At 39.1% G+C, this 57,671-nt stretch carries 53 protein-coding genes, 6 tRNA genes, 3 rRNA genes and 1 pseudogene (2 of these 63 only partly in view); 23 read left to right on the forward strand and 40 right to left on the reverse strand.

Features of this window, described 5'->3' with window-relative positions:
* The 3 genes in view from BN1068_RS18440 to BN1068_RS18450 are tightly spaced (each overlapping or abutting the next) and all read left to right on the forward strand, a layout consistent with a single transcriptional unit that may run on beyond the window.
* A protein-coding gene (locus tag BN1068_RS18440) for an amidohydrolase family protein (RefSeq protein ID WP_077604317.1) crosses the window boundary here: on the forward strand, positions 1-320 show its final stretch. 790 nt of this gene lie to the left of the window's left edge; 320 of the gene's 1,110 nt are visible here — the last part of the coding sequence; its start codon lies off the left edge, out of view; its stop codon occupies positions 318-320.
* Positions 304-1,479, forward strand: coding sequence for an amidohydrolase family protein (locus tag BN1068_RS18445; RefSeq protein WP_077604318.1), 1,176 nt, complete (start codon positions 304-306; stop codon positions 1,477-1,479). Before BN1068_RS18440 ends, BN1068_RS18445 begins: the two co-directional genes overlap by 17 nt.
* The gene (locus tag BN1068_RS18450) at positions 1,464-2,150 is read left to right on the forward strand and encodes an AroM family protein (RefSeq protein ID WP_077604319.1); all 687 of its coding nucleotides are present in this window, start codon (positions 1,464-1,466) and stop codon (positions 2,148-2,150) included. The genes BN1068_RS18445 and BN1068_RS18450 overlap by 16 nt, the downstream gene beginning before the upstream one ends.
* Positions 2,151-2,335: 185 nt before the next feature.
* Here the strand turns inward: BN1068_RS18450 and BN1068_RS18455 are convergent, their stop codons facing one another.
* On the reverse strand, positions 2,336-3,157 hold the full coding sequence (locus tag BN1068_RS18455) for an HAD family hydrolase (protein ID WP_139344887.1): 822 nt from the start codon (positions 3,155-3,157) through the stop codon (positions 2,336-2,338).
* Between the two features lie 184 nt (positions 3,158-3,341).
* On the opposite strand from BN1068_RS18455, the gene BN1068_RS18460 reads away from it, so the two are divergent.
* From BN1068_RS18460 to phnE (BN1068_RS18475), 4 genes are all read left to right on the forward strand, one after another.
* On the forward strand, positions 3,342-4,232 hold the full coding sequence (locus BN1068_RS18460) for a phosphate/phosphite/phosphonate ABC transporter substrate-binding protein (RefSeq protein ID WP_077604321.1): 891 nt from the start codon (positions 3,342-3,344) through the stop codon (positions 4,230-4,232).
* A 142-nt stretch (positions 4,233-4,374) separates the two neighbouring features.
* Positions 4,375-5,151, forward strand: a complete 777-nt coding sequence (phnC, locus tag BN1068_RS18465; RefSeq protein WP_077604322.1) for a phosphonate ABC transporter ATP-binding protein — start codon at positions 4,375-4,377, stop codon at positions 5,149-5,151.
* Complete coding sequence (gene phnE / locus BN1068_RS18470; protein WP_077604323.1) at positions 5,144-5,944, forward strand: phosphonate ABC transporter, permease protein PhnE; 801 nt, start codon at positions 5,144-5,146, stop codon at positions 5,942-5,944. Before phnC ends, phnE (BN1068_RS18470) begins: the two co-directional genes overlap by 8 nt.
* Positions 5,941-6,744, forward strand: a complete 804-nt coding sequence (gene phnE, locus BN1068_RS18475) for a phosphonate ABC transporter, permease protein PhnE (protein WP_077604324.1) — start codon at positions 5,941-5,943, stop codon at positions 6,742-6,744. The genes phnE (BN1068_RS18470) and phnE (BN1068_RS18475) overlap by 4 nt, the downstream gene beginning before the upstream one ends.
* A 99-nt stretch (positions 6,745-6,843) precedes the next feature.
* Here phnE (BN1068_RS18475) and BN1068_RS18480 read toward each other — a convergent pair whose 3' ends face one another.
* From BN1068_RS18480 to ptsG, 3 genes are all read right to left on the reverse strand, one after another.
* Positions 6,844-7,560, reverse strand: a complete 717-nt coding sequence (locus BN1068_RS18480; RefSeq protein ID WP_077604325.1) for a YqjF family protein — start codon at positions 7,558-7,560, stop codon at positions 6,844-6,846.
* 441 nt (positions 7,561-8,001) lie between these two features.
* The gene (locus BN1068_RS18485) at positions 8,002-8,679 is read right to left on the reverse strand and encodes an N-acetylmannosamine-6-phosphate 2-epimerase (protein WP_077604326.1); all 678 of its coding nucleotides are present in this window, start codon (positions 8,677-8,679) and stop codon (positions 8,002-8,004) included.
* A gap of 177 nt (positions 8,680-8,856) precedes the next feature.
* Positions 8,857-10,407 carry a glucose-specific PTS transporter subunit IIBC gene (gene ptsG, locus BN1068_RS18490; RefSeq protein ID WP_077604327.1) on the reverse strand — a complete coding sequence of 517 codons (1,551 nt, stop codon included), beginning with the start codon at positions 10,405-10,407 and terminating at the stop codon, positions 8,857-8,859.
* A gap of 120 nt (positions 10,408-10,527) precedes the next feature.
* On the opposite strand from ptsG, the gene BN1068_RS18495 reads away from it, so the two are divergent.
* Positions 10,528-11,325, forward strand: coding sequence for a MurR/RpiR family transcriptional regulator (locus BN1068_RS18495; protein ID WP_077604328.1), 798 nt, complete (start codon positions 10,528-10,530; stop codon positions 11,323-11,325).
* Between the two features lie 160 nt (positions 11,326-11,485).
* On the opposite strand, the gene tkt is transcribed toward BN1068_RS18495, so the two are convergent.
* The 4 genes from tkt to BN1068_RS18515 all read right to left on the reverse strand — a co-directional run bounded on the left by tkt (position 11,486) and on the right by BN1068_RS18515 (position 17,310).
* Positions 11,486-13,483 carry a transketolase gene (gene tkt / locus BN1068_RS18500; RefSeq protein WP_077604329.1) on the reverse strand — a complete coding sequence of 666 codons (1,998 nt, stop codon included), beginning with the start codon at positions 13,481-13,483 and terminating at the stop codon, positions 11,486-11,488.
* 108 nt (positions 13,484-13,591) lie between these two features.
* Positions 13,592-14,938 (reverse strand): PTS ascorbate transporter subunit IIC, encoded by a 1,347-nt coding sequence (locus BN1068_RS18505; protein WP_077605161.1) that lies wholly within the window; start codon positions 14,936-14,938, stop codon positions 13,592-13,594.
* A gap of 42 nt (positions 14,939-14,980) precedes the next feature.
* Positions 14,981-15,262 (reverse strand): PTS sugar transporter subunit IIB, encoded by a 282-nt coding sequence (locus tag BN1068_RS18510; RefSeq protein ID WP_077604330.1) that lies wholly within the window; start codon positions 15,260-15,262, stop codon positions 14,981-14,983.
* Complete coding sequence (locus BN1068_RS18515; protein WP_077604331.1) at positions 15,259-17,310, reverse strand: BglG family transcription antiterminator; 2,052 nt, start codon at positions 17,308-17,310, stop codon at positions 15,259-15,261. The genes BN1068_RS18510 and BN1068_RS18515 overlap by 4 nt, the downstream gene beginning before the upstream one ends.
* Before the next feature lie 493 nt (positions 17,311-17,803).
* Between BN1068_RS18515 and BN1068_RS18520 the strand changes: the two genes are divergently transcribed.
* On the forward strand, positions 17,804-18,289 hold the full coding sequence (locus BN1068_RS18520; protein ID WP_077604332.1) for a hypothetical protein: 486 nt from the start codon (positions 17,804-17,806) through the stop codon (positions 18,287-18,289).
* Positions 18,290-18,519: 230 nt separating this feature from the next.
* Here the strand turns inward: BN1068_RS18520 and groL are convergent, their stop codons facing one another.
* Positions 18,520-20,151 (reverse strand): chaperonin GroEL, encoded by a 1,632-nt coding sequence (gene groL / locus BN1068_RS18525; RefSeq protein ID WP_077604333.1) that lies wholly within the window; start codon positions 20,149-20,151, stop codon positions 18,520-18,522.
* A 58-nt stretch (positions 20,152-20,209) separates the two neighbouring features.
* Positions 20,210-20,491, reverse strand: a complete 282-nt coding sequence (groES, locus tag BN1068_RS18530; protein WP_040983890.1) for a co-chaperone GroES — start codon at positions 20,489-20,491, stop codon at positions 20,210-20,212.
* Between the two features lie 511 nt (positions 20,492-21,002).
* Between groES and BN1068_RS18535 the strand changes: the two genes are divergently transcribed.
* Together BN1068_RS18535 and BN1068_RS18540 are read left to right on the forward strand one after the other, a co-directional pair.
* Positions 21,003-21,707, forward strand: a complete 705-nt coding sequence (locus BN1068_RS18535) for a CPBP family intramembrane glutamic endopeptidase (protein ID WP_077604334.1) — start codon at positions 21,003-21,005, stop codon at positions 21,705-21,707.
* A 1-nt stretch (position 21,708) separates the two neighbouring features.
* Positions 21,709-21,903 carry a YdiK family protein gene (locus BN1068_RS18540; protein WP_077604335.1) on the forward strand — a complete coding sequence of 65 codons (195 nt, stop codon included), beginning with the start codon at positions 21,709-21,711 and terminating at the stop codon, positions 21,901-21,903.
* 114 nt (positions 21,904-22,017) lie between these two features.
* Here the strand turns inward: BN1068_RS18540 and BN1068_RS18545 are convergent, their stop codons facing one another.
* On the reverse strand, positions 22,018-22,653 hold the full coding sequence (locus tag BN1068_RS18545; protein WP_077604336.1) for a redox-sensing transcriptional repressor Rex: 636 nt from the start codon (positions 22,651-22,653) through the stop codon (positions 22,018-22,020).
* Positions 22,654-22,984: 331 nt separating this feature from the next.
* Here BN1068_RS18545 and BN1068_RS18550 point away from each other — a divergent pair, with 331 nt between their 5' ends.
* Both BN1068_RS18550 and BN1068_RS18555 read left to right on the forward strand, forming a co-directional pair.
* Positions 22,985-24,919, forward strand: a complete 1,935-nt coding sequence (locus tag BN1068_RS18550) for an ABC-F family ATP-binding cassette domain-containing protein (RefSeq protein ID WP_077604337.1) — start codon at positions 22,985-22,987, stop codon at positions 24,917-24,919.
* Between the two features lie 295 nt (positions 24,920-25,214).
* Complete coding sequence (locus tag BN1068_RS18555; protein WP_077604338.1) at positions 25,215-26,378, forward strand: CBS domain-containing protein; 1,164 nt, start codon at positions 25,215-25,217, stop codon at positions 26,376-26,378.
* Between the two features lie 66 nt (positions 26,379-26,444).
* Here the strand turns inward: BN1068_RS18555 and BN1068_RS18560 are convergent, their stop codons facing one another.
* The 10 genes from BN1068_RS18560 to BN1068_RS18605 all read right to left on the reverse strand — a co-directional run bounded on the left by BN1068_RS18560 (position 26,445) and on the right by BN1068_RS18605 (position 33,282).
* Positions 26,445-27,620: an FtsW/RodA/SpoVE family cell cycle protein gene (locus tag BN1068_RS18560; RefSeq protein WP_077604339.1), complete on the reverse strand. Its 1,176-nt coding sequence runs from the start codon at positions 27,618-27,620 to the stop codon at positions 26,445-26,447.
* Between the two features lie 163 nt (positions 27,621-27,783).
* On the reverse strand, positions 27,784-28,794 hold the full coding sequence (gene tsaD / locus BN1068_RS18565; protein ID WP_077604340.1) for a tRNA (adenosine(37)-N6)-threonylcarbamoyltransferase complex transferase subunit TsaD: 1,011 nt from the start codon (positions 28,792-28,794) through the stop codon (positions 27,784-27,786).
* Positions 28,791-29,240, reverse strand: a complete 450-nt coding sequence (gene rimI, locus BN1068_RS18570; protein ID WP_077605162.1) for a ribosomal protein S18-alanine N-acetyltransferase — start codon at positions 29,238-29,240, stop codon at positions 28,791-28,793. Before rimI ends, tsaD begins: the two co-directional genes overlap by 4 nt.
* Positions 29,237-29,941, reverse strand: a complete 705-nt coding sequence (gene tsaB / locus BN1068_RS18575; RefSeq protein ID WP_077604341.1) for a tRNA (adenosine(37)-N6)-threonylcarbamoyltransferase complex dimerization subunit type 1 TsaB — start codon at positions 29,939-29,941, stop codon at positions 29,237-29,239. The genes rimI and tsaB overlap by 4 nt, the downstream gene beginning before the upstream one ends.
* A 10-nt stretch (positions 29,942-29,951) precedes the next feature.
* Positions 29,952-30,392: a tRNA (adenosine(37)-N6)-threonylcarbamoyltransferase complex ATPase subunit type 1 TsaE gene (gene tsaE, locus BN1068_RS18580; protein ID WP_077604342.1), complete on the reverse strand. Its 441-nt coding sequence runs from the start codon at positions 30,390-30,392 to the stop codon at positions 29,952-29,954.
* Between the two features lie 15 nt (positions 30,393-30,407).
* Positions 30,408-31,367 (reverse strand): thiamine-phosphate kinase, encoded by a 960-nt coding sequence (gene thiL, locus BN1068_RS18585; protein WP_077604343.1) that lies wholly within the window; start codon positions 31,365-31,367, stop codon positions 30,408-30,410.
* A 216-nt stretch (positions 31,368-31,583) separates the two neighbouring features.
* Positions 31,584-31,660, reverse strand: a tRNA-Asp gene (locus tag BN1068_RS18590).
* A 58-nt stretch (positions 31,661-31,718) separates the two neighbouring features.
* Positions 31,719-31,795, reverse strand: a tRNA-Met gene (locus BN1068_RS18595).
* Between the two features lie 384 nt (positions 31,796-32,179).
* On the reverse strand, positions 32,180-32,962 hold the full coding sequence (gene yidC / locus BN1068_RS18600; protein WP_077604344.1) for a membrane protein insertase YidC: 783 nt from the start codon (positions 32,960-32,962) through the stop codon (positions 32,180-32,182).
* On the reverse strand, positions 32,914-33,282 hold the full coding sequence (locus BN1068_RS18605; protein WP_077604345.1) for a hypothetical protein: 369 nt from the start codon (positions 33,280-33,282) through the stop codon (positions 32,914-32,916). The genes yidC and BN1068_RS18605 overlap by 49 nt, the downstream gene beginning before the upstream one ends.
* Before the next feature lie 204 nt (positions 33,283-33,486).
* Here BN1068_RS18605 and BN1068_RS24105 point away from each other — a divergent pair.
* A pseudogene (locus tag BN1068_RS24105) lies at positions 33,487-33,657 on the forward strand (DUF1697 domain-containing protein); the annotation flags it as partial.
* A 179-nt stretch (positions 33,658-33,836) separates the two neighbouring features.
* Here BN1068_RS24105 and rrf read toward each other — a convergent pair.
* From rrf to BN1068_RS18645, 7 genes are all read right to left on the reverse strand, one after another.
* Positions 33,837-33,952 (reverse strand): 5S ribosomal RNA (gene rrf / locus BN1068_RS18615).
* A gap of 139 nt (positions 33,953-34,091) precedes the next feature.
* Positions 34,092-37,012, reverse strand: a 23S ribosomal RNA gene (locus tag BN1068_RS18620).
* Positions 37,013-37,321: 309 nt separating this feature from the next.
* Positions 37,322-38,883: ribosomal RNA gene (locus tag BN1068_RS18625) — 16S ribosomal RNA — on the reverse strand.
* Together the 16S, 23S and 5S rRNA genes with 4 tRNA genes alongside form the textbook arrangement of a ribosomal RNA operon.
* A gap of 197 nt (positions 38,884-39,080) precedes the next feature.
* Positions 39,081-39,154 (reverse strand) — tRNA-Ile (locus tag BN1068_RS18630).
* A 10-nt stretch (positions 39,155-39,164) separates the two neighbouring features.
* Positions 39,165-39,238, reverse strand: a tRNA-Gly gene (locus BN1068_RS18635).
* A gap of 30 nt (positions 39,239-39,268) precedes the next feature.
* Positions 39,269-39,345, reverse strand: a tRNA-Pro gene (locus BN1068_RS18640).
* 1 nt (position 39,346) lies between these two features.
* A tRNA-Arg gene (locus BN1068_RS18645) sits at positions 39,347-39,423 on the reverse strand.
* A 374-nt stretch (positions 39,424-39,797) separates the two neighbouring features.
* Between BN1068_RS18645 and BN1068_RS18650 the strand changes: the two genes are divergently transcribed.
* From BN1068_RS18650 to BN1068_RS18670, 5 genes are all read left to right on the forward strand, one after another.
* Positions 39,798-40,118 carry a PadR family transcriptional regulator gene (locus BN1068_RS18650; RefSeq protein WP_077604347.1) on the forward strand — a complete coding sequence of 107 codons (321 nt, stop codon included), beginning with the start codon at positions 39,798-39,800 and terminating at the stop codon, positions 40,116-40,118.
* Positions 40,111-40,575 carry a DUF1700 domain-containing protein gene (locus tag BN1068_RS18655; RefSeq protein ID WP_077604348.1) on the forward strand — a complete coding sequence of 155 codons (465 nt, stop codon included), beginning with the start codon at positions 40,111-40,113 and terminating at the stop codon, positions 40,573-40,575. The genes BN1068_RS18650 and BN1068_RS18655 overlap by 8 nt, the downstream gene beginning before the upstream one ends.
* A 367-nt stretch (positions 40,576-40,942) precedes the next feature.
* Entirely contained in the window at positions 40,943-41,263 is a 321-nt protein-coding gene (locus BN1068_RS18660; protein ID WP_077604347.1) for a PadR family transcriptional regulator, read from the forward strand.
* Complete coding sequence (locus BN1068_RS18665; RefSeq protein WP_077604349.1) at positions 41,256-41,813, forward strand: DUF1700 domain-containing protein; 558 nt, start codon at positions 41,256-41,258, stop codon at positions 41,811-41,813. Before BN1068_RS18660 ends, BN1068_RS18665 begins: the two co-directional genes overlap by 8 nt.
* The gene (locus tag BN1068_RS18670) at positions 41,810-42,781 is read left to right on the forward strand and encodes a DUF4097 family beta strand repeat-containing protein (RefSeq protein ID WP_077604350.1); all 972 of its coding nucleotides are present in this window, start codon (positions 41,810-41,812) and stop codon (positions 42,779-42,781) included. The genes BN1068_RS18665 and BN1068_RS18670 overlap by 4 nt, the downstream gene beginning before the upstream one ends.
* Positions 42,782-42,878: 97 nt before the next feature.
* Here the strand turns inward: BN1068_RS18670 and dcuC are convergent, their stop codons facing one another.
* The 6 genes from dcuC to BN1068_RS18700 form a co-directional block, all read right to left on the reverse strand.
* The gene (dcuC, locus tag BN1068_RS18675; RefSeq protein ID WP_077604351.1) at positions 42,879-44,300 is read right to left on the reverse strand and encodes a C4-dicarboxylate transporter DcuC; all 1,422 of its coding nucleotides are present in this window, start codon (positions 44,298-44,300) and stop codon (positions 42,879-42,881) included.
* 29 nt (positions 44,301-44,329) lie between these two features.
* Positions 44,330-45,250, reverse strand: coding sequence for a ribonucleoside hydrolase RihC (gene rihC / locus BN1068_RS18680; RefSeq protein WP_077604352.1), 921 nt, complete (start codon positions 45,248-45,250; stop codon positions 44,330-44,332).
* 116 nt (positions 45,251-45,366) lie between these two features.
* On the reverse strand, positions 45,367-46,254 hold the full coding sequence (gene rbsK / locus BN1068_RS18685) for a ribokinase (protein ID WP_077604353.1): 888 nt from the start codon (positions 46,252-46,254) through the stop codon (positions 45,367-45,369).
* Positions 46,255-46,267: 13 nt separating this feature from the next.
* Positions 46,268-47,242, reverse strand: a complete 975-nt coding sequence (locus BN1068_RS18690) for a LacI family DNA-binding transcriptional regulator (protein ID WP_077604354.1) — start codon at positions 47,240-47,242, stop codon at positions 46,268-46,270.
* A gap of 158 nt (positions 47,243-47,400) precedes the next feature.
* On the reverse strand, positions 47,401-48,276 hold the full coding sequence (locus tag BN1068_RS18695; protein WP_254846834.1) for an SAM-dependent methyltransferase: 876 nt from the start codon (positions 48,274-48,276) through the stop codon (positions 47,401-47,403).
* Between the two features lie 13 nt (positions 48,277-48,289).
* A complete protein-coding gene (locus BN1068_RS18700) occupies positions 48,290-49,186 on the reverse strand; it encodes a DMT family transporter (protein ID WP_077604355.1) in 897 nt (298 codons plus the stop codon).
* 274 nt (positions 49,187-49,460) lie between these two features.
* Between BN1068_RS18700 and BN1068_RS18705 the strand changes: the two genes are divergently transcribed.
* Positions 49,461-50,204 (forward strand): SDR family NAD(P)-dependent oxidoreductase, encoded by a 744-nt coding sequence (locus BN1068_RS18705; RefSeq protein ID WP_077604356.1) that lies wholly within the window; start codon positions 49,461-49,463, stop codon positions 50,202-50,204.
* A 598-nt stretch (positions 50,205-50,802) separates the two neighbouring features.
* Here the strand turns inward: BN1068_RS18705 and BN1068_RS23730 are convergent.
* Positions 50,803-50,970, reverse strand: coding sequence for a hypothetical protein (locus tag BN1068_RS23730; protein WP_175637143.1), 168 nt, complete (start codon positions 50,968-50,970; stop codon positions 50,803-50,805).
* Positions 50,971-51,067: 97 nt separating this feature from the next.
* Entirely contained in the window at positions 51,068-53,011 is a 1,944-nt protein-coding gene (locus tag BN1068_RS18710; protein WP_077604357.1) for an aconitate hydratase, read from the reverse strand.
* Positions 53,012-53,563: 552 nt separating this feature from the next.
* Between BN1068_RS18710 and BN1068_RS24215 the strand changes: the two genes are divergently transcribed.
* Both BN1068_RS24215 and BN1068_RS18715 read left to right on the forward strand, forming a co-directional pair.
* Positions 53,564-53,689, forward strand: coding sequence for a hypothetical protein (locus BN1068_RS24215; RefSeq protein WP_260051961.1), 126 nt, complete (start codon positions 53,564-53,566; stop codon positions 53,687-53,689).
* Positions 53,689-54,321 carry a serine/threonine protein kinase gene (locus BN1068_RS18715; RefSeq protein ID WP_077604358.1) on the forward strand — a complete coding sequence of 211 codons (633 nt, stop codon included), beginning with the start codon at positions 53,689-53,691 and terminating at the stop codon, positions 54,319-54,321. The genes BN1068_RS24215 and BN1068_RS18715 overlap by 1 nt, the downstream gene beginning before the upstream one ends.
* 25 nt (positions 54,322-54,346) lie before the next feature.
* On the opposite strand, the gene BN1068_RS18720 is transcribed toward BN1068_RS18715, so the two are convergent.
* The gene (locus BN1068_RS18720; RefSeq protein WP_077604359.1) at positions 54,347-54,721 is read right to left on the reverse strand and encodes a VOC family protein; all 375 of its coding nucleotides are present in this window, start codon (positions 54,719-54,721) and stop codon (positions 54,347-54,349) included.
* 42 nt (positions 54,722-54,763) lie between these two features.
* Positions 54,764-55,906, reverse strand: coding sequence for a glycerate kinase (locus tag BN1068_RS18725; RefSeq protein WP_077604360.1), 1,143 nt, complete (start codon positions 55,904-55,906; stop codon positions 54,764-54,766).
* A gap of 146 nt (positions 55,907-56,052) precedes the next feature.
* Between BN1068_RS18725 and BN1068_RS18730 the strand changes: the two genes are divergently transcribed.
* Positions 56,053-57,144 carry a CdaR family transcriptional regulator gene (locus tag BN1068_RS18730; RefSeq protein WP_139344888.1) on the forward strand — a complete coding sequence of 364 codons (1,092 nt, stop codon included), beginning with the start codon at positions 56,053-56,055 and terminating at the stop codon, positions 57,142-57,144.
* A 324-nt stretch (positions 57,145-57,468) separates the two neighbouring features.
* Here the strand turns inward: BN1068_RS18730 and BN1068_RS18735 are convergent, their stop codons facing one another.
* Complete coding sequence (locus tag BN1068_RS18735) at positions 57,469-57,654, reverse strand: hypothetical protein (RefSeq protein ID WP_077604362.1); 186 nt, start codon at positions 57,652-57,654, stop codon at positions 57,469-57,471.
* Between the two features lie 2 nt (positions 57,655-57,656).
* Positions 57,657-57,671, reverse strand: the 3' end of a protein-coding gene (locus tag BN1068_RS18740) for a DNA alkylation repair protein (protein ID WP_260051977.1). The gene runs 351 nt beyond the window's last position; the window shows 15 of its 366 coding nt (coding positions 352-366); its start codon lies off the right edge, out of view; it ends in the stop codon at positions 57,657-57,659.

Consider the following 57,671-nt stretch of genomic DNA (forward strand, 5'->3'; position numbering starts at 1 on the left):
ACTATTTCTTCCATAAACAAGCAATAAACTATACATTTTCTACAGACCACCCTACTAATTCTGTAACCCATCTGCAATTAGAGGGCTCTCTTGCTGTAAAAAATGGTGTCCCGGAACAGCAGGTATTAAACGCTTTAACAAAAGATGCTGCCAAACTATTAAATATCGAGCACAAAACTGGTGATATTCAGAAAGGTTTATTTGCTGACCTTGTTTTATGGAATGGGCATCCTTTAAGTCTGACTTCAAGAGCAGTTCGTACGTTTATAAAAGGAAAAGAAGTTTACAGGGAGGGAGAAAAAAATGCTTCATATATTTAAAAACGCAACAATTTATACAATGAATGAAAAGAATACCATATTAGAGCACGCAGATTTATGGATTAAGAATGGAAAAATTATTAAAGTTGGAGTGAACACAGACATCCCTGAAGAAGCAACGGTAAGAGATTTGGATGGCCTACCAATTACTCCTGGATTAATTGATATTCATACACATGTTGGAATTTGGGGAGAAATTAATGAACGAATCAATGATGCCAATGAATACTCTGAGCCCTATACCCCCATGATGTCTGCAATAGATGGCATTGATATTAATCATTTTTCATTTGATCTGGCAAGAAAAGGAGGCGTAACTACTGTTCAAACAGGGGCTGGCAGTGCTAATCCTATTGGCGGTGTATGGACCATTTTAAAAACAGGCGGAAATTACCTGGAGGAAATGCTAGTTACAAGGAAAAGCGGGCTTAAAGGAGCTCTTGGAGAAAATCCTAAAAATACATTTGGTCAGAATTATCATAAAAAGCCGTATACCAGAATGTCAATTGCCAATATCATTCGTGAAGGGTTTGAAAAAGCAAGTCAACTGACAAACGAAGAAAAAAAAGAAGCATTAAATAACTATTCAGAGTTATCGCCATTTATAGAAGTACTCGATCATCAAATGCCATTGCATTTGCATGCCCACCGGGCCGATGATATTGCTACAGCTATTCGAATAGCTAAGGAATTTAATATTCAATTATCACTGGAGCATTGCACCGAAGGACACTTCATGCTGGAAGCTATTAAGAAAAGCGGTGCAAAAGTTACGCTAGGCCCATTTATGCTGCCTGCAACTAAATATGAAACCAGAAACCTTACTCCAGCAGCTCCCAAATTATTTCATGAAGCAGGAATACCCTTTGCAATTATGACAGATCATCCTTTCATTCCGATTAATTACTTAATTATATGTGCTGCAGAAGCAGTCAAATATGGTTTAGATGAGACGGCTGCGTTAAGAAGCATCACTATCGAAGCAGCAAAATTAACTGGAATAGCGCATCGCGTCGGCTCACTGGAGGAACAAAAAGATGCAGATTTTGTTATATGGTCTCACCATCCGTTCCATACCTATGCCAATGTTTTAGAAACATATATCAACGGGGAAAACTATTACTCTAAGGAGACGGAAAAATCATGTATCCAACCATAGGCGTTATTACTATCGGGCAAACCCCAAGGGTGGATATGATCCCGGCTATGCAAAATATTTTCCCCGATAATACAGCTATCGTGGAAAGAGGTGTACTTGATAATAAAACAGAAAAAGAAATATTAAATTTATCTCCAAATGAAAATCAGACTGTTTTAGTTTCTCGTTTATCGAATGGAGATAAAGCAGTTATTGCCAAGGAAAAAATACTTCCTTTTATACAAGATTTAATTAATGAATTAAATCTGTCAGATACAACAATGATATTATTGGCTTGTACTGGTCAATTCCCTAAGTTCATCAGTAATGTTCCTTTAATTTATCCTGATTATCTGTTAAACCATGTAGTAAAAGGAGTCATCCAGGAGGGAATAATCGGAGTGGTTATCCCCCTTCCAGAACAAAAGAACTCCATCATCAAAAAATGGGAAACAATAGGATTAACAGCTATTCCAAAAGCTTGTTCTCCTTATAATTTTAATAAGTCAGAGTTAATCAAAGCAGCAGATGAATTGGAAAAACTGCCAATAAAGGCTATTGTACTTGATTGTATGGGTTATACAGAAGAAATGAAATCTATTGTTCAAGAAAATACCAATAAGATGGTTTTCTTGGCAAGAAACGTTATCTATCAAACGATGGCTGAATTGTCTTCATTTCAAAGTGAATAAACTAGTTTTTTTTAGTGGGAGTTGATTGATTTTCTCCCACTTATTCAATACAGAATTTCATAAATTTGGTTGTACAGCCCCTGACTGAAATAAATTTAGTTTATAGGCTCAGCTCACTACTACTCCTTTAATTCCCTTTCCCCTTTATATTATATTTTGCAGCTTTCCCTTCAAAATACAGATAACTATCTTTGTTTACTAAAATCCGTTAAAGAATCTATTACCTTCAATCCGTCTCTCTCTTCATCATGACCATGCGGCTGAATATAAACTGCATCCATGCCCAATGACAGTGCCGGAGCGATTTCATTAATAAAGTTATCCCCGACTGATACCCCCTCAGCCGGTTCAATTTCATACTGTTCAATCAGGTGCTCCATCCATTTCTTTGTGTATGCAGGTTTTTTCGCTGAGGTAATCATATGGTCAAAGATATTTGTTAAATCAAGTTCATTTAATAAACGTGTTACATCCTCCCGATCGCTGTTCGTCAACAATACAATCTGTGTTTTTTCTTTTAATTGCAATAAATAAGTGCGTAGGCCTTCCAGCTTCTCTATTGTAAAATCATCTGATACCATGAATTCTTTTGTTGCCAAATAACTGCTGTAGTTTTCTTCCACCCCATAATGCTTTGCACTGGCAAAAGGCAGCCACCAGCCATCTCCAATAGCAACCAAATGATTGAAATCAAATTGCTGCGGCCCGGGATAGTATTCTTGCGTCTCAGTCTCAGACAATTTTTCACCATTCCAGCGATATGCTGCGGAGACCTCAAAGGTTAAAGAATCTATAGTTAAAACCAAATCACGGGCAGCATCATACACCTTCCCAATAGAAACAAGGTGCTTTCCTGCCTTCATCGCTTCATACTCGCGCAAATAGTCGGCCTGATAGGCAGGCGCTACTTTTTCTTGCAGCAGCTTAGCATAATAATCAAAATGCTCTGTTCCTTCATATAGTGTGCCATCTAAATCGAAGATAACCAGCTTATAATCTTTTAACATTATATACGTCCCCCAATCCCTTTCATCATAGCATATGTTACATATCCGGAAGAGTAAAAATAATCTTTTAAATTACAAATAATTCCGCATTTTGATAAAATTCATCAAAATTCTGTAGATTTCTTCTATCCCAATCACTTATAATAAATATGAAATGAAATAAATTCACCGGGAGGGAAATAGATTGTTCAAAAAAGGAATATTCTTATTTTTCACATTAATTTTGGCAGTTATGCTGGCCGCATGCGGCTCTGATTCAGGTGATGGGGATGACACGCTTATCTTAGGATTTGTTCCTTCAACCGATTCTGACAAGATTGCAGACAATATCGAGCCAATGGTAGAACGTCTGGAGGAAGAGCTTGACCGTGATGTGGAAGGCCGTGTAATGACAAATTTCAGCGGACTCGTAGAAGCTTTAGGCAATGACCAGGTTCATATTGGTTTTATTCCCGCTTTTGGTTATGTTCAGGCAACTGACCGCTACGATCAAGTAGAAGTTTTTGCAAAATCTATCCGTGACGGAGAATCATCTTATCGTGCTCAATATACTGTCCGTGCAGATTCAGATATTGACAGTTTAGAAGATTTGGAGGGTAAAATCTGGGCATTTGCTGACCAGGGATCTACATCCGCATATTTATTCCCGGCAGCACAGCTTATGGATGACTACGGTGTAGAAGATTTAGAGACATACTTCAGCAATCAAATCCAGACCGGCTCGCATGATGCGGCCCTGGTTACTGTCCTGGAGGGAGATGCAGACTTTGCAACAACATTCGAGGATGCACGTACAAACATAGTAGAGGATTATCCGGAAGCAATGGACGACCTCGTACCATTAGATTTCACTGAACCAATTCCTAATGACACAATCAGTGCAAATACAAATCTGTTAAGCGAAGAAGAAGTAGAACAGATCAAAGAAATTTTCATGGGCTTTAATGACGATGAAGAAATGATTAACGTAATGGATGAAGTGTATAACTGGACTGGCCTTGATGAAGCGACAGATGAAGAATATGATATCGTCCGCGATGTTTATAGTAAATTCCAGGATCAGTTTGATGAGTAAACCATACTGTAGTCAAAATGAAGATTAAGGTATTCCTGTCTGATTCTAAGAGGAATGAAAAATCTTCCTCTTAGAATCTATAGGACACACTTTATCTCCGCAGATTCCTGCTAATCCTTAAACAAAAAAGGAGATTTCCATTATGATAGAGTTTAAAGATGTTTCCCTTGTTTATCCGAATGGAACGCAAGGTTTGAAAAATATCAATATCCAAATCAATCCCGGTGAATTTGTCGTTGTTGTCGGATTATCCGGTGCCGGGAAATCAACATTGATCCGCAGTATAAATCGGCTGGTGAAGCCTACTGGCGGAGAACTGCTGATTGATAATGAGAATATTTTAAAATACGGCTCACGGGACCTTCGTAAACTGCGGACAAAAGTCGGTATGATCTTTCAAAATTATAATCTCGTGAAGCGCTCCTCCGTAATGAAAAATGTTATTTCCGGCCGCTTAGGTCATACAGGAACACTGAAAAGCTTGTTTAACCTTTACCCAAAAGAAGACCAGGCACTGGCTTACCGCAGTTTACAGCGGGTAAATATAGCTGATAAATTATATCAGCGTTCTGATCAATTAAGCGGTGGTCAACAGCAGAGGGTTGCCATAGCCCGTGTGCTTACCCAGCAGCCAAATATTATTCTTGCGGATGAACCGGTTGCATCACTCGATCCGCCGACATCCCATCAGGTAATGACCTACTTGCGGAAAGTAAATAAAGAAGACAATATCACTACCATTGTCAATCTGCATTTTATTGATATGGCAATGGAATATGCGGACCGAATTATCGGGATGAGAGCAGGTGAAGTCGTGTATGACGGGCCTGTCAGTGATGTAAATGAAGCAACATTCGAAGAGATTTACGGAAGAAAAATTCGTGATGAGGACCGGGTAGGAGGTTCTGATGATGAGTAAAACAAATCAACCAACATTGCAGGGCATATCATCCAATAAAACGAAATTACGGATATCTGCTATTTTCATCATCATTGTTGGTTTTTATCTTTTTACTTCGATAAAAACAGAATCTTCTCTTCTTGATTTATGGAGTGGGAAAAATGGTTTTATTAATATTGCCAAAAGCCTGTTTCCACCACATTGGAGCTATGCATCAACTGTGATGCCGCAGTTGATCGAAACCTTACATATGGCAATTATTGCAACAACAGTCGCTGCCCTGATCAGTATTCCAATCAGTTTATTATCGGCTGCTAATCTTTTTCCAAATCCATTTATCCATCTGCCGGTGCGTTTTATTATGAACGTGTTACGTACTATCCCGGATATATTACTTGCATTGATCTTCGTGGGCATCTTTGGCGTTGGTGTCTTTCCGGGGATTATGGCGTTAATTATTTTCTCTTTAGGATTACTCGCTAAGTTATTGTACGAAACCATTGAATCCATTGATATGAATCCAATTGAGGCAATACGTGCTTCAGGCGGAAATACAATGCAGGTTATCGCATATGCAGTCATACCGCAAGTACTCCCTCAATTTGTTTCGTTTGGACTGTATGTATTTGAAGTAAACGTCCGCGCTTCCCTTGTGCTTGGTTTTGTAGGAGCGGGCGGTATCGGTCTTCTGTTAAACCAGCAGGTGAGCTGGGCCAACTATCCAAACGTAATGACAATTATTATTATTATCTTTATATCCGTTGTGATTATTGATTACATCAGTAACAAAATAAGGGAGCGACTAATATGACAGAATTTACGTTACCTCCTAAACAGAAGAAAACACCTTGGCAAAAGATGAGACCTTATGTTATTGGCATCATTCTTCTCGCCATCTATATCTGGACGTTTACAAGTATTGAAATCCGCTGGAGCCGTGTTTTCAGCCAGCATACTATTGAAAGTTTAACACGTGTTATACCTCAGCTGTTTTCCCCCGACTGGTCTGCCTTCGGGAAAGTAATGGGGCTTATGTGGGAGACCTTGCTGATGGCTTATACAGGTACTCTGATGGCAGCAATATTAGCTATTCCTTTTGGCTTCTTTGCTGCACGTAATATGGTAAAAAACAAGTTTTTAAACACAGCCTCTAAATGGGCATTGAATGCTATTCGTGCTTTTCCGGAGCTTGTTTTAGCTTTAATGTTCGTAGCAGCAGTAGGCCCGAGACCTTTTGCCGGGGTTATTGCTATCGCAATCGGCTCCATCGGGATGCTCGGTAAACTTTATAGTGAGGTTATTGAATCCATCGATATGAATGTAGTTGAAGCATTGGAGGCAAATGGGGCAAATAAGATTCAGGTATTGTTTTATGGAATTATCCCACAAATTATTCCTGAATTTTTATCCTATGCAATTTACCGGTTTGAAATTGACGTCCGCGCCTCCACCATTTTAGGTATTATCGGCGCCGGAGGTATTGGAACCCTGATTACCATAGCAACAACAAACCGGAACTGGTCTGAAGTTGGATTAATTTTACTGGTTATTATTGTTGTCGTTACGCTGATTGATATTATTAGTGCGCAGATCAGGAAGCGGCTCGTTTAGTTTCAAAATGCTTTATAAAAAAGTAAATTTAGATTCCATGTAAGGTTTTGATCTGACATGGAATCTTATTTTTATTAATAGAATTGCCAAAAAAGCTTCTCATTTTACTTTTTTAATTACTCCATTCAGCGCAACCTTAGAACTGGCATAATGTACTAATGGGGGTTCTCCGATAGTATTTTCCGGTAAAACTAAAGATTGTTTTTCTATATTTACCTCAGCATTTCTGATTTCCCATCGGTCATGCTGAATATCCCCGCGATATAACCTGCCATTTTTATAAGACCAGAAAATATACCGCTCCAGCAGCCAATAATCCAGACTCTGTTTTTCAGGATAGAAAGCATGTCCCACTGGAGAATAGCTTGTCTGAAATGCAGCAGACAACTTCCCTTTGCGGGTACTGTATATTCGATATGTGTTTGCATATTTTCTCATAACCATATCTGCATGAAGAAAAGGAGCGTTTACTATCCTCCCTCCCAAAGCAGCAGATAATTTATTTGTATCCATTGTAAAGAAAAAAACGCCCATTTCTCCTTTCCTCTTTATATAAGTTCTTACATTTATTTGCAGCATTGGGTGTATATAAGGAACCCTTGGTAAATAACGAAGGCGATTTTTACTGACTTTAAAAGAGACAATACTGATCCACGCCTGCCCATTATATGTGTCCAGTTCTACTTCTTTTGGAAGGTACATTTTTATAGTTTCAGGTGATATCGGATAATGAAGGAATAAGATGTGTTCCCATTTTTGGAGCAGCACCCAGGGAAAAGAGTTATTTAATTTTTGAGTTATTTTTTCACTCATCATTTGAAGCCTTTCCTTTATCAGTATTTTTATTTAGGCTTGCTTCTTTCCTAGTATTCCACGTTCTTTGAATTTTTAAAATAAGTTCTGAAGGAATAGAGCTAGTTATCATAAAAATAGTGCCCTCCCACTCAACAGCAGAAAGTCACTATTTTTCGTTTTCGATATTTTCTCACAATCTCCAGCTTTTATAATTAAAAGCTTTTTAGAAAGGTTATTTATCTTCAGCATTACTTAATGCCGCTTCACCTGCAATAATCCTTACATGCTCATGCTTTTTTAAAATGGATGCCGGGAAATCCTCAGACACTTCACCATTTAACCATTTTGCCGTTGCATCTGCTTTTGCTTCACCAGAAACGAGTAAAAGAATCCCTTTACTGCTTATAATTGTCTCAATTCCCTCAAATAGTCCTTGACATTCGTTATAAGTATCAGCCGATTTTAAAGCAAATCTTTGATTTCATTAGCAAATCGGCTTGTAATGTCTTTTGGCCTTGTAATCGCACCGCCAACAACGGTTGCATGCACTCCTAATCCAAAGGATTTCTTCAGCATATCTGGTGTTATAATATTTCCTTCAGCAATTACTGGTTTTTTCACTGCTTGCAATACTTCTTTTAGAAAGGCAAAATCTTGATCATATATTTTTTTACCTTTAGTATGCTTGGTATAGCCATGCAATGTCGTTCCAATGTAATCAAACCCCAGCTTTTCAGCTGTAATTGCTTCCTCAATAGTGGATATATCCGCCATTAGTTCAATATGCGGGGCGTGCTCTCTCACATAGTTAACTAATTCCTTCAATGATTCTTTCGGTCTTTCACTAATCGTCGCGTCCATCGCAATCACTTCACAGCCGCTTTCCATTAATTCGTCTACTTCTTTACTCGTTGCAGTAATATAGACATCTGATCCTTGATAGTTTCGTTTTACAATTCCAATAACAGGAAGAGAAACTTCTTTCTTTATCTCGATAATATCTTCTTTTGAATTAGCCCGTATTCCCTTTGCTCCACCTTGAGCAGCAGCCAGCGCCATCTTGCTCATGATAAAAGATGAATGAAGCGGTTCATCTTCCAGCGCTTGACACGATACGATCAAATTATTTGGTAATTTCAAAACGTTCAACTCCTATTATTATGTGTTCAAAAAGTCCGATAAATAGGACCAAGAAGTTCAAGGCGACGAATATTTTTCAAACGGAGCGTATGCTTTATAATACGTGAGTATTGAAAAATATTCGTCAACGCAGAAATTCGCCGAGTCTTCTTTATTGGACTTTTTGAACATCCTCTATTATTTCTCTAGTTCTTCTTCAATTTCATTCTTTATAACAGAAACCTGGGGACCGTAGATGACCTGTACTCCTTCACCCTTCACAATAACCCCTCTGCTGCCCGTTTCTTGCAGAGCTTCTTTATTTATCATTTCACCATCTTTAACCGTGACACGCAATCTTGTTGCACAATTATCGACATCAACAAGGTTCTCTCTTCCACCCAACGCTTGGATAATCGCAGTTGGCCGTTCTGCGCCAGATACCTGAGCTGTTTGAACCGTCGTATCATCTTCTGCTTTCTTGTCTTCGCGTCCAGGTGTTTTAAAATTAAACTTCTTAATTAAGAATGTGAACGTAAAGAAATATAAGAAGAACCAAATGATACCGATTGGGATAACGTACATCCAGTTAGTTAATGCTTCTCCTTGCAATACTCCAAACAATATGAAGTCAATAAATCCTCCAGAGAATGTTTGTCCAATCGTTATTTGGAAAATATGAGCCAGCATAAATGCCAAACCATCAAAAATCGCATGTACTACATAGAGTAATGGAGCAACAAACAAGAATGAGAATTCCAATGGCTCTGTGATTCCAGTTAAAAAAGAAGTTAATGCAGCTGACAGCATTAATCCACCGACAACCTTCTTATTTTCTGGCTTCGCGGTACGATAAATAGCATAAGCTGCACCTAATAAACCAAACATCATCGTAATAAATCGTCCAGACATAAAACGTGAGGTGCCTTCAAAGAATTTTGTCGTTTCCGGGTCACCTAACTGCGCAAAGAAGATGTTTTGTGTACCCTGTACTAATTGCCCGCCTATTTCTAAAGCTCCCCCAAGACCTGTTTGCCAGAAAGGAAGATAGAAAATATGATGTAGCCCGAACGGTCCTAACATACGTAAAATAAATCCATAGAAAAATGTCCCAATATACCCGGTTGCATTAACGATATCTCCAAAGCTGAAAATGACAGTTTGAATCATCGGCCATACATAATACATTATTGTTCCGAGTATAATTGCAGCAAAAGAAGTTACAATTGGTACAAATCGTGATCCGCCAAAGAATCCTAAGAATTGCGGCAACTCAATTTTATTAAACCGGTTATGCAATAAACCTGCCATAATCCCAACGATAATCCCGCCAAAAACGCCAGATTCTAATGTTTGAATTCCTAAGGTAACACCCTGCCCAACTGCGGAAAGATTATCTGCAGCCAAATTATCGGTAATCAGTAAAATAGCATTTATCGTTGCATTCATTACTAAGTAACCAATTAAAGCAGCTAAACCAGCTGTACCTTTATCTGACCTTGCCATTCCAATGGCTACGCCAACTGCAAATATCACTGGTAAATTCGCAAACACAATGTCCCCTGCAGAGCTCATTATCGTAAAAATCGCCTGGAGCAAGAATTGATCCAAGATTGGATACGCATTAATTGTATTTGGATTAGATAAAGCCCCCCCAATTCCTAAAAAAAGACCTGCAGCAGGAAGAATTGCAATAGGTAACATAAATGATTTTCCAAATTGCTGCGCCTTACCGAAAAACTTTTTCATATACTTAACCCCTAAAGAAAATTATTTTCACGATTATATTAACAAACGCTTTCATCTATGTCAATATATTATTTGATGGTATGATGAAATTAGTCAGCGTTTAGAAAGGAGAGAAATCCGTTGAATTTTGAGAATAGGATTCAAAAATACAATTCTTCATTGACAGATATTGATAAAAAAATAACCAAATATTTACTTGCCAATAAAACTTCCATTCGTGATAAAACCATTATTGAATTATCTGAAGCGATTCAGGTATCTCCAGCTAGTATAACCAGATTTTGCAAAAAAATTGATTTCAATACGTTTCAACAAATGAAATTTTCTTTGATTGGAGCCAGTACAGAAAATAAGAAAAGTGATCACACATTTGAAACAGTTTACAACTATTACCAAACAATTATTAAATCCACGCAGCAGTTTTTTAGCGAGGAACAGACAAATAGAATTGTAAAACTCATTTCAAGTAAAAATAAGGTGTTATTTTGCGGGATTGGCAACTCTGGATTGATTGCACATGAGTTCAACAGCAGAATATACCGAATGGGGATTTCCTCTGAATCTGTGACGGATGCACATGATTTATTAATGAAGAGCAGTCTGCTGCAAGAAAACGACTTAATCGTTTGTTTCTCTAATTCCGGTAAAACGAAGCCAGTTATCGACGCAGCAAAGATAGCAAAAAACAATAAAGCGACAGTGATCGTCGTAACGAATTTCGAACAAACTGTATTAACGAAGTTTGCTGACGAGGTTATTCTTATTTCAAGCTATAGATACATCGATGATCCTAATTTTATTAACTCTCAGTTACCCGGTCTCTTTTTGCTTGATCTACTAACATATAAATTGCTTAACAACGAAGAATTAATGCATGTACGGCAAAAAACATTAGATGCCATTAATAAATATAGTTAATAAAAATTTACACGGGAAAAAGATAATTTCCTGCAATAAAAAAATAACATCCGTTTATCCTTGAATGATCGGGGTAAATGAATGTTATTTTTTCGTTTTTAATTGTAAATATGCTAAACTGTTATTTCCTATTTAGACTATTTTTTGTTTCAGTCTTTCTTTAATATAATTTCTTATACGTATTAACTACATTTTCAACCGTGTAGCCATATCTTTCAATAACTTCATTTCCAGGTGCAGATGCGCCGAATGAATCAATACTCATAACGATTCCGCTATCCCCGACGTATTCTCTCCAGCCAAGCTTAGAACCCATTTCAACGGATACCCGTTTTTTTATATTTTTGGGGAGAACACTCTCTTTATAAGCTTCCGATTGTTTTTCAAAACGGTCCCAGCTTGGCATACTTACAACATTAACGAATATACCTTGCTTTTCTAATTCTTGTTGGGCTTCAACAGCTAAACTGACCTCTGATCCCACAGCAATCAGCATTCCTTCAGGCGCTTGAGCTGCTTCAGAAATCACATAAGCACCTTTTTCAACCCCCTCTTTGGCAAGCTCTGCTGAACCTTTTAATGTAGGTAAACCTTGTCTGCCAAGAACAAGCATCGTCGGTTGGGAAGTATTTTCTACAGCCAGCTTCCACGCCTCTTTCGTTTCGTTTGCATCTGCCGGACGAATCACAGACAATCCCGGCATTGCCCGGAAGGATGCTAAATGCTCGATTGGCTGGTGGGTCGGACCATCCTGCCCTACCGCCACAGAATCATGTGTGAATACATACGTAACTGGCAGCTCCATTAAAGAGGCTAAACGGATTGCCGGACGCAGATAGTCCGAAAATACAAAGAATGTGCTGACAAATGGACGTAAATGATGAAGTGCTAAGCCATTGGCAATTGCCCCCATTGCAAACTCCCGAACACCAAAACGGAGGTTTCTTCCTTGATATTGACCTCTTTTAAAATCTGCTTCGTTCGTTAACCGTGTTTTCGTAGAGGAATCCAGATCAGCAGAACCGCCTATAAATTCAGGGAGTTTCTGTGCTAATTTATTCAATGTGTCCCCTGATGCTACTCGTGTTGCCAGTGTGTCTCTTGGAGAATATGCTGGGAGTTCTGTATCCCAGTCATCAGCCAGTTCGCCGTCAACAATTCGTTTTAATTGCTCTGCAAGTTCAGGATAATCTGCTTTATAGGCTTCACACAAATGATGCCAGTTCTTCTCGGCAGATTTCCCTTTCTCTTTAATGGATGTGAAATCAGCATATACTTCTTCTGGTACATGAAAAGGTTCATGCTCCCACCTATATGCTTTTTTCGTACGTTCCATTTCCTCTTTTCCTAATGGATCACTATGTGCATGATGCGTTCCTTGTAGACTGGGAGAGCCGTATCCGATGGTTGTTTTTATTTCAATAACAGTTGGATGTTCCTGATCTTGTTTCGCCTCTTCAATCGCTTTTGAAATTGCCTCTACATCATTACCATCTTCCACTTTTAAATACTGCCAGCGGGCTGCTTCAAAACGTTTTTGAATATGGTCGCTAAAGGAAATATCTAAATCACCATCTAAACTGATATCATTAGAATCATAGAGAACAATAAGCTTATCCAGCTGAAGATGTCCTGCAAGGGAGATAGCTTCATAGGAAACGCCTTCCATTAAATCACCGTCACCACAAATCGTATACGTATAATGATCCACTATTTTATAGTTAGGCTTATTATAAACCTCAGCTAAATGTTTTTCAGCAATAGCCATCCCCACGCTGACCGGGATGCCTTGACCTAATGGACCTGTAGTTGCCTCTACTCCGGGAGTAATTCCGTATTCTGGATGCCCAGGTGTTTTACTTCCCCACTGTCTTGTCTGCTTTAAATCATCAATAGTAACAGGATAACCGGACAGATGTAATAAATTATAAAGAAGATTAGACCCATGCCCTGCCGAGAGTACAAATCGATCTCTATTAAACCAGCTTGGATTTTCCGGACTAATCGTTAAATGCTTTTTCCATAAAGCATAAGCCATTGCCGCTGCTCCCATTGGCATTCCAGCATGTCCATGCTGCGCTTTCTCTACACTGTCAATTGTCAGTGTTCGAATTGTATTAATGGATAGTTCTGAAATAGTGTAATTCTTCGTAGTCATAAAAATTTACCTCCAATATAAGATGAAATTCGTTTGATAATATGACAGAACAAGTGCATATAAATATTTCTCACTTATATGTACTTGTTCTCTATCTTCCCTTTCTGCTTAACCTACTTTCGACTGCTGCGATTGATTCTTCTTCTTTTTCCCTGGAATAATCATCAGCAGAATAATTACTGCTAAGCTAATCGTAATGGCAATTGGTCCGCCATAGTTTGCCAGACTTCCAAAGAAGATACCTGATACACCGAAGTCAGCATCCGAGAAGGTTGTATTTGCAAAGCCTAAATCTCCAAGTACCGGCATTAAGAAAACTGGTAAGAAGGAAATTATAATCCCGTTGACAAATGCACCGGCGACAGACCCTTTAAACCCTCCGGTAGCATTACCAAACACTCCGGCTGCTGCTCCGGTAAAAAAGTGAGGAACTACCCCTGGAAGAATAATTACTCCTCCTAAGAAAATCATAGCTACCATACTTGCAATACCTCCAAGAAAACTGGCAAAAAAGCCAATTAATACAGCATTCGGTGCATAAGTGAAAATAATAGGAACATCCAATGCCGGTTTGGCGTTTGGAACCAGTTTTGTAGAGATACCTTTAAATGCTGGTACAATTTCAGCAAGTACAAGACGTACCCCAGAAAGGATGACAAATACCCCTGCAGCAAATGTCCCCGCCTGAATTAATGAAAATACCAGAAAGTTTGTACCTCCGCTTAATTCCGCTTCAATAAATGTCGGACCGGCAAATAAAGCAACAATTAAATACATTACTATCATCGTTAAAGCAATACTTACTGTGCTATCCCGCAAAAATCCTAACCCATTCGGAAATTTAATATTCTCTGTAGACGTTTCTTTACTTCCTTTAAATAGTTTTCCAACTAATCCGCTTGCTGCATAGCCAACAGCGCTGAAATGACCAAGCGCAACATTATCATTTCCTGTTAATTGACGCATAAAAGGCTGTAAGCTTGCTGGAGATAATGTCATTACAATCCCCAAAGCAACTGATCCTGCCGCAATTAACCCGAATGTATTAAAGCCGGCAACTGCCATAATAACAGCCAGCATACAAGCTAAATAAAGCGTGTGATGTCCTGTTAAGAAGATATATTTATATCTGGTAAAACGGGCAATTAATATATTGACAATCATCCCAAAAAACATAATCAGGGCTGTTGTTGTTCCATAATCCGTTAAAGCTAAAGCAACTACTGCTTCATTATTCGGCACGACACCAGATACATTAAAAGCCTCTTCAAACATCGATCCAAATGGTGTTAAAGATCCAGACAAAATGCCGGCACCAGCTGCAATAACAAGGAAACCGACAAAAGTTTTTGTTGTTCCCTTAACGGTATCTGCAATACCTTTCTTCTGAGCAATTAAACCAATTAAAGCGATTAAAGCTACAAGTATCGCCGGTTCACTTAAAATATCAATCATTGTACTCACATGGAAAACCTCCCTTTTCAGTTAAGTGACTTTTTATAGATAACCTTTTTCACGTACCAATTTCTCTACCTTTTCACGCAGTTCATCCATATCAATAATACTTTCCATAACAATCACTTCACCTAAATGACTTCCACCGTCAGCAATATCCTTCGCTAAGAAAAAGACATCCGCATCACCCGGAGTTGCTGAACTCAAATCTGAATGTGCAACCTCTATCCCCGTTACGCCTAATTCTTGTAAAATTTGATTAATATTCATTTCTACCATAAAACTCGTACCTAACCCTGATCCACACACTGTTAAAATTTTCATAACACCTTTTCCCCCTCTTGAATAATAGATATCATTTCGTCTATTGAAGCTGTTTCTTTCAAACGGTTGATAAAAGAAGCACTTCCTAATATTTTGGTTAATTGAGCCAAAGCTTTTAAATGCGCTTCATTATCCACTGCTGCTAAGCAAATGATTAAATCAATCTGGTGCTCTTTTTTTCCTAATAATGCAGTTGGTCTTTTTAATTTAAGCATGGACATACCCAACTTATTTACACCATTCTCAGGTCTTGCATGGGGGATACCTACACCTTTTCCAACGTGGATATAAGTCCCCAATTCTTTCACATTGTTAATCATGGCTTCTACATAGGATTCTTGAATATTATTTTGGTCAAGTAATGGAATAGAAGCTTTACGGATTGCTTCTTCCCATTCCAGCTGCTCTTCTGTGATTTGAATCATATCTTTTGTCAATAACTCGGATAACATAGGTTTATACACCTCTTTTTGATTACTTGTTGCATAAAACAATTGAACGAGACTTCCATAAAGCTTTTCTTCATTGGTAACTGTTGCATTATTTTTAATCACAGTCATAATCTCATCAATCATTAAATGCTTTGAATGGCTCGATAATTTAGGAAAATGTTTATAAACGGACTGCAGCAAATGCTTCTTCTCCACCTGCGTCATCAATGGCTTCACTACAAATGTCGGCTTGGAAGATTCTACCTGTATGGTGGAAAATACTAAATCATAGTTTTGCACAGATATATCAGCAAATTGATCTCCATTAAACACCTCTGAAAAATAGATTTCCGGAAATAATTCTTTCAGTTGAGAAGCGAGCATCATTGACGAACTAATTCCATTTGCACAAACAATTAACCCCGTAACCCGTCCAATTTCCATTGTATTTTGACGATCAATAATACTGCCAAAATGCATGGTGAAGAATCCAATTTCATCCTCGCTTATTTCTTTTCCTGTCCAACTCTCCAGTGGTGATAAGGAGCGTTTTACAAATTGGAACAGCTCAGCATACTCCGATTGGATAGTTGTTGATAAAGGATTATGAAAAGGAATTTCAAATAAAATTCGGAAGTAGGCAGGAACTAAGTGATTAAATAAACTTTCTTTCAAGAGCTGTTTATTCTTCACAGGAAGCAGTGTATTTTTTTCAAATTCCTCAATAATCTCCTCTGATAATGCTAATAGCTCAGGGGTGTCCACCCGTTGAATATGTTCTATTGCTGTTAACAACAAAATTGTTACAAGATATACTTCTTGTGCTGCTCTCTGCTCTCCATATAACTGTTCAGAAAGAGAATCTGCCAAGGGAAGTAAAGATTGTTTTAACAGCAAATCCTTCTCTTCCTCCAAAAAGAATAATTCCTCTTTTCCGCCTGCCTGGAAAAATGTAAAATAATAAATCAGTTCCATTTTTCTTGTTTTAACTAATTGCACCCCATGCTCTGCAAGCCATCTTTGCATGACATCCCTTGTCTGTTTTAGAGACTCCTCCTCATTCCATGCTCTGAGAATATAAATGATAAATTCCTCTCCCATGGATTGGCCTAACAATTGGTGGATACATGAAATAACACTTCTTCGTTTCCCCATCTCATTTCCTTCAATACAGTATCCTTCATTTCGGCTGTACCTGAAGATCAGTCCCTTCTCCTGACAATTCTTTTTTAACCTGCGCACATCACTTAGAGCGGTGTTTTTACTTACTTTAAACAGAGATTGCAAGTGGAAATTAGACACAGGCTCTTTTCTTATATAAATGTAAAGATAAATCATATAAATTCGATTATCCTCTGAAAAGTTATATCGCCCTATGCTCCTGTCAGAATGTAATTTTTCCCTTAAAACTTCTTTCGCTTCTGCCGAAATCCGAAAGTATCGATGATTGATTTCTAACTTCGGAATATTGAAATCTTCCAATATTCCGTTCACCTTCTCAAAGTCATACATCAGCTGTCGGTCGGATAATTTTAACTGCTGCATCAGCTCCAGCTTTGTAATCTGTTCATGGTTCATTATTTCTTCAACTAGTCGAATGGAGCGCTGATCTAACATGTTACTCTCACCTCTCACTATAATTATAAAACGCTTACAACGCTGTCACAACAACGTTTAGGCACAACTTATGGCGGGATAGATTACATAGATTGTGCTTTCCTTTTCTTGTTAAAATTGTACTTTAATTAGCAGACAGACTCGGTATAGTTTTACACTGATACTTCAGGAGATCTTCTTAAGACTTGTAAAATATGGATAGTATTCATTGAGTAAACTATTCGGTTATCATTATGTATTTTAGAAGACCGCAGGATATAACCTTTCTTTAAGTAAAAGTTGTTTAAGCCTAATCTTTTATTTATATAAATTATAAGAGCTCGATTTTTTGAAGAAATTATTAGTTTTATTAGCAGGTATGATGTTGTTCTTAGCAGCTTGTAGTGATGAAAGCTGTTTCCAAATGTATTGTCTAATTCTTAATGTGGAAATTATGGATGCGCTGGATTCGTATGGTAAAATAAAATGCAAGGAAAAATAAAGGAGAATAAGGATGGAAAACGGGAAACTTAGAGATACGGCAAGCGCCTATGCAATTTTTGCTTTGCTATATTTGATATATGGAATGTATAGAATCTTTGAACGAAATTTTATTTTAACTATTAATCTTGAATTAGATGTCTCAAATTTTCGTTGGGTTAGTTTTTTAAGTGATGTAGCTAGTGCCGGATTTAGGGTAGTAGTTTTGCTTGGGATTAGTCTAGTCCTCTACAAACTTATTAATGTTTTGAGAAAAAGTAATGAAAAGACAAACAAGCTCTTAGCAAATATAGCGAACGTCTTCACAGTTCTCGCAACTATATATTTAATTTATTATATTGGAGATATCGTATATAGGTATGTTACTGTTATGCTTGCTAATCCTCATCTCAGTGTAAACCAGATGGTCAACTTTTATATTTTGATAGGTGATATAGCTAACAATGTGTTTAAAGTATTAGTTTTACTTGGATTTGGTGCAATACTTCGCAGGCTATAGGATTGAATGTAAAGCCCTCACAATCAAGTGAAGGGCTGAATTTCATTTTATTAATGTTCTTGAACCCCCCTGCTATGCAGGGGGGTTCAAGAACATTAAAAAGAGACTCCGAAAAATTCGGAAGTCTCATGAATAACTTGCTTAATTTTTAATGAAATGCGGTTAAAATGCGGTCATTTAATTCATTAGACCGCTCAAACCGTTGTTGTATCAACGTTCAAGCGAATGACTTACATCATTCCGCCCATTCCACCCATGCCGCCCATATCAGGCATTGCAGGAGCTCCGCCTTCTTCAGGCTTATCTGCTACTACAGCCTCAGTAGTCAGAAACATAGCTGCTACAGATGCTGCGTTTTGAAGTGCAGAACGAGTTACTTTTGTTGGGTCAACAATACCAGCTTCAACCATGTTTACCCACTCATCCGTAGCTGCATTGTAACCAATACCAACTTTTTCACCTTTTAGACGCTCTACAATAATAGAACCTTCTAATCCAGCGTTGTGAACGATTTGACGAACCGGCTCTTCTAAAGCACGTAATACGATGCTTGCGCCAGTTGCTTCATCGCCTTCAAGGTTAAGATCGCTTACTTTACCGTGAATATTTACAAGTGCTGTACCGCCTCCTGGTACCATTCCTTCTTCGACACCTGCGCGGGTAGAGTTAAGCGCATCTTCAATACGAAGTTTACGTTCTTTTAACTCTGTTTCTGTAGCTGCACCAACTTTGATTACTGCTACACCGCCAGATAATTTAGCCAGGCGCTCCTGTAATTTTTCTTTGTCGAAATCAGAAGTTGTTTCTTCAGCTTGTGCACGGATTTGAGCAACACGGCCGGAAATTGCTTGTGGATCACCGGAACCTTCAACAATTGTAGTGTCTTCTTTTGTTACAACTACTTTTGAAGCACGACCTAATTGTTCGATTGTTGCTGATTTAAGATCCAGACCAAGATCTTCTGTAATTACCTCTGCACCTGTAAGAACAGCGATATCTTCAAGCATTGCTTTACGACGGTCACCGAATCCTGGAGCTTTAACAGCTACAGCGTTGAATGTACCACGTAATTTGTTTACTACTAATGTAGCAAGTGCTTCGCCTTCTACATCTTCTGCAATCATAAGAAGCGGTTTACCCTGTTGAACAACTTGTTCTAATACTGGTAATACTTCCTGGATGTTTCCAATTTTCTTATCTGTAATTAAGATATATGGATCTTCTAATACTGCTTCCATTTTATCCTGGTCAGTAACCATATATGGAGAAGAGTATCCACGATCAAATTGCATACCTTCCACTACTTCAAGCTCTGTGTTGAAGCCTTTTGATTCTTCAATAGTGATAACACCGTCATTACCAACACGTTCCATTGCTTCAGCGATTAATTGTCCAACTTCATTATCGCCTGAAGATACAGCTGCAATTTGAGAAATTGCTTCTTTACTTTCAATTGGCTGAGAAATATTTTTTAATTCTTCTACAGCTAATGCTACTGCTTTTTCGATACCGCGGCGGATTCCAACTGGATTAGCACCGGAAGTAACGTTCTTAAGTCCCTCACGGATCATTGCTTGAGCAAGTACCGTTGCAGTTGTTGTACCGTCACCGGCAACATCATTTGTTTTAGAAGCCACTTCGGATACAAGCTGTGCACCCATGTTTTCAAATGCATCTTCTAATTCAATTTCTTTTGCGATTGTTACACCGTCATTAGTAATTAGCGGTGAACCGAATTTCTTATCTAAAACCACATTGCGGCCTTTAGGCCCTAATGTTACTTTTACTGCATCTGCCAATGTATCAACACCACGCAGCATTGCACGGCGAGCGTCTTCACTAAATTTAATATCTTTAGCCATTAAAAATTCCTCCTTCAAATTGATTCAGGGTTTCATTAAAGATTCATCGTATATTTGTTTAGCCTACAATAGCTAAAATATCATTTTCACGAAGAATTAAGTATTCAGTACCTTCATATTTCACTTCAGTACCAGCAAATTTAGAGAAAATAATGCGGTCTCCTTCAGAAACTTCTAAAGCAACTTTTTCTCCATTTTCCACACGTCCAGATCCCACTGCAACTACTTCACCTTCTTGCGGTTTTTCCTTTGCAGAGTCTGGAAGTACGATTCCGCTTGCAGTTGTTTCTTCTTGTTCAACAAGTTTGATAACAACACGATCTCCTAATGGTTTAATCATGTAGAATTGCCTCCTTAATTCCAAATCATTTTATTTTTATTAGCACTCTTATCGAGCGAGTGCTAACTCCAATTAATATAATAATTAATTCTTGCAAAAAATGCAAGCATCATGATGTTGAATTTTTAGAAAAACTTATATTCAATTTTTGAGAATATGTTTTTTTTCCTGCACTTAATACTTTAAACTTTTACTATGATAAAATACTTTTTTAGGCAGTGATGACTCATCCCATCATAAAAAGTTCGGAGTAATTTTATACGAAGAATATGCAGAATAGATTTTTTTCAGCGTTTGATGCATGATTTCGTGTACTTCTGATTATAATTTTCAGTGACAGGTGTGTTAGAATATACGTTATGATGAACTTGCATGTCTTAGATCGGGGCTACGATTATCTGCCCCGATAAAATCATTTGTGATGGATTCCGCTTTACTGGACAAGACGGGCAGTTCCTCTTTCCAATGCTTTTTACAGCTGTTTTTGATTTTAAATTAAAGGAGCGTTTTTATGACTCGAAGATATATATATGTCATGCTTACATATATCATTATGCAATTCTCTGTTTACCTTGCCGTACCGTTACTGGTATTTGTATTTCATGCAGATCCGGTGCTAGCCAATATTTATTGGGCTGTTTTTAGCTTTACTGCAGGTCTTGTCATTGTTCTTTGGTTCTTGAAACCGGATATGCAGCTTCGTGCTCATCCGGATGCTGCTGGTGCCGGCGCTATTATTGTCTGGTCTGTTCTCGGTATCATTATGGCACTTCTTGCTCAAGGGTTGGCTGCTACAATTGAATTAGAGGTATTTGGGATAGACCCGGGTTCAGAGAATACACAGGGACTTATGAATTTGGCCCGCATTGCACCTATCTTTATTATCCTGCCATCCATTCTCGCACCAATATTGGAAGAAATAATTTTCCGGAAAATTATTTTTGGTTCACTTTATAAAAAAATGAACTTTTTCTTTGCCGCACTTATTTCTTCCCTTATCTTTGCCGTGATTCATTTGGATTTCATGCATATAATGGTATACGCATCAATGGGTTTTGTTTTTGCTTTCCTATATGTGCAGACAAAGCGGATCATTGTGCCGATCATTGTTCATGCGGGCATGAACTCTCTTGTCGTGCTGGTTCAATTTTCGTTGGATCCGGAAGAAATTCAACGGCAGCTTGATCAATTACAACTTATCTTCTTTGGAGGTTAATATGCATCGACCTTATTTAATTAAAGCAATTATTTATGTATTGTTTGGGGCTTTATTTGTTTATTTCGGTATCCAGAGTAAAGGAGCAACTGTCTGGGATACGATTACACTAATATTGGCCGCATTTGCAGCATTAAATTTTTATGCCGGTTTCCGGATGCTGCGATTCTATTATAAAATAAAGAATAAAAAATAAAAAACTAGCTCTTAAGCAGTCTCCTTCTATTTAGAAGACCTGTAAAGGGCTAGTTTTTTTGTAAGGGATGATAAATCCCTTTTAAAAGGATCGCATGTCAAGCTCCTGGCTATCCTATTCTTTTTCCAGGGAATAATGCTTGAGAAAATATACAAGCGATTGCAATTCTACTGTTAAATCAATATGGTGTACCCGAATATGACTTGGAACAGTAATACGTGCCGGCGTGAAATTCAGGATTCCTTTAATACCTAAATCAACAAGCCTCTTGGCAGTAGCATCCGCTTCTTCAGCCGGAATAGTTAAGATGGCGACCTCAATTCCTTTTATTTTTTCCTCTAATTCATCCACATGATAAACAGGAACTCCACCAACCTCCGTCCCTACTTTTGATGCGTCTGCATCAAACGCCATTGTGATCCGAATATTATTATTCTTTAAAAAATTATAATGTAAAAATGCAGTACCCAGATTTCCAACACCGATCAAAGCAACATTGGTTATCTCATGCTGGTCCAGTGTACTTTTAAAAAAACCTAATAAATACTCAACATTATATCCATATCCCTTTTTCCCAAGAGCTCCAAAGTAGGAAAAATCTCTGCGGATTGTTGCAGAATCTACTTTAACAGCATCACTTAACTCTTTAGAAGATACGCGCAGCTTTCCCTGCTGATATAAATTATTGAGAAATCGATAGTATAAAGGCAAACGCTTTGCTGTTGCCTGTGGAATTTTATTTTGTTCCATTGAAACGGCCTCTCTTCAGTTACTAAGTATAGAAAACATACATTTTACCATAATCAAATATTTGTAAATATAAGTTTTCTTTGTATTTCAAAAAAATAAATAATGTGTCAGCGCACTCTATACTATTAATATTAACAGAAATAGAGCCGAGTTGGCGAACTTTATTATAATTTTATTGTAGCTTCTATTTGGATACGTTACACTTATAGAGGGAACCCTATTCCCCTTTTACAGGATTGTTCAAAAAGAAAGGATAGTAACTGCATGTATCCTTTCATTATTTTATTTACTATTTGAACAGCTTTTTTATGAGTCAGAAAGGATGGCAATAATGATTTTAATGCAATTAAATGGAATCTCAAAATCCTTTGGAGCAGAAGAGATTCTTTCTAATATAAAAATTGAGATTAAAGATAATGAGCGTATTGCAATAGTCGGCCGAAATGGCGCCGGCAAGTCCACACTGCTAAAAATAATGGCAGGTGAAACCTCATATGATAGTGGAGAGATTTTCAAACCGAAAGATTTAACATTCGGTTATCTCTCACAGCATATGACTTTAGAATCCGGTAAAACCATTTGGAAGGAAATGCTGGATGTATTTACTCCGCTTTTGGCAATGGAGAAAAAATTACGTGAACTGGAATCACAGATGGCAGATTCCGCTGCAATGGATCAAGCAGCGTATCAACTGCTGCTCGAAAGATATGACAAGCTTCAAAATGACTATCAATTGAGCGGCGGATATACGTATCAGGCAGAAATTAAGTCCGTACTAAATGGACTATCCTTTGGAGATTATGATTATGATACTTTGATTACCGATTTAAGCGGCGGACAGAAAACAAGACTAGCACTCGGCAAGCTCCTCCTGCAAAAACCGCAGCTGCTTATCCTGGATGAACCAACAAACCATTTGGATATTGACACACTCACATGGTTAGAAGGCTATTTAGTAAATTATCCAGGTGCTATTATTATTGTCTCCCATGACCGTTATTTCTTAGACAAAACCGTATCGATTGTTTATGAAATTTCCAGGCACCATTCCAAAAAGTTCCATGGAACCTATAGTAATTATTTAACCCAGAAAGCACTTGATTATGAGCAGGAGAAGAAAGAATTTGAGAAGCAGCAGACAGAGATTAAGCGCATGGAGGATTTTATCCAGCGTAATCTGGCACGTGCATCAACAACCAAGCGTGCACAAAGCAGACGAAAAAAACTTGAAAAGATCGAACGCCTCGATAGGCCTTCCGGCGATGAATCCTCTGCATCTATTTCCTTTCAGATTAACCGTTTAAGTGGAAATGATGTATTAAAAATAAAGGATTTAGCTTTTCAATATCCTGATACAGACCAGCCGATTTTTCAGAATATTTCTCTTCACGCCAACCGCGGTGACCGAATTGCATTGGTTGGCCCGAACGGTGTCGGCAAGACAACGTTATTAAAAAATATTGTAGGTAAGCATCAGCCGAAGCATGGTGAGATACAATTAGGTACAAACGTCCAAGTAGGCTACTACGATCAGGAGCAGGCGAATTTAAATTCTAATAAAACGGTACTTCAGGAGCTGTGGGATGATTATCCCTTAATTAATGAAAAGGATATTCGTACTATCCTGGGAAATTTTCTGTTCTCCGGTGAAGATGTATTAAAGCCTGTAGCAGCGCTGAGCGGCGGTGAAAAATCAAGACTGGCTCTGGCAAAATTAAAAATGCAAAAGGCAAATTTACTAATACTTGATGAGCCGACAAACCACTTAGATATTGATAGTAAAGAAGTATTGGAAAGTGCGTTAATTGATTTCCCTGGCACAATTGTATTTGTTTCTCATGACCGTTATTTTATTAACCGGATTGCTGACCAAGTTGCAGAAATGCAGGCTGGCAGTATAAAAATATATCTTGGCGACTATGATTATTATTTAGAGAAAAAGGCAGAGGAAGAAGAACGGCGTTTGTTGAAATTACAAGAACAGCAGACAGATAAGGAAGAGCCAGCTTCCTCTGCAAAAAAGCTCAGCTTTCAGGAAGAAAAACAGCGTCAACGCGAGGAACGTAAACGAAAAAGACGGATTGAAGAGCTCGAAACATTGATTGAAAAAAAGGAAACAGAAATTGCTGCGGTTGAACTGGAAATGACCAATCCGGATGTATTTGATGACCATAAAAAGACGATGGAATTAACCGATAAATTATCCGCTTTAAAAGAAGATCTGGACGTTTTTATGAATGAATGGGCAGTATTGGAAGAGAATTAAGTAATTGATATAATTTTCAGATTGTTGTATACTGAGAGCAGGCATAGTGATGGCCTGCTTTTTTTACCGCAGTGTAACTGGCTGTAAGACTCCCGCTTCATGAATAGAGAAAGACCAAAAATTCTAAGCAGGTGATCAAACAGCCAGTAACGGCCCGATTGGTTCAACTAACAACCAGTGGGAATGAAAAGCTCCCACTGGTTGAAGTTTCACTTTATAAACTGTACAGATTTAAAGAAGTAATCACTCTTCCTATGATAAATAATCTAATGTAATAAATGGAGGTTGTTGTCCCGTGGCGATACCCATCGTTACTTTTTTGTTCTTTATTCTTTCCAGTTTGACGTACTACGCTCTCAAGGAAACAATGTTATCTGCCCCGATCAATGAAGAAGTACGTTCAAAATCTGTTCTTCGTTTTCTTCCCTTTGCAGTCATTTTTCTCGGTCTCTTCAGCAGTGCATGGCTTACTGTGGCTGTTTCTCTTCCAATTGCCCGTTATTTCTCCAATTCTGTTTCGATATTCTCTCAAGCAATAAATGAATTCATTATTGTGTTTGGTTTTAGCATGCTATTATTTGGAATTTGGATCAGTTTGGGATTTTCATTACCAAAGTGGCTGACTAAAAATAATCCTCAGCTTGTCAGGAAAGGATTATCTCTGATATTCCGCAACTCCATCGGGAAAGCGGCGATAAATTTACAAACACCTTCGAATAAAAACCAGGGTGAAGCTCAGAATATTATTGAATTCAGCGGAAAAGACGTAGGAGAAATTGCAACCCATCGTACTGATCTAACTGTTTTGCAAATAGATGCAACACTGGAAGAAGTATTTTCCGTTGTTCAGGAGGTAGAATTCACAAGAATCCCTGTTTACGAAGAGGATATTGATCAAATTGCAGGTATATTATATGTGAAAGATTTCTTTCATGTTCTAAAAACAGGTGTGGCCCCTGCCTTCTTCTCCTTAAAAAATATGATCCGTCCTGCTATGTATGTCAGAATGAACCAGGAAATTGATGATATTTTTAAGGATATGAGGGAAAGAGATTATACCATTGCCATTGTTCTCGATGAATTTGGAGGTACACATGGATTAATTACATTAGAAGATATTATCAGAGATATTACAAAAGATTTGTTAGAGGATCAGAAACCGATGTCAGCTGAATCAAAGGATATTCTGCCTCTTACCGGCAATCGCTATCTGATTAATGGATCCACAAGTTTATTTATTTTAGAAGGCACACTCGGTATAGAGTTTCCGATAGATACACCGCACCAAACATTAGACAGCTTTTTATCTGATTTAATTACTAAGCAGTCTGACAATCAGAACAGAGTACAATTTAAACATCTGTTATTTAACATACAGTCTGTGAAAGACGGAAAAATTGAATCAGTAATTGTTACTGTGCATGATGAGGATACTGTAGAGCACCAATTTATAGGTTAGTTTTAATTATAAAGGAAAAGCGCATCAAGATTTAAAAATCTTTCATGCGCTTTTCCTTTTATAATTTTATTTAAATAAATAGTCATTCTGTATTGTTTCTTCCACGGCCACTCTATAAATAACTGCTACACCCAGCATCGTTGACATTACCGAGCTTCCCCCATAGCTTATTAAAAGTAAAGGGATACCCGTAATCGGCATAATTCCAACTGTCATACCAATGTTTTGAAAAACATGGACAAGCATTAAGCTTAAAAACCCAAAACAGAAATAAGCTCCAAAAGGGGAGTGTTTATATATGTTTAATCCAAGCGTTACTAATTTATATAAAAACATAAAATAAAGAAGAACTACAAAAGCACTGCCGACAAACCCAAAGCTTTCCCCAATAACAGAGAAGATAAAATCCGTCTGTGCTTCCGGGTAGTTTACCTCAATACTTCCCATGCCTTTCCCAAATAATTGACCTGATCCAAGTGCCATATGGGAACGTTCAAAGTGGAAATTAGCATCCTGTGACTGCTGCGACGGGTCAAACCAGGTCATAACACGGTTGATTTGATAAGGCTTTACTCCAAGAGTATCTTCAGCAAATCCCGGAAACTCTATAACAATAAATAAAGCAGCCGCTATAACAGCAACGCCTGAAAGAATCAGAGCAGATATGATCTTCCAATTGATCCCGGATAAAATAATCAGCACGCCCGTAATAAATAGATATACCATTGCTGTTCCAAAGTCCGGCTGCAGCATAATCAGGAACACCGGGATTGCAGTATACAACAGCAGTTTCCCAAGCAGCTGAATATCTGTCTTTAAAGTACTTACTTCAAATTTTTCCTTGTGTTTACTAATTACTGCTGCCAGAAAAAGAATTGTAGATATCTTAACAAACTCCGCAGGCTGAATAGTCAGTCCAGGTATAAAAGTGTACCAGCTTTTTGCACCATTTCGCGGAGCTGCAATAAAATCTGGGCTAATAGGGATAAATGCTAATAAAATAACACCTGCTAAATAAATATAGAGACTTGTTTTATACAACTGCTCCAAGTCTAAAAATTGCACAGCTGCAATCATGCCAATACCAATTGTGTAAAAAACCATTTGTTTCAGTAAAAAGTTATTATCAGCGTATTGTCCTAATTGCTGTGCATTATATATCGCCAAAAAACTTATTATCGCAAAAGCTATCAATAATAAGATTAAATCGGTTTGAAAGTAATAATTTTGTTTTTTATTCATCGGATTCCCACCAAATTTCTTCTGTCGCTATCCTGTCATTTTATGAAGCTGCTTCTGCCTTCATACCTCATAATTATCATTAGCGAAAATTCAAAATAGCCAATTATTCCATAGAGACCTCATCACATATTTATCCGCAGGCTTTGACGTTGATTAGCTATTCTTATTCTAACATTAAAGAAGGATTTGCGTTTAAATCAAGTGCAGCAAATTTTTCTTTTTCGTATAAAATCGTTCCTGCAGCTGCAATCATCGCTGCATTATCAGTACATAAATGAATCGGAGGAATGTACAAATCCATATTTTCGCTGTTAAAACGATTTTTCAAACTCTCCCGCAAGCCTTTATTTGCTGCAACACCACCAGCAACAATCACTTGCTTCACCTTATATTCCTGTGCTGCGCGGAAGGTCTTTTCTGTTAATACCTCGACTACACTTTGTTGGAAACTCGCTGCAACATCGGCAGGGTTTAGTACTTCTCCACGCTGCTCTGCATTATGCAGTGTATTGATAACAGACGACTTTAAACCGCTGAAGCTGAAGTCATAGCTTCCTTCCTCAAGCCATGCGCGTGGAAAATCAATAGCTGCTTTTCCTTCAGCGCTTAATCGATCAATTTCCGGACCGCCTGGATAAGGCAGCTTCAGCATTCTTGCTACTTTGTCATAAGCCTCTCCCGCTGCATCATCCCTTGTTTCGCCAATTAACTCATAATCATAATGGTCTTTCATGATAACAAGCTCTGTATGCCCCCCTGAAACGATCAGGGCTAATAAAGGAAACGCAAACTCATTTTCCAATCGGTTTGCATAAATATGACCGGCAATGTGATGTACACCAATAAGCGGCTTATTCTTTGCAAAGGCAAGAGCTTTCGCTGCATTAACACCAACGAGAAGAGCTCCTACTAACCCGGGCCCCTCTGTAACAGCAATTGCATCAATATCATCCCAGGTTACTTTTGCTTGATTTACTGCTTCTTCTAAGACCATTGTAATTTGTTCTACATGATGTCTGGAAGCTATTTCCGGAACAACCCCGCCGAAACGCTTATGGCTTTCGATTTGAGAAGCGACCACATTAGAAAGAATTTCACGCCCATTTCTCACAATAGACGCCGCTGTTTCATCACAGCTTGTTTCAATGCCTAAAATTATTGTATCTTTTTTCATTTTAAATTCACCCACATTACAATAGCATCTTCAAAATTATCTGTGTAATAATGCTTTCGAATTCCACCGGGAACAAGCCCGAATTTCTTATATAAAGACTGTGCAGCTATATTAGAAACACGCACCTCTAAGGAAAGCCGTTCTACTCCTTTTCCAGTCATAAATGTTACAGCATATCCAAATAGCTTTTCGCCGATTTTACGTCCACGCACATCAGGATGTATAGCAAAGTTTGTAATTTGTCCATCTTCAAACACAATCCACGAGCCGATATATCCAATAATTCTTTCATCCAGACAGGCTACAAAATAATAAGCATGATCATTTTCACACAGCTCTTTATAAAAAATCTCCGCATCCCATGGACCTGTAAAGGACGCCTCTTCTACTTCCATTACTCCTGGAACATCCTCCAGATTCATCTGCCGAATAATAACCTTGCTCATAAATCTGCTTTTTCCTTTTGCTGTTTTTGCCAATTTGCTTCAGCCTCTGCCAAACGGAGATAATTCGGTACCAGTGTATGAACGGAACCAGCTTCTTTTTCTTTCCCTAATAGAGCCAAATATGCTGCTCTGGGAAGCTGCAATGACGCATCAGCAAATACAGCTTTATCCTGTAAACACTCTGTAATAAGCTCTTTAAAAGCCTCTGTGTCCTGACTTAAAAACAATACTTTTTCGCCTGACTTCTTCAGCTTTGCAAGCCATTCTGTCATTAATATATTTTCTTCTTCCATCACCGTTTCAAGCTTTTCATTTTTCCATTGATACGCACCCGTATAAACTAAACCGCGTCTGGCGTCAAAAAACGGACAAATGATACCATCAAATAAAATGCCCTGATAAGCTAATGCTTCTAAGCTGGATACACCGATAACCGGTATACCTAATGCCCAGGCCATTGTTTTAGCTGTGGCCAGGCCAATTCGGACTCCTGTATAAGAGCCAGGTCCCTTGGCAACGATAATCCGATTTAATTCAGAAGGATTAACATTCACATCCTTCATCAGCTTTTCCACTGCCGGCATTAAACGGACGGAATGATTTTTAGCGATATTGGTGGTGATTTCACCGATTAATTGTTTATCATCTAATAATGCCACACTTAAAACTTGATTGGAAGTATCCATCGCAAGTATTTTCATACAAAAACTCCTAACTCAATGCTTTGACAACTTGTTCAAAATGCTCCCCGAAAGGAGTTAGTGTTATTTCACGCTGATTATCATTATCTGCATAACGAAGTGTAATATCCAAACGCTCTTTTGGCAGAAAATCTTCAATAAAACTGGCCCATTCAATTACGGTGATGCCATCCGCAAAGAAATAGTCATCAAAGCCGATATCCTCCATTGAATTCTCCAGACGATACACGTCCATATGATAAAGCGGCAGACGGCCACGGTATTCCTTTACTATGGTAAAAGTCGGACTGCTGATATTCCGTTTAACACCCAGCCCTTTTGCCAGCCCTTTCGTAAAGGTAGTCTTTCCGACACCTAATTGCCCTTCAAGGGTCAAGACATCATTCGGCTGTAATTCTTTCGCTAACCGGTACGCAAAATCCTGTGTATCCTTTTCTGTTCTTAAAAGCATTTGCAACGCATCCACCTACTTTAAATGTGTGTATCCACTTTTCGTTAATTGCTTTATCTCTTCCTGTGATTGAATAAGAACACGAGGTTCCTCTGCTTCACGAACATAGCCGATCTGCTTAATCGTTGTATTTTCCTGGTGAGCAATTTCCTGTACCCTCGGCCAATGCTCTTCTGAAACTGTTCCTAAAAGCTCAAAATCCTCTCCACCTGACAGCTTCCATTCATACTGCTGCTCTTCAGAAAACTGATGAAAGGTTGGAGACACAGGAATCCTCTCTTCTATAATAATAAGCTCCACTCCGGAAGCCTCTGCTATTTCATTCGCTTCATTTGAAATTCCGTCGCTAATATCATTTAACGCTACCCGGCCTATTTCCCGTAAGCCTAAGGCAAATGCTGCTCTTGGCTCCGGTAACCGGTGGCGTTTTATATAATAGTCTTTATCCTTACATTTCTGCTGATGCAGCAGTATCTCAAGTCCAGCTCTTGAATCGCCTAATGTTCCTGTCGCAAAGATAATATCTCCCGGCTTGGCATGGCTTCGATACCTTGCTCTTTCTTTTGCCACATAGCCAATTGCCGTAATCGAGATCATTAAACGATCACTCGATACCGTATCTCCGCCAATTAAATCCATTTGATACATTGACGCAAGCTCATTCATTCCCCGATAAATTCCCTCTAATGCCTCCTGGTTCCATTTTTTTGGAATACACATAGAAACCAGATAAAAGACAGGCTTTGCCCCCATTGCTGCTAAGTCACTAATATTTGCAGCCAGCACACGATAACCAATATGAAAAGGCTCCATCGTCTCTAAAGAAAAATGAATATCTTCCACAAAAGTATCTACTGTTGTGACAATGTCTGAAGTACTGCGAAAAACGGCAGCATCATCGCCAATTCCTTTGATCAATGTCTGCTGATTATATATTTTTGGTTTAATGGCATTAATAAATGAAAATTCATCCACGATATCACCAATTCCTTTATTAATCTATTACTTATCATAGCAAATCAAAGGAAAAAAATAAAAATTTATGTCATAAAAATAAATACAAATTATTGCTTTGGAATGTTTTGCTTATTTATAGGCTGATTAACCATACTGCCTCATTTATGGCATTAAAAAAACACATGTTTCTTAGCGGAAACCATGTGTTGCAGTTTATTATTATTTTAAAAATCATGGCGGTCCGGACGGGACTCGAACCCGCGACCTCCTGCGTGACAGGCAGGCATTCTAACCAACTGAACTACCGGACCTAAGTATGTAACATTTCACTGTTTATCCAGTACTTCGATGGTGAATCTGGATCTTATTTGGTTGCGGGGGTAGGATTTGAACCTACGACCTTTGGGTTATGAGCCCAACGAGCTACCGGACTGCTCCACCCCGCGATATGAATAATTAGTATTTTTTTCAATTCCTTATTTAAGGACAAGATTTATTATATCTTCTTTTAAGGAATAATGCAATACTTTTTTAAAACTTTTTTATTTTTATTTGCTTATCTATAAGTTTATCCAGAATGTGTGTTGATTATAACTGTTAAAAATATAATAGTTGAACTAATTGACTCGTCAGATTTGTTAACACAACCACGTACCATCAGATCATATGAAAATTACTTTTATATAAAAAATAATGGAAGCACCCCATATAACGGAAATAAAAAACGCTTATTCTGTCTATTAGACTAGACAGAATAAGCGTTTTTCACAGTCTGTTGCGGAGAATAATAAATCTTAAGGAATCCATTTTTTGTTCATCAGCTTCTCTTATTAATGCACATATTTTTTTATGACCAGCGTCTGTACAATCATAAACATTCCACCAACAGCCCAATACAAAGGCAAAGCTGCAGGTGCATTTAAGGAGACGAGACCAATCATAATTGGGGATATAAAGCTCATAATAGCCATTTGCTTTCGCTGAGCTTCATCCAGACCGATAAGACTTACTCTTGCCTGCAGATAATAAATAAGTACTGCAAAAACAACAAACAAAATATCGGTTTCTCCTAGATTAAACCACAGAAATGAGTGTTCAGCTATTTCCGGGGTCCGTCTGATAGCATAATAGAATCCCAGGAGAATAGGCATCTGAATGATCAGCGGCAAACACCCTATAGCCATTTTTACAGGGTTAAAATCATGCTTTTTATAAACCTCACTTAGCTCTCTCTGCATACTTAACTGATCTTCTGTACTGCTTTTCCCTTTATATTTCTTCTGAATCTCATCCATCTCAGGCTTCATTACTGCCATTTTCTTTTGAGAGTCCTTACTATTCTTTGACTGCTTAATAAAGAATGGCATTAATACAAATCGGATAATAATTGTAATCAATACAATAGCAATCCCATAGTTCCCCTGAAGCAAAGAAGCAATCTTTTTTATCAACAGAGAAAAGGAATATACAAAATAATGATCAAAGAACCCTGTTGATGAACTGTCAATAGGCGTGTTATTCACTCCACACCCTGCAAGTACAAAGACAAGCAATAGTACTAAAATTAAAAACCTGTATTTTTTAAAGGCTGTGAGTAAGCCATGTTTTTCCATAATTGTCCTCCTCTTATTTTAAACTCATTTTTAAAATAAGAGGATACATTGTCTATTTTGTCATCTTTTTGATCTATTCTTTTAAATGTGATGATAAGCCAAATCATAAAGGGTTCATTAATAATTAATGTCTTCCCCATTTGATTGATATTAATTTTAATATTTTGATGTCTGCTGCCAAAGGAATATTCATAGATAACCGGAGTATTATGGTGCAGATTAACAAAATACATAATTCCCATTGTCATCAAAACAACACCAAAATACATATAAAAGATGGAAGAATCTATAAAAGTATTATTAAACAACTCTAAAAACATAGTTACTCACCTCCTTTACTAATTTAGAAGTTAACATTTAAGCTGGTTATAATTATATCAAAAAAATAAAGGATTTCCTATCTGCAGCTACTTCAAGAAAAAAAGCAGATTATTATTGTTTTTACTTTTTGTATTACTTTGGGCCATAGAGTAAAATAATATTAAAATCCCCGACAACATTTACACTAAAGGAGCTGGTGAAAAATGACAGTATATATTGCATTGTTACGGGGTATTAATGTAGGCGGAAAAAATAAGATTAAGATGGCGGAATTACGGGAATCCCTTAAAGCAACAGGTTTAGAAAACGTTCGAACGTATATACAGAGCGGAAATATCTTATTTCAATCAGATAAACAGACAAATCAGCTTAGAAAATTAGATATTCAATCTACAACTCGTAATTGGAAAACAGTCAATAAATTGGCGGCAATGTCTAAAATAATGGAATAAATAGACTCGGGTGAAAATATTTAAATACTTCTTATCAGCCGCAGTAATACTTACTTATTCAAAAAAAGTTAAGCATAACTATGCTTAACTTTTTTCAATGTGCCTGGCAACGTCCTACTCTCGCAGGGGGAAGCCCCCAACTACCATCGGCGCTGAAGAACTTAACTTCTGTGTTCGGCATGGGAACAGGTGTGACCTCTTCGCTATCGCCACCAGACAAAACAATATGTAACTTGAAGATGTTTCCTTAAAAACAAGGACAAGTTATATTATATGCATTTTAGAATAAAAATGCAACACTTTTTTTAAAAATTTGCACCCTGAAAACTAAATAAGAGTAACATGACATCAAAAACTTAGATAAGTCCTCAATCGATTAGTATCCGTCAGCTGCATGTGTCGCCACGCTTCCACCTCGGACCTATCAACCTCATCGTCTCTGAGGGATTTTACTCACTTGAAGTGATGGGAAGTTTCATCTTGAGGGGGGCTTCATGCTTAGATGCTTTCAGCACTTATCCTTTCCACACGTAGCTACCCAGCTATGCTCCTGGCGGAACAACTGGTACACCAGCGGTGTGTCCATCCCGGTCCTCTCGTACTAAGGACAGCTCCTCTCAAACTTCCAACGCCCACGACGGATAGGGACCGAACTGTCTCACGACGTTCTGAACCCAGCTCGCGTACCGCTTTAATGGGCGAACAGCCCAACCCTTGGGACCGACTACAGCCCCAGGATGCGATGAGCCGACATCGAGGTGCCAAACCTCCCCGTCGATGTGAACTCTTGGGGGAGATAAGCCTGTTATCCCCGGGGTAGCTTTTATCCGTTGAGCGATGGCCCTTCCATGCGGAACCACCGGATCACTAAGCCCGACTTTCGTCCCTGCTCGACTTGTAGGTCTCGCAGTCAAGCTCCCTTCTGCCTTTACACTCTACGAATGATTTCCAACCATTCTGAGGGAACCTTTGGGCGCCTCCGTTACCTTTTAGGAGGCGACCGCCCCAGTCAAACTGCCCGCCTGACACTGTCTCCGAACCGGATTACGGTCCTGGGTTAGAATGGTCATACAGTTAGGGTGGTATCCCACGGGTGCCTCCACGTAAGCTGGCGCTCACGCTTCAAAGGCTCCCACCTATCCTGTACAAACTGCACAAACATTCCATATCAGGCTACAGTAAAGCTCCACGGGGTCTTTCCGTCCTGTCGCGGGTAATGCGCATCTTCACGCATAGTATAATTTCACCGGGTCTCTCGTTGAGACAGTGCCCAAGTCGTTGCACCTTTCGTGCGGGTCGGAACTTACCCGACAAGGAATTTCGCTACCTTAGGACCGTTATAGTTACGGCCGCCGTTTACTGGGGCTTCGGTTCAAAGCTTCGCTCCGAAGAGCTAACTCTTCCCCTTAACCTTCCAGCACCGGGCAGGTGTCAGCCCCTATACTTCGCCTTTCGGCTTCGCAGAGACCTGTGTTTTTGCTAAACAGTCGCTTGGGCCTATTCACTGCGGCTCACTCACAAGTGAGCACCCCTTCTCCCGAAGTTACGGGGTCATTTTGCCGAGTTCCTTAACGAGAGTTCTCCCGCTCACCTTAGGATTCTCTCCTCGCCTACCTGTGTCGGTTTGCGGTACGGGCACCTATGATCTAACTAGAGGCTTTTCTTGGCAGTGTGAAATCAGGAACTTCGGTACTCTATTTCCCTCCCCGTCACAGCTCAGAAATATATCAGACGGATTTGCCTGTCTGACTTCCTCGCATGCTTGGACGCACATCCATCAGTGCGCACTCCTTATCCTCCTGCGTCCCCCCATTGTTCAAACGATCATGAGGTGGTACAGGAATATCAACCTGTTGTCCATCGCCTACGCCTGTCGGCCTCGGCTTAGGTCCCGACTAACCCTGAGAGGACGAGCCTTCCTCAGGAAACCTTAGGCATTCGGTGAAAGAGATTCTCACTCTTTTTTCGCTACTCATACCGGCATTCTCACTTCAAAGCGCTCCACCAGTCCTCACGGTCTGACTTCTCTGCACTTTGAACGCTCTCCTACCATTGTTCGTAAGAACAATCCGCAGCTTCGGTAATACGTTTAGCCCCGGTACATTTTCGGCGCAGCGTCACTCGACCAGTGAGCTATTACGCACTCTTTCAATGATGGCTGCTTCTAAGCCAACATCCTGGTTGTCTGTGCAACGCCACATCCTTTTCCACTTAACGTATATTTTGGGACCTTAGCTGGCGGTCTGGGCTGTTTCCCTTTCGACTATGAACCTTATCACCCATAGTCTGACTCCCAAGTTGAAGTAACTGGCATTCGGAGTTTGACTGAATTCGGTAACCCGGTAGGGGCCCCTAGTCCAATCAGTGCTCTACCTCCAGTACTCACTATCTTGAGGCTAGCCCTAAAGCTATTTCGGAGAGAACCAGCTATCTCTGTGTTCGATTGGAATTTCACCGCTACCCACACCTCATCCCCGCATTTTTCAACATACGTGGGTTCGGGCCTCCAGTCAGTGTTACCTGACCTTCACCCTGGACATGGGTAGATCACACAGTTTCGGGTCTACGACCGCATACTCCTTCGCCCTATTCAGACTCGCTTTCGCTACGGCTCCGTGTCTTCCACTTAACCTTGCATACGATCGTAACTCGCCGGTCCATTCTACAAAAGGTACGCCGTCACCCATTAACGGGCTCCGACTACTTGTAGGCACACGGTTTCAGGTTCTATTTCACTCCCCTCCCGGGGTGCTTTTCACCTTTCCCTCACGGTACTGGTTCACTATCGGTCACTAGGTAGTATTTAGCCTTGGGAGATGGTCCTCCCGGATTCCGACGGAATTCCACGTGTTCCGCCGTACTCAGGATACACTCCGGAGGAAATTCCTTTTCAACTACAGGGCTGTTACCTTCTTTGGCTGACCTTTCCAAGTCGATTCATTTAAAGAATTTCTTTGTAACTCCAATGGAGTGTCCTACAACCCCAGGAAGCAAGCTTCCTGGTTTGGGCTCTTTCCGTTTCGCTCGCCGCTACTCAGGAAATCGATTTTTCTTTCTCTTCCTCCAGGTACTGAGATGTTTCAGTTCCCCGGGTCTGCCTCATCTACCCTATGTATTCAGATAGATGTCCTGTTCCATTACGAACAGTGGGTTCCCCCATTCGGAAATCCCCGGATCAAAGTTTACTTACAACTCCCCGAGGCATATCGGTGTTAGTCCCGTCCTTCATCGGCTCCTAGTGCCAAGGCATCCACCGTGCGCCCTTATTCACTTAACTAAGTTGATGAATAAGTTTGCTGATTACAATGTAATCAGTTGTGTTGCTATATCAATAGCTTTTTTGCCTTATTTCTAAAGTTTGATGTCGTTGTTACTCTTATTTAGTTTTCAAGGTACAAGCTTCCACACGGATGTGGTGACTTCTGTGTTGTCACACGGACGTGACGTTTTTAACAGAAGTTCCTTGAGAGATTGCTCTCTCAAAACTGAACCAAACAACCATGTACGAAGGCCCACACGATGTGGGTCATGCCGATGTTGCCACAGGACGTGGCGAACTTAATCGACGTTCCTTTTTAATCCTTAGAAAGGAGGTGATCCAGCCGCACCTTCCGATACGGCTACCTTGTTACGACTTCACCCCAATCATTCGTCCCACCTTCGGCGGCTGGCTCCAAAAGGTTACCTCACCGACTTCGGGTGTTACGAACTCTCGTGGTGTGACGGGCGGTGTGTACAAGACCCGGGAACGTATTCACCGCGGCATGCTGATCCGCGATTACTAGCGATTCCGGCTTCATGTAGGCGAGTTGCAGCCTACAATCCGAACTGAGAACGGTTTTATGGGATTTGCTTGACCTCGCGGGCTTGCTTCCCTTTGTTCCGTCCATTGTAGCACGTGTGTAGCCCAGGTCATAAGGGGCATGATGATTTGACGTCATCCCCACCTTCCTCCGGTTTGTCACCGGCAGTCACCTTAGAGTGCCCAACTAAATGCTGGCAACTAAGATCAAGGGTTGCGCTCGTTGCGGGACTTAACCCAACATCTCACGACACGAGCTGACGACAACCATGCACCACCTGTCACTTTGTCCCCGAAGGGAAAGCTCTGTCTCCAGAGGGTTCAAAGGATGTCAAGACCTGGTAAGGTTCTTCGCGTTGCTTCGAATTAAACCACATGCTCCACCGCTTGTGCGGGTCCCCGTCAATTCTTTTGAGTTTCAGCCTTGCGGCCGTACTCCCCAGGCGGAGTGCTTAATGCGTTAACTTCAGCACTAAGGGGCGGAAACCCCCTAACACCTAGCACTCATCGTTTACGGCGTGGACTACCAGGGTATCTAATCCTGTTCGCTCCCCACGCTTTCGCTCCTCAGCGTCAGTTACAGACCAGAGAGTCGCCTTCGCCACTGGTGTTCCTCCACATCTCTACGCATTTCACCGCTACACGTGGAATTCCACTCTCCTCTTCTGCACTCAAGTCCTCCAGTTTCCAATGCACGTTTACGGTTGAGCCGCAAGATTTCACATCAGACTTAAAGAACCGCCTGCGAGCGCTTTACGCCCAATAATTCCGGACAACGCTTGCCACCTACGTATTACCGCGGCTGCTGGCACGTAGTTAGCCGTGGCTTTCTGGTCGGGTACCGTCAAGGTACGATCAGTTACTATCATACTTGTTCTTCCCCGACAACAGAGTTTTACGATCCGAAAACCTTCATCACTCACGCGGCGTTGCTCCGTCAGACTTTCGTCCATTGCGGAAGATTCCCTACTGCTGCCTCCCGTAGGAGTCTGGGCCGTGTCTCAGTCCCAGTGTGGCCGATCACCCTCTCAGGTCGGCTACGCATCGTCGCCTTGGTGAGCCGTTACCCCACCAACTAGCTAATGCGCCGCAGGCCCATCTGTAAGTGACAGCAAAAGCCGCCTTTCAACTTATCATCAGGAGATCATAAGTATTATCCGGTATTAGCTCGCGTTTCCGCGAGTTATCCCAGTCTTACAGGCAGGTTGCCTACGTGTTACTCACCCGTCCGCCGCTCGTTCCACGAACGTCCCTCCGAAGAGTTCTGTCCGCTTCCCGCGCTCGACTTGCATGTATTAGGCACGCCGCCAGCGTTCGTCCTGAGCCAAGATCAAACTCTCCATAAAAGTGTTTGTATTCTTTAGCTTTCAGAAGTCAACTTCTGACTTAAATATTCAAGAAAAACGAGGTGTTTTTCTTCTTTCGTACTGGTTGTTTTGTTCAGTTTTCAAAGAGCAATTTCTTCGTCGCTTTTAAAAACAGCGACCAAATTAATATATCATGTTTTAAAATCATTGTCAACAACTTTTTAAAAGTTATTGAGTGGGCCTGAGTGGACTCGAACCACCGACCTCACGCTTATCAGGCGTGCGCTCTAACCAGCTGAGCTACAGGCCCATAATCTTTATGGAGCGGGTGAAGGGAATCGAACCCTCATCATCAGCTTGGAAGGCTGAGGTTTTACCACTAAACTACACCCGCTTATATAAATGGAATTTTTAAAATTTCTTCTGGTCGGGAAGACAGGATTCGAACCTGCGACCCCTTGGTCCCAAACCAAGTGCTCTACCAAGCTGAGCTACTTCCCGATGGCGCGCCCGAGAGGAGTCGAACCCCTAACCTCTTGATCCGTAGTCAAACGCTCTATCCAATTGAGCTACGGGCGCATTATAATCGAACTTTTATATACTATCACATCTCTTAAATCAATGCAATAATTATTAAAAATTAATTTTCCAATCAATCTTTCAATCGCTTGTGCAATCAATCGACTTTTAATACTATAGCATGTCCTTATCATTGATGCAAGAGGAAATCCTCAAAAAAATATAATCAAACTATTCTTTCAAAAAAAGGCTCCCTCTTTCTATTTTTGACAGCTATTTCAATTCGGAAAATCAAACTTTTAAGCTTCCTCTTTTATAGAAGTATATTAAGTCATAAAATAATAACACCACTACTTGTTATTGAATAGTACTGAACAAAATGCTATAGTAAAATTAATCAGCTTATTACCTAACCTATAAAGAGGGTGACTTTAGTGACTGCACAATTTAAAAAAGGGGTTCTTGAACTATGTGTATTAGTACTGCTTGATAAACAAGATTTCTATGGATATGAGTTGATTAAACGTATTACGGATAAAATCGAAATATCAGAAGGATCTGTCTATCCTGTGTTACGCCGGATATTGAAACAGGGGTATTGTACAACTTATCTTAGAGAGTCCACAGAAGGACCGAGCAGAAAATATTATCATTTAACAGATGAAGGGCAAGATTACCTCCTGGAACTTAAAGAAGAATACGAGAAATTCACACGAGGCGTTGATTCGTTAATGAAGGAGGAGAATAATGAATAAATTAGATTTTTTAGAAGAACTTCGCTACTACTTAAGAAACTTATCATCACAGGATCAAAAAGAGATTATTCAGGATTTTGAAGAGCATTTTGAAATGGGTCGGTCTGAAGGAAAAACAGATGAAGAGATTGTTCGTTCGCTGGGTTCTCCACAACAGATTGCGAAAGACCTGCAATCTACACAACAATATGAAAAAGTGCCGGCAAATCATTCTGCACAAAATCAATCCCCCAGAATAGGTATAATCATTGGACTTTTTTTCTTCAATCTTATTATTGTCCTTGGTCCTTCTATCGGTATTGCCGGGACAATTCTAGGCATATGGGTTGTTGCTTTTTCTTTTGTCGCACAGCTTTTTATAGCTGGTTTTCAATGGATTATCCACCCTGAATCTTTTTATCTATTTGAACTGTTTGCCTCCATTACACTGGCAGGGTCAGGATTATTAANATTATAATCGAACTTTTATATACTATCACATCTCTTAAATCAATGCAATAATTATTAAAAATTAATTTTCCAATCAATCTTTCAATCGCTTGTGCAATCAATCGACTTTTAATACTATAGCATGTCCTTATCATTGATGCAAGAGGAAATCCTCAAAAAAATATAATCAAACTATTCTTTCAAAAAAAGGCTCCCTCTTTCTATTTTTGACAGCTATTTCAATTCGGAAAATCAAACTTTTAAGCTTCCTCTTTTATAGAAGTATATTAAGTCATAAAATAATAACACCACTACTTGTTATTGAATAGTACTGAACAAAATGCTATAGTAAAATTAATCAGCTTATTACCTAACCTATAAAGAGGGTGACTTTAGTGACTGCACAATTTAAAAAAGGGGTTCTTGAACTATGTGTATTAGTACTGCTTGATAAACAAGATTTCTATGGATATGAGTTGATTAAACGTATTACGGATAAAATCGAAATATCAGAAGGATCTGTCTATCCTGTGTTACGCCGGATATTGAAACAGGGGTATTGTACAACTTATCTTAGAGAGTCCACAGAAGGACCGAGCAGAAAATATTATCATTTAACAGATGAAGGGCAAGATTACCTCCTGGAACTTAAAGAAGAATACGAGAAATTCACACGAGGCGTTGATTCGTTAATGAAGGAGGAGAATAATGAATAAATTAGATTTTTTAGAAGAACTTCGCTACTACTTAAGAAACTTATCATCACAGGATCAAAAAGAGATTATTCAGGATTTTGAAGAGCATTTTGAAATGGGTCGGTCTGAAGGAAAAACAGATGAAGAGATTGTTCGTTCGCTGGGTTCTCCACAACAGATTGCGAAAGACCTGCAATCTACACAACAATATGAAAAAGTGCCGGCAAATCATTCTGCACAAAATCAATCCCCCAGAATAGGTATAATCATTGGACTTTTTTTCTTCAATCTTATTATTGTCCTTGGTCCTTCTATCGGTATTGCCGGGACAATTCTAGGCATATGGGTTGTTGCTTTTTCTTTTGTCGCACAGCTTTTTATAGCTGGTTTTCAATGGATTATCCACCCTGAATCTTTTTATCTATTTGAACTGTTTGCCTCCATTACACTGGCAGGGTCAGGATTATTAATCTTTATAGTAATAAATTATGTTACAAATGCAGCTATCCGTATATTTTCTAAGTATATTGCATTCAATGTCCGTTTAGTGAAAGGAGAGGATCGAGCATGATAAAAGGAAAAAGAATTATCATTTTAGCGATTTTCCTGCTTCTTATTGGAATTATTGGCATGGTTACCACCTTTTCATCTTACAAACAATCTGCTTTCTATGAAGAATCCAAATCTATTCCTATCGATACTAATGAGATAAATGAGATTGAAGTGGATGCTGAAAATACAGAAATACGGCTTCAAGCAGCTAACGGCGAAAACCCGAGAGCAGAATATACTGCAACGAGGAAAAAGATTAAAGATCAAGAGCTCCATACATCGGTTGATGGGGGTAAATTAATGATTCAAATTGAAGAAAACTCTTTCTCTTTCTTCGATTTAGACTTTCTGTTTCGTTCCAAAGCTACATTAGATATTTTTGTACCTGAGGATATAATAGATAAAATAAATGCGAAAACAACAAATACAAAAATTGCTGCTGTTAATCTGCAGGTTGATGCGTTACAGCTTCATACAAGTAATGGAAGAATTGAAGGTGAAAACATAGAAACTTCCTTACTTGATATGCAATCATCCAACGGAAGAATTGAATTGAATAATATACAGGGAGATACAAATGTTAGAACTTCAAATGGAAGAATTACTTTAGAGAATGTCGTCGGTGAAGTGAAAGCAGATACGAATAACGCCAAACTAGCCCTACATTCTATACAGGGAAATGCAAATGTAAAAACAACAAATGGTAAAATTGATTTGCAGAATATTTCCGGGGAAATTACAGCAAAAACGAATAATGCAGCAGTAACTATTGCAACAAAAGGATTTGATTATCCAATGGAACTAGAAACAAGTAATGGAAAAATCACTATAATTTCTGATCAAAAACCTGAAAATGCCACCTTTGATTTGCGTACAAATAACGGATCCATTCGTGTATTCGATTCTAAGGATTGGGATATCACATACGGGAATGGAGAGACGTTAATTAAAGCCCATACAAGTAACGGTGGAATTACGATTGAATAAAACAGGCTTTTCACTTATATTTTCCGTATTGATACCAGCAACATCTATACAAAAAAGCTGCTTTCGACTTGAAAGCAGCTTTTTTGTATTAATACTTTTATAAGAAAAGAATCATAGATAGCACAAACATAAATATAACACCTGCTATCATTGGTACGGAAGTACGCTTAATAATATGAATTGGATTCAATTTTAACGTTCCAGCTACAATTAAGATAACAGCAGCGACAGGGGATACGGCCCGGAATAAGTTTCCTGCCATTCCCATTGGAACACTGATAGCAATTGGGCTGATACCTGCTGCTTCAGCAAGTGGTACAACCAGCGGGACCATTGCAAAGAATAATGCAATACCGCTTCCGCTCAACAAGACGATTAGTGCTGTGACAGCTACTAAAATAAGCGGTAAGATAAATCCGTTTCCTTCGCCATGTGTACTTTGCATTGTTTCCTGCAGTGTGTCAATCAAGCCAATCGATTGTAAACCTGCAACAAAGACAGAAGCGGCAACCAATAGAGCTACTACAGGAAGCATATTACCCATACCTGTAAAGAATTTTTCTGTGCTGGCAAAGACCTCTTTCGCCTTACGATGACGAATCAATTCACAGACAATTGCCAGGATAAAAGAAATTAACACAGCAATTTCAACATTGACAGCCACCGTAGCAGAGGTAGTCATTTCAATAATAAAGGAAGCGAGTAAGATAATAATTGGAAATACTGGCAAAATCGAATAAACCGTTTTAAAAAGTTTGCTGCCTTCTACCTTTTCAATATCCTTTAACTCTACCTGCTCCTCTGACTCTGCTGCCGTCATTTTTTTATCCATTCGTTTTTGCCAGAAATAATGAACTAATGCGATAAATAAAATGGTAGGAATCGATACAAGAGCGTGATAGCTAAATACATATTGTGTTACTGTCATATCATTAAACATAGGGTATTTAGCAAGTTCCTCCGCAATCGCAACGTTATCACTGCCAAGCGGTGTCGGTACGATAGTTGCTGAGGTGGCAATAACAGCACCAATACTTAACGTAGACATCCCCGCCTGTTTTAAAACAGGATACAAAGTTGCCAGAAGCAGAATCGCTAAAGTCGACGCACTTGGAATAACTAAAGATAAAACATTTCCAAGTAAGAATGTAAGCGGCACTAAGAAATAAACCGACTTCACTTTATTAATAGGCTTGGTTAGCACTTGAACAGTTAAATCATTCGCACCAATAGAAGACATATAAGCAGTATATCCTCCAAGGATAAGAATAATTAACCCTGCTGAGCTTAAGGTTGATTTGAATTGTTCAACAATTACCTGTAACGGATCAAGCAGAGCCGCTCCTGTTGATTGAAAGTCCTGGAATACAATATCTTTTCCCATTGCCAGACTAATCAGGAGAAGAACAATCCCCATTAAAAATAAGGCAATTTTAATATCCATTTTCTTGATCAGCATATAGACAATAACAACAACAGCTAAAATAGCTGAACCATACATAATAAGATTATCTAACATGATGTCTTCCCTCCGATGAATGGTAATGCTTAATTACATTTTTGAATGCTTTCCATAAACCACTTTTTAAATGCTTTCGCATCAATATCAACACAAACATGTACATTTGGCTGTTTATTCATTTTTCCTTTCAAATCAACAACGGTTGTCCCTTTTGTTAAAGCGCCATCTAATTCAACATCGACAAAGGAATGCGCTACTTCAAATAGTTCCGGCTTCAGTAAATAAGCAACCGCACAGCTGTCATACATTTTCAAGCCTTGATTAAAGCTTCCGCCCCGGTATTTTTTAAATAAATGGTAAATCATATTTCCCGTCTTATTCATATCTTTTAAAACTTCGCTGTCTTCTGGATAAACGAGTGCTTTCAAACCAACATCCAATCCGGCCATAGCAATAGGTACACCGCTTGCAAAAACGATTTTAGCAGCTTCCGGATCTGCATAAATATTAAACTCAGCCATCACGGAAGAATTTCCTCTGCCAGTTGACCCGCCCATCATAATAATTTCTTTAATGTTCTGCTTTACTTCCGGATAGGTTCTAAATAACAATGCAATATTTGTTAATGGCCCGATTGGCACAAGTGTCACAGGTTCATCGCTTGTTAGAATCTCTCTCTTCATTGCAGTTACAGCATGTTCGTCTAAAAGAAGACTTTCATCTGCTTCTTCAAAATCGTAACCATCCATGCCTGTCTCTCCATGAATGTCACTGGCATCAACAGGTTCAACAATTAATGGGGTTGCAGCTCCTTTGGCGATTGGAACCTGTTTATCAAAAAATTTCATTAACCGGAGCATATTATACGTAACTTTATCCAGACTGACATTTCCATTTACTGTTGTAATTAAGCGAACGTCGAGTTCTTCGCTATATAATGCAATACCTAATGCAACTGCATCATCAATTCCTGGATCTGTATCGATAATAACTGGCTTCTTATTCATGACAATTCCTCCAATATTTTTATAATAAGCAGGACGTTTTCTCTTCCGGCTTAACAGCTGTTTACTTCTTTCTTCTATATAAATACTGTTTCTGCCTGAGAGAAAAGCTTTCTGCTTTATCGATTCTTCATTCTTTTGATAACCTCTGCTCTTGTCGGCATTCCTTCCTGAGCTCCAATTTTCTCTACAGCTAAAGAGGCGGCCGCATTGGCAAATTCAATTGCCTTCTCTATATCTTTTTCTTTTGCATATTCCGTTACAAAGGCTCCGTTAAAAGTGTCTCCTGCTCCAGTAGTATCTTTTACCTTTGCCTGAAAAGAAGAAATTGTCTTCTCTTCTCCATCCGGCAATGTGAAAGCAACTCCCTGCTCTCCCCTTGTCTCTATAATCTTCTTTCTTATAGCTGAAGTATCTATGGATTGCTTCATTGCCATGTGCTCTGATTCATTCGGTGTAATAAACGTTGCTTTTTCTACAATGTTCTCCAGAACCTTGTTATATGGGGCCGGATTAATAACAACAGGAATACCATGCTTGTACGCAAGCTCTGCCGTGTATTCAATTGTTTCCATCGGTATCTCAAATTGCATTAAAACAATATCGCAGGAAAGAATTATGTCCTGTTTTTCTTTTACCATTTCCGGTGTTACATATTTATTCGCTCCCGGAGCAACAATAATTCGATTATCCCCATCAGAAAGAATAATAGTTGCAACGCCGGTTGATTCATTGGGAACAGTTATAATTGCGTCACTAACAGCGCCTTCAGCACGGAATCGTTCTTTCAAACTCTTTCCAAAAGGATCCTCCCCTACTGCTCCAACCATGACAACTTCTGCTCCTAGCCTGGCTGCTGCAATTGCCTGATTTGCTCCCTTACCGCCGGGATAGGTAGTAAACGATTCACCAAGAACCGTTTCTCCCTGCGCAGGTACTTTATCCGTTGTTGTCACCATATCCATATTGATACTTCCGACAACACAGACTCTTGGATTTTTTTTCATACAATTCATTCCCTTACTTTGTTGATTGTCTTTTGATTAATTGAACAGTGTATTGTTCAGAAGTAATTTCCTTCTGTTTATTTTCCATCCGGTCAATAATTATTTCAGCAGCCCGCTGCCCAATTTCATAGATGGGCTGACCCATCGTTGTCAGTGCCGGTGTTGTAATTTTTCCTAATTCAATCCCATCAAATCCAATAACAGATAAATCTTCTGGAACACGCAGGTTCAAAGCTTCAGCAGCCTTTAAAACACCTACCCCCATTAAATCATTCGCAGCAAAAATACCATCAATTTCAGGATGTTTTTTTATTAATTCCTTTGCTGCCTGATAGGCACCCTCAAAGGTATATTCTCCAGATGTAATAAAATCTTTTGAAAACCAATTCTCTTGTTCCACTGCTTCCAGGTAACCTTTTTTACGTTCTACTGCACTTGTTGTATCCTCCGGACCACTTATATGCGCAATCCTTTTACAGCCTGACTCCTGCAGATGACGCACTGCTTCGATTGCACCTGTCCGGTTATTCACCGTAACTGAAATTGTATCCATAATCTCTCTGTCTAATGCAACAATTGGAACGCTTACTTTATTTAGCGTTTCTAAAGGAATGGAGCTTGAAACCATTACCACCCCGCCAATTGTTTTTTGGAGAAGGGCGTGCAGGTATTTCATTTCCTTCTCCCGATTGTTATCTGTATTACAAAGAATAAAGGTATAGCCTGACTTATTTGCAGTATCCTCCACCGCACGTGCCAGTTCAGGAAAGAAAGGGTTCATAATATCCGGTACAAATAATGCAATCATTTTAGATGTCCCTTTAAAAAGAGTCCTGGCAACATCATTGGGCCGATAATCTAATTCTTTAATCGCGGCTTCTACTTTTTCTTTTGTTTTTTCATTGATATATCCATTTTTATTCATAACACGGGAGACAGTAGCAACAGATACGCCGGCAAGCTTTGCAACCTCTCGAATAGTCGCCATAACATTCCTCCTTCTATTAAACATGTAACCCGTTACATGTAATCGTAAATTTAAAACGGATTTATGTAACCCGTTACACAATATTGTAAAGCGATTTCATTCCATTGTCAATGATTTTTATTTTTGATGCTTTATGAGGCTCCCTTCCAGCTGATATCTTACCTCTTCGCACAAATAACAAAGCTATCCAGTGATTCTCTCTCCTGCTGATGATTCATTAAATAATAATAAACATCGATAAAAGATTGATAAGCGTCTCCCTTTCTCTCAAAATCAGCCCGGATATTATTCGCTTCATTAATTTCCCAGCCTCCATCCTGAAGATATGCTGCATCAATAACCTCTTCTCTCATTATCTGAAAGCCTGCGTTCTCCAGGATTTCTCTTACTTGTCTTTTTTCAAACAGACATTGAATATTACCATCATTTCCAATCTGGCTGCTGTGAAGCGCCAATAAAGATGCTGCTAAAAAATGGGCACGCTGTCCGCTTCTTGTATAATCCAAATCCCATTCTGCAAAGCAGATCTGATTCGCTATCACCTTTACTTTCGCTATATAATCAATGAGTGTCTGTTCATTTTCAAAGTACCAGGAAGCATGTGATAAAACGACTGCATCAAAGACTGTTTCTTCCTCGAAGGTTAAAAAGTCCGTTTCAAAATGAAAGGTAATTCTATCTCCAAGTGAAGTGTCCATAATTCGATTGGTCGCCTCTTCCAAAGTTAATGGCGCTCCATATGCTTTACTCGCAATATCAATAGCTGTTACCTTTCCACTTTCTCCAACAGCATCTGCAAGCACTACCGTTGTATCTCCCTGCCCGCAGCCTATTTCCAGCACATGCATCCCCTCTTTCATATCAAAAGCTTCGACCAGCTGAATCCGGTGAGCCAGCTGGATTTCCTGAATCGGATCGTTCTTATATATATCGTATTTTTCAATGATTTTTCTTGCTTTTTTTAAATTATTTTCTTTCAATGGAACACGCCCCCAGCCTTTTATTCTTAAAAAAGGATGAACTAAAATGTCCACCCTCTTACTCCATTTATATTCTTTCCGATTCTTTTGGTACAGGCTGTTTCGATCCAGCCTGCAGCCGCAGGAAATAAAATATCCCGGCAATAATCAGAACGCCGCCTATCATCTCTACAGGAGTGAGCTTCTCATGTAAAAGAATAACTGCCAGAATAGAGGCACCCACCGGTTCTCCCAATGTACTCATAGAAACCGTCGTTGTATTTACATAGTTTAACAGCAGGTTAAAAATAATATGTGCTCCCGTCGGGAAAATAGCCAGCATGATAAAGACCAGCCAATCATTTGCAGTATAACCTGTGAATGCTATCCCGCCAATAAGGTTAAATACAGCCATTGTAATCCCTGCTGCCAAAAACACTAAAAAGCTGTATACCCAGTGATTAATTGATTTTACATTTCGCTGACCGATCATTAAATAAAGTACCACAGAAACAACAGCCAGGAAGGATAAAATATTTCCCAGCAAAGCCCCGCTGCCGCTTCCTAAGCTACCTCCCCCAACAACAACGACACCTATAAAAGCTATTCCCATTGCTATTACTATACGTATATCTAATTTTTCTTTAAAGAAAATCAGACCTCCAATTAAAGCAATCGCAGGCTGCAGTGCTAAAATTAGTGTAGAGCTTGCCACTGACGTATGATTTAACGACTCGAACCATAATCCAAAATGACCAGCCAGAAAAATTCCGGCAAATACAATAGCTACCCACTCTTTTCTGTTTATCTTTAAAAATGATTTTCGATATTTAAAAACCATAGGGAAAATTAATACGCATGCTAAAAACATCCGATACATTACCATGACGGTAGAAGGTGCATCCGATAATTTCACAAGTATTGCCGATAAGGATATGCAGATAATTGTGATAACTAATAATAGATTAATGGTCCCTTGTTTCAATTATTGACCCTCCTCTGAGATGGAATTCTATTTGGATAAGAAGAGGTTTAAACGTTTCTATTATCAAAATCACCTCTTACATTAATAAAAAAATAAGATCATTACCAAATAATAATAGCATGCTGAAGGTATTTTTGACATCTATTCCATTCACAAAAAATTAATCTATCCGATTTCTCCTTTCATTTCTCTTCTCAGTTAAGCAGTTAAGTTTTTACAAACAGTCAACTGTGGTAAATTCTAATTGTAAACAATAAAAATTAAAGGAGTAATTATGCCAAATTTAAAAGATCAAGTCGTACTTATAACCGGAGCAAACCGTGGACAAGGGAAAGGGATTGCTAAACACTTCGCTTCACTCGGTGCAAAAGTTGCAGTAGGAGCCAGAAACTTTGAGGATGCTGAAGCACTCTCAGCAGAAATCGGAAAGGATCAAAGCCTTCCCGTCCAATTAGATGTAACAAACGAAGCTGATTGGACTGCTGCTGTCCAGTCTATTATCGAAGCTTATAATAAAATAGATGTACTTATTAATAATGCCGGTATTTTTATTAAAAAACCTTTGTTAGATACATCTGTAGAAGATTTTCAACAGTTAATCAATGTGAACCAGCTCGGCGTTTTTATGGGAATAAAGGCAGTTGTGCCGTACATGGAAAAACAGCAAAAAGGATCCATTGTTAATAATGTCTCTATCTCTGCTTTTGCACCAATTAACGACGCAGCTGCTTATGCAGCTTCAAAAGCAGCTGTTTCCAACCTTTCTAAATCTGCTGCAATCGAATTAGGGCCAAAAGGAATCAGAGTGAATTCCATTCATCCCGGTGTTATCCAGACAAATATGGCGAGCAGCAGTAATCTGAATATAAATGAAGCTGATGCCATTCCATTAAGGAGACTGGGCCAGGCTAATGATATAGCTCAAGTAGCTGCTTTTCTCGCCTCTGATGAGAGTGCTTATTGTAACGGCGCAGAAATTGTGGTGGACGGCGGGCTTACTTTAGGTACGGATGTTTAATTTTCCAGCACGCAAGAAAAGCGCAGAGCGCCTGCTTAAAAACGTAGAGATTGGAGCGGCGCAACTGAGATAAAGGAAACATGCCCCTTTAGGGGTATGCCGACGTTAGGCTTCAGCCTGTTTTTAGTCGGCCTTCCTTTACTTTAAACCGATGTTGACTTATCGTAGGGCGCTCACGTGTTAGCTCCTAGTTTTTGGCGCTCGGAGCTGGATGCGGCTGTTTTTCTATAAATAGTTATCCACAAGGCAATAATTCTATAATTTCCTCGACAGCAAGAAAATAGAGAGGCTGATAAATGGATCACCTCTCTATTTCCAATCTCTAAATGAGATAGATAAATTAAAAGAGGATATGCTTATTCTGGCTTTCATTAATTCAAGGCTTTTAAATACAAAAAACCACTACCGCTTCAGGTACGGTTGGAGAATACAGCGAATCTATTCTGGACCTGTTGAATGGATACTTCATGCGCTCCTAAAATCCCATAGATTGTCTTTTGTTCGTTCTGTTCTAACGCTTGCAAAATTTTTTATTCATAATAAAAGCAGCCGGAGCAGATACTGTAAAAACGGACAGCACTGCTCCAGCCTCCTCTATTTAATCAATTACTCTGTGATTTTCATCTACCTGCAGCTTTTCCGTCTTTTCCACAGCGGCAACAAACCCGTCACCATGACAAACAGTACATGTATAGTGCCACTGTTCATCATCCATTAATAGGCCAGTCCCGTCACAAGCTTTACAGGCGTGTTTCTGTGAACCCATAGCTGACTTCCTTTCTATTGTTTTTCTTTAAGAGGATAATCAAAAAGTCCAGCAAAAATGAGGCATCAAATCCGTCTTGAACTTTTTGGTCCTTTTATTAGCTATTTTGAACTCGCATTTTAATCCAATTTATAATCCCGCCGGCCAGCAGAATGTCAAGATGCCGCTTCGTCAAATCATGCTGGACGGTAATCGTACGATCTGTCCCTTTCAGTTTTATATCAAATGTACGCTGGTTCTGTATTGTTTGATGGATATGACGAAATTCAAGTATATCCTCTTGATGGAGCAGGTCATAGTCTTCCTCATTCACAAACGTTAATGGCAGAATACCGAAGTTAATCAAGTTTTGAAGATGAATTCGAGCAAAACCCTTCACAAGCACAACCTTTAATCCGAGATAACGTGGCGCGAGTGCCGCATGCTCCCGGCTGGACCCTTGTCCGTAATTAAAGCCTGCTACCACTGTATGGCCGCCATCATCACGTTTTTTCATGGCCTTTTCATAATAATCTTCATCAATAATCTCAAAGGCAAAAGTACTGATTCTTTGAATATTACTGCGAAATGGTAATACTCGTGAGCCGCCGGCAAGAATCTCATCTGTTGATATATTATCCTGCATTTTTAATAAAACAGGCAGATCAAAGTTATCTTCAATTGGCTGAAAATCTGGTATAGCAGTGATGTTTGGCCCTTTTTCCAATTTGATTTGGCTGTTATCCTCCGGCGGTGCCTCCAGCATTCCTTTTGTAGAAAAGGTAGTTGGTTCTTTTATTTTCGGATAAGAAATATCTAAAGTTCTTGGATCCGTAATGACACCTGTTAATGCAGAAGCGGCGGCTGTCTCCGGACTGCACAGGAAGACACTGTCTTCTCTTGTGCCGGATCGTCCCGGGAAGTTCCTTGGAGTAGTACGTAAACTGTTCCGTCCCGTAGCCGGGGCCTGCCCCATTCCAATACAGCCATTACAGCCTGCCTGATGCATCCTGGCTCCGGCGGACAAGAGATTCGCAATATGTCCATTCTCTACAAGCTGTTCCAGCAACTGACGGGAGGTTGGATTAATATCAAAAGAAATCCCGTTCGCAGCCTGCTCCCCTTTAACAATTTCACTGGCAATCGCAAAATCGCGGTATCCCGGATTGGCCGAGGAACCGATATAAGACTGATAAATGGCTTCTCCAGCAACTTCTGTAACAGGAACGACATTCCCCGGACTGGATGGTTTTGCGATTAACGGTTCCAGCGCAGATAAATCAATTTTTTCATGTTCATCATATGTCGCTCCGTTATCCGATTTTAATTCTACCCACTGATCTTCACGTCCCTGTGTTTTTAGAAAACGCTTCACTTCTTTATCAGAAGGAAATACGGTTGCAGTCGCTCCAAGCTCAGCACCCATATTGGCAATAACATGCCGATCCATGGCAGATAGCTCTTTAACGCCCGGACCATAATATTCAATGATCCTGCCGACTCCGCCCTGTACGCCGTGACGGCGCAGCATTTCTAAAATAACATCTTTAGCGCTGACCCAATCCGGGAGTTTCCCTGTCAGCTCTACTCCCATCACACGGGGCATTTTTACATAGTAAGGTTCTCCCGCCATCGCCATTGTCACATCAATACCGCCTGCTCCAATCGCCAGCATTCCCATACAGCCGTTGGCACATGTATGACTATCTGATCCTAATAAGGTCTTTCCCGGGCGTGCCAACTGCTGCATGTGGACAGGATGACTGACACCGTTTCCAGGCCTGCTGTAATAAATTCCGAATTTCTGTGCCGCACTTCTTAAAAAAAGGTGGTCATCCGCGTTACGATAATCTTCCTGAATCAAGTTATGGTCTACATATTGCGCAGAAGCCTCTGTTTTCACCCGGTCAATTCCCATTGCTTCCAGTTCGAGCATTACCATCGTTCCTGTCGCATCCTGCGTTAATGTCTGATCAATCTTTATTCCAATTTCTTCTCCAGCCTTCATTTCTCCTGACAGCAAATGATCTTGAATTAATTTTTGAGCTGCATTAAGCTGCATGTTGCTTCCTCCTTAAAATATACTGTCCTGATTAGAATATGCTTATATAGTGTTTATTACACATATCAAATGAAGTTAAACTGGATATTATTTTGTTAAGAGCAATCCGCTTCTTCTGACAAGGTTATTTTAGCATTCTTGCCTCCAAGATCTTTGAAGTTCCACAATACTTCATTTGGATTTCATTTTCCTTTCCGGGTCTTTTATACATGTCTTCCCTTAATAAAAATACAGAAAACGGTGAATATAGTAACCTTTCCGTCCCAAATATTTTATTTCAGCATTACTAAACCGGAAAAGAATTTTCAGCAGAAATTTTAATTACGTTAAAAATTGCACTTATCGTACCAGCCCTATATAATAAATGAAAACATCAATTGAAATAAATCCCAAAGGGGAGTAGCATAATAGCAGCTGTCGTCATTACAGGAGAAATCCTCGGCACTGCTGGCAATCGATTAATTTCGTTGCTTGCGAGACCTTTGTCCAATCTGTGGGCAAAGGTCTCTTTTTTGTCAGCTTTTGCCACACTTACTTCAAGGAGGAGAAAAGATGTCTAAACTGACAAAGCTTCTAAAATCTAAAGTGGTAAAAGAAGGAATCAAGCAAGCAAAAAAACACGCCCTTCCTGTTATCAAAAAAGAGTTAGCTAAAAGAAAAGGCAGTTTTAAAAAATAATGAAGCCGTCCAGATACAATGATTTAGCATCCACTGTTTTATTTACTAAAAGAAATCGACGTATCAAAGTACTCAGGCATCACGGGGACTTAAAATTATATGGAATGGGAAGAAGTGCTGCTGTTTTCAGAATAAAAAATGAAAATAGAGTGATTAAAGTCTTTTACCCGGCTTTTGAAAAAACAGCAATCGAAGAAAAACAAAACTATGAAAAATTAAATGGAAACCCTTATTATCCCACTATATATGAAGCAGGAATCAATTACCTGGTTATGGATTTTATTGAAGGAAAGACATTCTTTGAATGCCTGGCAGAAGGAATTCCATTGAAGCCTCATTATATAGAGCAGGTTGACAATGGATTACAATTTGCAAAAGCAGCAGGATTAAATCCTTCAGATATTCATCTGCATAATCTTATCCTGACAAAGGAAGATGAAGTACGTATTATTGATGTAGCACGTTTTTCACAGGAAAAGAAGTGCACGCAGTGGGATGATTTAAAAATTGGTTATACCCGATATTACCAGCGCCCATTTTTCCCGAAAAAAATCCCTAAATGGGTCATGTATTCTGTGTCAAAATTTTATCGGTTATATAAGTATTTAGCGATAAAAAGAGGAAAAGAGTGAGATATGACTCTTTTCCTTTTTAACCCTATCCCGTACAAATCATGATGATATTCCTGTCTGGATCGCAAATTGTAAAAAATGAAAAATCATCAAAACGGGTAATTTCTGATTCCATATCGTATCCTAATTCTTTTACATAGACATAGGACTCATCAATATTATCTGTATGGAAATTGAAGATTGGATACATACCGGAAGTTTGTTTTTTTACAATGCTTCCTGACCCGGCATCCAAAGTTAAACCAGTATGTTCTGCAATTTTAATATTATATACCGGCCTTTCTACAGCAGTTAAATCATACTCCTGACCAAGTAATTCTGCATACCATTTTACGGACCTCTCTAAATCGCTGACATGTACAAAAATCGTGTTAATTTTATTCATTATTGGACTGCTCATGTTTTCACTCCCTATATAATTAAAATATCTTAAACCGCTTTATCAATTACGATTGGCAGGGTGAAAATAAGAACGTACAATTTGTTCAGCACTCCATTCCAATAGCACAGAAGCACTTCTGACAGCCTCATCTAAAGTCATTGGTTTATTAATAATGCTGTGGATGCTTACAACACCAAAATCATGAAGCACTGCTGCATCTTCATTTACTGATCCCGCTAAAATAACTGTTGGGACTCCCTGCATCTTTGCCATTTGTGCAACTCCCATTGGTGTTTTACCTGAAGCAGTCTGTCCATCCACTCTCCCCTCACCGGTAAAAACTAAATCTGCCCCTGTTAAAAAGTGATTTATATTACTGTACTCCAAAACGACGTCAATTCCTCTTTTCACTTCACATGGAAAAAATGCCTGGAAGGCCCCTCCAATGCCACCCGCAGCTCCGGCACCTGCCATATCGTGCAGCCTGATTCCTGTAACCTCCGCAACATAATCCGCCCAATGCGTGAGATTTTGGTCAAGCTGCTCTATCATTTCTGGGGTTGCTCCTTTTTGAGGGCCGAAAATATGAGAAGCTCCGTTTGGTCCAATTAATGGATTTTCCACATCTGAGGCAATTAAAAATTGACATTCTTTAATCCTGGAATCAAAGGCATCAACGTCTATCGAAGCAATTTTGTCTAAAGAACCTCCCCCATACCCGATTTCATTTTCATCTTCATCTAAAATTCTTAGCCCCAGCGCCTGCAGCATGCCGGCTCCCCCATCATTTGTAGCAGAACCGCCTAAGCCAACTGCAAAAGAAGTAAAACCATCATCCAGAGCCTGCTTAATTAACTGACCAGTCCCATAGGTTGTCGTTTCCAATGGGGAGAGTTCTTCATTAGAAATCAGAGTAAGGCCTGAAGCTGCTGCCATTTCAATGACACATGTTTTTTTATCTCCTAAAACACCATATCCAGCCTCCACTTTATTCCCCAAAGGGTCGGTGACAACCACGTTCCTTAGCTCTCCTCCTGTAGCAGCAATAAGTGTTTCCAATGTTCCCTCTCCCCCATCAGCAACAGGGATTAGGACTGTTTTCGCATCTGGAAAAGCATTTTTAACCCCTTTATTTATAGCATTGGCTGCCTCCACTGCACTTAAGCTTCCCTTAAATGAATCTGGAGCAATAACAATCTTCATTTAAACACATCCTTCAGCAAACGTTTTCATCCATCTGTAGTTTAAATTATACGAATCTTGACTTCATTTGTATATGGCTATATCATACAAAAATAAAAAGAATATTATATTCATTTTTGTATGATATAGCCAAAGGAGCAGTAAAAGTGAATGTGTTAACAAAGGAAATCGCCAATGCCATTGTCAGAGAAACCTCTTTCCGTTTAAACCGGAATGTCAATATTATGGATATAAAAGGAGTGATTATTGCTGCTCAGGATAAGTTAAGATTAAATACAGTTCATGAGGGAGCAATAAAAGTATTAAAGAACAGAGAAACTCTCACTATTTACCCTGATCAAGATGAAGTATGGAAAGGCTCGGAGCCCGGAATTAATTTGCCTATCGCCTTTCAAGACAATATTATTGGAGTCATCGGAATTACAGGAGATCCAAATGAAATGAAGGATATCGGTGAACTGGTAAAAATGACTACAGAGCTGATGATTGAGCAGGAATTTATTACTTCCCAGATGGAATGGAAGCAGCGGACAAAAGAGATGATTATTGACCAATTGTTAAAAACAAGCCCTTCTCACCAGGCGATTCAGCAGGGACTTGACAGGCTGAAAATAGAATTAACGCCTCCATTTATGGCATTCATTATTCAAATAGGTAACCTCACTGTCCAAAAACAAGAGTTGATTCAAAAAATAGAATCCTTATTCGGCAGCCAATTTGCTATAGCTGGATTTGTTAATATTAATCAGCTATTTATTGCTGTGCCAGAAATGGAAGAAACCGAAGTATTGCAACAAATAAAAGCGATACAGAAATTATTCCATAAGCAGCATATTAAATTTAAAATAGCCTATAGCTTACCTTTTCATGAACTGGACCAATTCCATCAGGCTTATTCCGAATGTGAGCTTGCTTTAAAAATCAGTGATCCGGAAACGGAAATTATTTCATTTAGTCAGATAGAAGTAAGAGCTTTGCTTCACCTGCTTGATCAAAAGCTTACAGAGAAATTTTCTAAACGAGTCCTAAAAAACTTAGACGAAACGCTGGCAATGACGTTAAAAGCATTTTTTGCAAATGATTTAAATATCCAAAAGACTGCTGACGCCCTGTTTCTACATCGAAATACACTGCTTTACCGGATAAATAAGATAACAAAGGATACAGGATATAACCCGAGAATATTTAATGATGCGCTTATTTTACAGGTTGCTTTGTGGATTAATGAACATAAATAACGAAAGGTAAAGTTAGAATTAATTTATACAAGCTCATGCACGCTGTTACTATTAAATAATTGTTCCTTTTCCAAAATATTTACTTGATCACAATTACGTGCTTTCCTTTCTCTGCAATATAAACAGTGTTTGGAAACAGCAATCAAAAAGAAATTCCAGCTGAGAATAAATGCTATAATGAAGCAAGAAAATAATTAAAAATCATCAACACCAAGGGAGTACCATCCAATGGTGTTGATGATTTTCTAAAAACTTAACATCTGTCTATACGAAGAGTTTTACATATCCATAAAACAAAGTCTTCTTCAACTTTTTTCTATTGCTTCATGATTTCTCTCCTTCGATTCCTTTCCGTATAAATAATACAGCAAAGAATCCTAAAACAGATAAAGCAGTTATCGCTCCAATTAGCCCCCAATTTATTTCTCCGTTACGGAGCACACTTACAATCATAATTCCTGCAATAACACCTAGAAACAAATAAACATATGACTTTATTATATTCAGCATCTTCATCCCCCTTTACT

It is taken from the genome of Oceanobacillus sojae (genome assembly GCF_900162665.1).
In the GTDB taxonomy this organism is placed as follows: Bacteria; Bacillota; Bacilli; order Bacillales; family Amphibacillaceae; genus Oceanobacillus; species Oceanobacillus sojae_A.

Coding starts and splice junctions, on each gene's coding strand:
- BN1068_RS18445 (WP_077604318.1), top strand. CDS start 304: ATGCTTCATATATTTAAAAACGCAACAATTTATACAATGAATGAAAAG.
- BN1068_RS18450 (WP_077604319.1), top strand. CDS start 1,464: ATGTATCCAACCATAGGCGTTATTACTATCGGGCAAACCCCAAGGGTG.
- BN1068_RS18455 (WP_139344887.1), bottom strand. CDS start 3,157: ATGTTAAAAGATTATAAGCTGGTTATCTTCGATTTAGATGGCACACTA.
- phnC (WP_077604322.1), top strand. CDS start 4,375: ATGATAGAGTTTAAAGATGTTTCCCTTGTTTATCCGAATGGAACGCAA.
- phnE (WP_077604323.1), top strand. CDS start 5,144: ATGAGTAAAACAAATCAACCAACATTGCAGGGCATATCATCCAATAAA.
- phnE (WP_077604324.1), top strand. CDS start 5,941: ATGACAGAATTTACGTTACCTCCTAAACAGAAGAAAACACCTTGGCAA.
- BN1068_RS18480 (WP_077604325.1), bottom strand. CDS start 7,560: ATGATGAGTGAAAAAATAACTCAAAAATTAAATAACTCTTTTCCCTGG.
- ptsG (WP_077604327.1), bottom strand. CDS start 10,407: ATGAAAAAGTTTTTCGGTAAGGCGCAGCAATTTGGAAAATCATTTATG.
- tkt (WP_077604329.1), bottom strand. CDS start 13,483: ATGACTACGAAGAATTACACTATTTCAGAACTATCCATTAATACAATT.
- BN1068_RS18505 (WP_077605161.1), bottom strand. CDS start 14,938: ATGATTGATATTTTAAGTGAACCGGCGATACTTGTAGCTTTAATCGCT.
- BN1068_RS18510 (WP_077604330.1), bottom strand. CDS start 15,262: ATGAAAATTTTAACAGTGTGTGGATCAGGGTTAGGTACGAGTTTTATG.
- BN1068_RS18515 (WP_077604331.1), bottom strand. CDS start 17,310: ATGTTAGATCAGCGCTCCATTCGACTAGTTGAAGAAATAATGAACCAT.
- BN1068_RS18520 (WP_077604332.1), top strand. CDS start 17,804: ATGGAAAACGGGAAACTTAGAGATACGGCAAGCGCCTATGCAATTTTT.
- groL (WP_077604333.1), bottom strand. CDS start 20,151: ATGGCTAAAGATATTAAATTTAGTGAAGACGCTCGCCGTGCAATGCTG.
- groES (WP_040983890.1), bottom strand. CDS start 20,491: ATGATTAAACCATTAGGAGATCGTGTTGTTATCAAACTTGTTGAACAA.
- BN1068_RS18535 (WP_077604334.1), top strand. CDS start 21,003: ATGACTCGAAGATATATATATGTCATGCTTACATATATCATTATGCAA.
- BN1068_RS18540 (WP_077604335.1), top strand. CDS start 21,709: ATGCATCGACCTTATTTAATTAAAGCAATTATTTATGTATTGTTTGGG.
- BN1068_RS18545 (WP_077604336.1), bottom strand. CDS start 22,653: ATGGAACAAAATAAAATTCCACAGGCAACAGCAAAGCGTTTGCCTTTA.
- BN1068_RS18550 (WP_077604337.1), top strand. CDS start 22,985: ATGATTTTAATGCAATTAAATGGAATCTCAAAATCCTTTGGAGCAGAA.
- BN1068_RS18560 (WP_077604339.1), bottom strand. CDS start 27,620: ATGAATAAAAAACAAAATTATTACTTTCAAACCGATTTAATCTTATTA.
- tsaD (WP_077604340.1), bottom strand. CDS start 28,794: ATGAAAAAAGATACAATAATTTTAGGCATTGAAACAAGCTGTGATGAA.
- rimI (WP_077605162.1), bottom strand. CDS start 29,240: ATGAGCAAGGTTATTATTCGGCAGATGAATCTGGAGGATGTTCCAGGA.
- tsaB (WP_077604341.1), bottom strand. CDS start 29,941: ATGAAAATACTTGCGATGGATACTTCCAATCAAGTTTTAAGTGTGGCA.
- tsaE (WP_077604342.1), bottom strand. CDS start 30,392: ATGCTTTTAAGAACAGAAAAGGATACACAGGATTTTGCGTACCGGTTA.
- yidC (WP_077604344.1), bottom strand. CDS start 32,962: ATGGAAAAACATGGCTTACTCACAGCCTTTAAAAAATACAGGTTTTTA.
- BN1068_RS18605 (WP_077604345.1), bottom strand. CDS start 33,282: ATGTTTTTAGAGTTGTTTAATAATACTTTTATAGATTCTTCCATCTTT.
- BN1068_RS18665 (WP_077604349.1), top strand. CDS start 41,256: ATGAATAAATTAGATTTTTTAGAAGAACTTCGCTACTACTTAAGAAAC.
- BN1068_RS18670 (WP_077604350.1), top strand. CDS start 41,810: ATGATAAAAGGAAAAAGAATTATCATTTTAGCGATTTTCCTGCTTCTT.
- dcuC (WP_077604351.1), bottom strand. CDS start 44,300: ATGTTAGATAATCTTATTATGTATGGTTCAGCTATTTTAGCTGTTGTT.
- rihC (WP_077604352.1), bottom strand. CDS start 45,250: ATGAATAAGAAGCCAGTTATTATCGATACAGATCCAGGAATTGATGAT.
- rbsK (WP_077604353.1), bottom strand. CDS start 46,254: ATGAAAAAAAATCCAAGAGTCTGTGTTGTCGGAAGTATCAATATGGAT.
- BN1068_RS18690 (WP_077604354.1), bottom strand. CDS start 47,242: ATGGCGACTATTCGAGAGGTTGCAAAGCTTGCCGGCGTATCTGTTGCT.
- BN1068_RS18705 (WP_077604356.1), top strand. CDS start 49,461: ATGCCAAATTTAAAAGATCAAGTCGTACTTATAACCGGAGCAAACCGT.
- BN1068_RS23730 (WP_175637143.1), bottom strand. CDS start 50,970: ATGGGTTCACAGAAACACGCCTGTAAAGCTTGTGACGGGACTGGCCTA.
- BN1068_RS18710 (WP_077604357.1), bottom strand. CDS start 53,011: ATGCAGCTTAATGCAGCTCAAAAATTAATTCAAGATCATTTGCTGTCA.
- BN1068_RS24215 (WP_260051961.1), top strand. CDS start 53,564: ATGTCTAAACTGACAAAGCTTCTAAAATCTAAAGTGGTAAAAGAAGGA.
- BN1068_RS18715 (WP_077604358.1), top strand. CDS start 53,689: ATGAAGCCGTCCAGATACAATGATTTAGCATCCACTGTTTTATTTACT.
- BN1068_RS18720 (WP_077604359.1), bottom strand. CDS start 54,721: ATGAGCAGTCCAATAATGAATAAAATTAACACGATTTTTGTACATGTC.
- BN1068_RS18725 (WP_077604360.1), bottom strand. CDS start 55,906: ATGAAGATTGTTATTGCTCCAGATTCATTTAAGGGAAGCTTAAGTGCA.
- BN1068_RS18735 (WP_077604362.1), bottom strand. CDS start 57,654: ATGCTGAATATAATAAAGTCATATGTTTATTTGTTTCTAGGTGTTATT.